Genomic DNA, 52,884 nt, shown 5'->3' with positions numbered 1-52,884 from the left:
GCTGTATTGCTTGCGTTTCTTGCTCATGATTCTCCTCCTTGTGGAGATGATGAATCAGAGCTTAGGCACCTGTCCAAATTTCGGGGTCCACTTCATAGTGTCAGGGTGGCTAATCTTATCATTCTGGATTATTCCTCCGAGCATCAACTGGATCATGAGCACTGGTCTTGGCTTTGTTCTAAGACCTTTCGAAAAAACGCTTAGTAAAAAGTTTGACGAGTCCATGGAAGACGGGTGCAGTGAATTCAACCGAGTCACCGGGCAGGTTCGGATCGCTTTGGGGCGCGGCTCGTATTTTGAGGCCCCGTTTGTGGAGTTCGACGCATACGTGGACAGGGTTATTCAGCAAAGCGGTGTGTTTTACAGATTAATTCTGGTCCATCGCTATACTCAGAAAACCTTCAACAACACCGCCTTTAGTACTATTGAAGCGAACAAAAATGAAGTCCTCGCCATCTGGGACATGTTGCAGCGTTATATGGATGTGAGTCAGCCGTTACCCGACGTTCCGCGTTTGGAACCCTTCCGCCATCTGGACCCAATAACCGCTGAACACGACAAGAAAATTGATCGCAACCCCCGATACTGGCGGGACCTCGAACTAGAATCCTGGAAGAATGGCGAAGGTTGGACAGAAGTCCATCAGCGGCAGAGTCAGTTCCCGTGGGGAAGCAGAGTCTGCAAGCTGACCCCGCAACTGGGCAAAATATCGATGGAAGACTACCGTAAACAGCGGCCTGCCGGCGCTTGGCCAATTTGATGTTACAAGGAAGGTAAATTATGGATCGCCAAATTAAAGATCTCATGGAGCAGGGCTTGAGTCGAAATGAAATCTTCGAACAGCTCAAAAAGCAGTCGGGCAATCAAATGCGCCTGGCTAACAAGATTGCAACGTTCGAGCCTGGCTCATCCTCAAGACAAACTGCCCTGCGGAACCGAGTCCTCATGGCGCTCTGCCTGCTCCAAGCGTGCTTCGGGATCTGGGTGATCCATTCCAATGTGGTCCCGATGGATGAGGAGTTTGGCTGGCAAGGCATCGTCGCAACGTTCGTTTTGACGATTTTCTATTTTGTCGGCCTGTTCAGAAAGTCTTTCACCGGATATGCCTCGTTCATTCTGCTCTGTATTACTGTAGCTGCCGGCTATGTCTATTTCTTCAACTATTTCCCTGTTGTCTCGATCGTGGGTGTTCTGTTGGCCGTTGCCGGCGGCGCTCTTTCGTACACGATCAAAGTTCGACTTTTTCCTCACATGGGCTTTATGGACGTAAGGAAGGATGAAAACGGGAAGCACATCTTCGAGTAGTCGAAGCTGTATTCTCCGAGTTATGATCAGGCTCGCCCTGTTGCAAAATGCAACTCCTGTAGTAATCTGTACGCATGGTTCGCGGCAATCATTTCAGGAGGGCACCATGGCAACTGCAATTCGAATCGATGACAAACTGATCCGGGAGGCGGCTGCAGAGGCTCAGGTTCAACGTCGTTCTACGCCCAAACAGATCGAATACTGGGCGGAGATTGGCAGGATTGTCGCTGGCGAAGTCTCGGCTGAGGATCTGATGTCCATTGCGCAGGGCAATCGTCGGGTAAAGGTGGAGCCGTTAGTTCCGGAGCCGGTATCCGGTGATGAATTATGGGCTGAGGTGGATGCTGCCCGTGATTCCGGTGAGCTAGCTAAGATTATTGCTAATAATCGTGTTGTCTATCAGCGTTCACCAAACAAACCGGGCTATCTGCAGGCTATCCATCCTGATGGTACCCGGCAAACCGGTGTTTTCAGAAATGGAGTTTTTGAGGCGCTGAATGATCGAGACAACGCAGCCTGAACTTTGGATATTGGTCGGCGGCAATGGGGCCGGCAAGTCGACTTTTTATGAAAAATTTCTGGCTCGCCGAAATTTTCCGTTCATCAACGCAGATAACATTGCCAGGAGCCTCTGGCCGGATGAGCCAGAGAAACACAGCTATGCGGCGGCTTTAATTGCCGAAAAGGAAAGATTTCGTTTTCTGGAGGAGGGCAGCAGCTTTTGCTTTGAAACAGTGTTTTCTCATCCATCGAAGCTGGACTTTCTGGGTGCTGCCAAAGCGGCGGGCTTTCGAATCCGAATGGTTTACTTCCATCTCGATTTTGTGGCGCTGAACAAGGCTCGGGTGTCCTCTCGGGTAAAGGCGGGAGGGCATGGAGTTCCTGAGAAGAAGATCGAAGATCGCATCCCTCGTACCATGCAGAATGTGAAGGCAAGCATTGGCTTGGTAGACGAACTTTATCTTGTTGACAACTCCAGTGCCGAGAAGCCGTTTTTGCGAGTGGCCGAGCATCGTGGGGCAAAGTGGGTGCTGCATCAGGACGTCTTGCCGGAGTGGGCTGAGGTTTTTATCAGGATGTAGTTCCGTCATACTTTACTCTTGGGCGTCAAGCAGGCCACTCCCCCGGCACCACAAACCACCGCTCCCTCTCAACCCAACACCCAATCCCTGGCTGCCACTCCACCCGCGCAAACAACACCGGCACGCCCTGGGCCTCCACAAATGCCACGGCCTCCCGCGCCACCTCACTATCGGGCCGATCATCCTGCCTCCAAGGCCCAATCCAATGTGGCTTTTTCAACGGCACCCAGCCCATCAGAGCGGTGTTCTCCAAATCACGGGCGTAGCACCATCGCCCCTGCCTATGGCCCGCCGGTACGTAGTCCGGAAGTGCCACTCCGTCATCCGGATAGAACAGATAACCCGGCAGAAACACTCGCGGAATAATAGGCTCTGAAATCCCCAGATCTGCTAACAGAGCCTGCGCTTCCTCCCGCTGTGCCATAGGGCTCTGGTGGCTGAGCATTCGGTCTACTTTCAGGTCCAGGCGGTCCTTGGCGTTTGGCCCGTACCACTTGGTAATGTCGGGGCCTTCGTTGACGCCCAGGTAGTATTTGATGGCAATTTCATGGTGTTCCAGGCACCGGGTGTGTGGATTCCGCACCAGAAAATCCAGCTCGCCGATGGTTCGGTTGCCGGCCTTGATCTGCTGGTTTTTTAGCAGCAGTTCCCAACCTAGAAGGTCGACCAGGAGCACTTCGTACAAACGCTCAAAGTAATGGCCAAGGCGGCGCTCGGTAGTGGCCGCGAGTCTTGCTGGCATGGTGTCCGGGTGCTTGTCCCAGTGTTTGAGTTTGTCGCGGTAATCATCGGGCAGCCACTGCAGTGGCTCAAAGCTCACGGGGGCGGCCAGGAGTTGCGGTGCCGTGCACAGCCAGGCGAGATGCCGGATGGCCGGTATCTGCAGGTTGAGCAGGGTTTCGGTTTCTGCGTTTGTCGTCATGGCCTGAGAATAACGTAAACTGGGCGTGTTTGAGAGCCACGAAACCACAGGAGCCCTATATGCAATACCTGCACACGATGATTCGGGTCAGCAATCTGGACGACACACTCCATTTCTTCTGCGACCTGCTGGGTATGGTGGAGATTTCTCGTAAAGACAGTGAGAAAGGCCGTTTTACGCTGGTGTTCCTGGCGGCCCCGGAAGACGAAGCCCGTGCCCGTGAAGACAGGTCGCCGATGATTGAACTTACCTATAACTGGGACCCTGAGGAGTACACTGGCGGCCGGAATTTCGGGCACCTGGCATTCCGGGTGGAGAACATTTATGCGCTGTGCGAAAGGCTCCAGGCCAACGGCGTTACCATCAATCGCCCGCCTCGGGATGGCCATATGGCCTTTATTCGAACACCGGATAATATCTCGATTGAACTGCTGCAGAAGGGCGATGCGCTGCCGGCGCAGGAGCCCTGGGCCAGTATGGAAAACACCGGTACCTGGTGAGGTCATGGAGTCTATTGGTCAGGCTAAAGTGAGACTTGGTTCACATTTTTGACGCAGACCCCGGGCGATTTGACCAAGGCTCTGAAACATAACACTCGCTTATCATTTGTTGCGCTATGTAACGCTCTGTTACTAAAACAACAACAAATGAGGTGGTCGTTATGTTCTCCAGAAACGCTCTGGTTGCAACCGTTATGCTGGGTTTGGTGGGGTGCGGGGGTTCCGGTTCAGAGAACGCTTCCGATAATACCAATGCCCAGGGCCCGGGGCCGACGGTTCCGGGCACTACGCCGCCCGGTCAGTCTGATGGCAACAAAGGTCTGCCAATAGGTGAGGGCGAGGTGCGGGTTCTGTCCAATCGCGCCGATTTGATCAGCGGTGGCGATGCCCTGATCGACATCGAGGCTGCCAACCCGGAGGCTGCCCGCGTGTTGCTGAATGGCCAGGATATTACCGGGCAGTTTACCTTGATGGAGCAGGGGCAGCTGCGCGGTCTGGTTACCGGCCTGGCGTTGGGTGATAACACGCTGGAAGTGCTGCTGGATAATCGCAGTAGCCGGCTGGTGAAGACCATCACTAACCATCCGAAAGGTGGGCCGGTATTTTCGGGCCCCCAGGTTCAACCCTGGACCTGCACCAACGCCGCTGCGGTGGATGAGCAATGCAACCAGCCTGCGGAATACCGCCTCAAATATGTTCCTGCGGAACGCTTTACCCGATTGTTCACCGAGTTTGATCCGCAAGACCCCGGCCTGCCGGATGCTTTTTTGCCTTACGACCCGGAAAACCCTCCCACCGATGACGACATTGCCACCGTGACCACCGACGAAGGCGTTGAAATGCCGTTCATCGTTCGTGTGGAAACCGGTGTCATGAACCGGGACCGTTACCAGGTAATGTCATTGTTCCAGCCCGGAAACGACTGGACCGCCCTGAATCCCCAGGAGCAGTGGAACGGGAAAGTACTGGTTCATCACGGCGGTAACGTGGGGGTGAGTTACGGTATGGGCAGTCCGCCCAACGGTGACATTTCCGGCCTGACTAGCGGTAACGAGCTGTTGCTGGGAGACAGTATTTCCGTGGCGCTGGCCCGGGGTTTTGTAACCCTGTCCACCGCCCAGGCCAATCTTGGCCACAACGTGAATCTGGTGACCGCTGCCGAGTCTTTGATGATGGCCAAGGAACACATTATCGAGAACTATGGCCCGGTCCGTTACACCATTGGCACTGGCTGCTCGGGTGGGGCGATTGCCCAGCAACACATTGCCAATGCCTACCCCGGTATCTATCAGGGGTTGATTGTTCAGTGTTCCTATCCGGATGTCTGGACCACCGCTACCCAGTTTGCCGACTACAACCTGATCAGCAACTACCTTGGGCTGCAGATGCCGGAGGGTCCGGAAGGGTTCTTCTCCTTCATGACGGATCTGCTAACGAACGGTTTGCTGCCAACCCAGTGGCCCTTTATTTATGGGCACCTGCCCGTTAATCCAGTGGTTTCAGACCTGGCCTTCTTCCCGGCGGCCTACCCAGACCAGGAAGATTGCCGGCGCCTGAAGGAGGGCGTTGAGGTTTATCATCCTGAGGAACGACCGGGCGGCCTGCGCTGCGGGTTGATCGATTACATGGTCAACCAGTTTGGCGAGCGGCCACCGGAGGTGTGGTCTGAAAATGAACAGCTTTTGGGCCGGGGTTTTGCCGGCATTCCGCTGGATAACGAAGGGGTTCAGTACGGCCTCAGAGCATTGCAGGAAGGGTTGATTACCGGTTCCCAGTTCCTGGATCTGAATCGGGAGATTGGTGGCTTCAACGTGGACATCAAATATCAGCCAGAGCGTACCCTGGGCGATATCCAGGCCATCACCAATGCTTATCGCACCGGCGCCATCAACACTGCAGAGAATCTTGCCGGTGTGCCGATGATTGACTTGCGAGGCCCAGATCCCGGCTTTGCCCACGATGCCTTCCACTCCTGGCAAACCCGTGCCCGCATTGAGGAGGTTCAGGGACATTCGCTCAACCATGTGATCTGGTATGGCGCCTTCCCGATCGCCGGGGATACCGTGTTTACCACCGAGGCCCTGTTGACCATGGACCAGTGGCTGGCGGGCATCGAGGCGGATGAGCGCCAGGATAGCCTGCCGGAGAAAGTGATTCGCAACCGGCCCGGCTTCGCCCGTGATCGCTGCCTGTCGTTGTCGGGCGCTACCGCCGAATGGGGTGTGATTCTGCCGCTTACCGGTGGCCTGTTGTACCCGGACCCGGTTCTGCCCGGCCTGGAATACTTGCCAACCAACCGATTGCCGGCAGAGATGGGTGAGATCTTGGACGTGGCCACCGGGCAGGTGTGCGGCCTGGATCTTGGCGCCCTTGGCTTGCCATCGCTGGTGACCGATCTGCTGGCGCCGATCACAGACCCGATTGTTGAAACCCAGGCACTGCTGGTGCAAACCCGGTTTGGTACCCCAAGAACCGTGGCCGGAGATGACATTCGCACCCTGAATAACAAGTGTCAGCTCAAGCCAGTTGACCCTGCGGATTATTCAGCCAATCTGCTCCAGGGTATTTTCAACTCTGAGAACTTTGCCCAGAAGGTTGCGGAGATCTTCCCGAACGGGGTATGCGATTACAGCAAACCACCGGTTGGCCAGGTACCAACAGTGACCTGGATGCATTATGGTGATACCGAGACGGTGGTGCATGGCGGCGCGCCGCTGAGCAGCAACGATCAGCCTGTTCCGGGGTGGGCTTCACCGGCGTTTGCGGTCACCCTGTCACCGAATCAGGCTGAGTAATCAGGGCCACAGGGTCGGGATGCGCCTGGCCCTGTGATTGGGTTGCAAGGCATCGGCCCAAGCTCCAACCTGAACATAGTGCGGCCGACTCAGCAAAACCGGCGGCTAACCGTTGCTGTTGGCCGCTCTTCCCCCTAAAATCCCTTGCTGTTCAAACCATGCATCAGGATGATGCTGCCCCAAACCCAAGGAAGGAGAATGCCGATGGATGATTGGCAAGGGTGCCTTGCGCCCCAGTGTCAGACTGCGCTTTTGCAGGCCCGCAACAATGTCGCCAGCCGCGGTGGTTCGGTGATTACGGTTGAAGACTACCTGTTGGCATTGCTCGATGCCGTTCCGGAGGCAGTTTCGTTTCTGAAACGGCAGGGTGTGGACCTGGACGAACTGATTCGCACCATCCAGGGTGAACAACCCATTGTTGCAGAAGTACGTGGCGATGGGGACCTGTCTTCCCAGCTTATCTATTGGATTTCCAGCACCCGTGAAGCGACCGATCAGCCCTGGCTGGACTGGCCTGTACTGTTGCATGGGCTGGTTCACCTTGCCGAGCGCCTGCAAGACAAAGCCTATGTGGCGGTGCTGGAACTGGTCAGCCACTGGCCGAGTGCAGAGGGTGAGGCCTGCACGCCTCCGGCTTCACCTGACCAACCTTTCAGCCCCGTTACGGTGACTGATCCAGCCTGGTTGCAGCTGGCTGAGGACGTTGTGGTGGCTTTATCCGCAAACCGGAATGGGTTGATCTGGGTAGCAGGCCCCCGTGGTAGCGGAAAAACCGCCTGGCTGAGGATGTTGCTGGCGACGCCGGGATTCTCGTGGGTGCAGATGGACTTGCGCCGCCAGGCAGAGGTGATGGCGTCCGATCAGCCGGTGGTCCCATCAGGCGGGGGCGGAGTCGCACAGTGGCCAGCGATGATTCTGGACAATGTGGCACCGCTCGACCTACTGGAACTGATGGGCATGCCGGATGGTGCTGTTCGGGAACTGGTGACAGGATGGCAGGGGCCAATCCTGATGCTGGCATCAGACGACAGGGGTAAAGGACGAACAGACAACCGCCGGTTGGCCGCCATTCTGGGCCGGGAGTTGGAAACCATGGCGATGCCGGGTGTTAGCGAGGCGCAGAGAAGAGCGATCTTGACAGCACACCAGCCAGCCATCGAAAAGCGTTGGAACCTGCAATTGTCGCCGGCAGCGATGGAGTATGCGGCGTCCCGCCAAACACGGAGTATAGCAACGCCCGGCGGTATGCTCGAATGGTTGCACCGGGCAGCCGCCAGGCTTGACCTGTTTGCCAGCCGGGGACCGCTGGAGGCGGTGGCTCTGGCGGCAGAACACGACACCCTTCGGCGCCAGTCCCTGGTGGCCCTCGCCCGGGGGGAGTGTGCTGAGCGGGTAGAGCTGCAGATACAACAACTGGATCTTGAACAAGCCGCCGCTGAGGTGGTTTGGCACGAACGTAAGCGCTCCGGCACCCTGCGCCGGTTATTGGTGGAGGATCTTCGCCAGGAACTGGAACGATGGGTTGCAGCCAGGCCCGGGCCGGTTCACTATGTGCTGAATTGTGAACAACAGCAGGGAGATACCTTGGGTGCAGGACCTGGAAATTTATATTCGTGATCTGGAACCGGCGGCCGTATCCGGTTGGCTGGAGAACCAGCTTGATGACGTTCAACTGGACGATTCGGATGTCACGTCGGTGGTGAAGGGAAGCGCGTTGTTCAATGGTACCCGTTTGCGGATTACCCTGTATCCCGGCGCCTTTGGAAAGAGGTTTACCTCTGTGCTGATGGAGGGCGACGATTTGCCCTGGAACAGCGACCTGGACTGCGCCCGAAGTGCCTGGCGGGCCATGGAAGGGGAGATACGGTGCAGCACCGGTGACTGGAAAGAGGGCGATCCGGTGGAAGATGAGAAGTGGTGGCGCCTGGACCACCGGGGTGAACAACGGGTGGTTTGGAACTGAACCGATCGCTAGAAGGTAAAAAGGCAGCCATTGGAGGCTGCCTTTTTCGTATCCCGTGCTTTGAAATTACTCGCTCAGGATAGACACGTTGTCTGCTTGCAGGCCTTTGTCGGCTTCCACAACGTTGAACCGAACCAGTTGGCCCTGACGCAAGACTCGGCGACCACGACCGCGAATGGCGCGGAAGTGTACGAAGATCTCGTCGCCGCTGTCGCGGACGATGAAGCCAAAGCCTTTCTTGACGTTGAACCACTTGACGGTGCCTTCTTCATCACCTTCCGGTGTGGTGTCGTCAAAATCGTCTTCTTCGTCATCATAAACGTTGTTCTGGCGACTGTTGCGTGCCGGGCGGCTCTGGCTTCTGGAAGCCGGCGCTGCGGAGGGCTGCTTGGTGGCAAGCGCGATGGCCAGAAAACCGGTGATGGCAAAAATAACAAAGGCAATCAGGTACGCTGCAAGGCCTCCAACACTGCCCAGTGCCTCGGCGAGGTTGCCAGCGCTCAGCGCGGCCAGGAATTGCGGTGTGACAGACAGCAGCAGAAACAGTACCAGGGGTGCCGGAATGGCGATCATAAGGGAAAGACGGATCGCTTTGGCTGGATTACGCATTGGCTGAATATTCTCCATGGGTTAACACTAACGATAAAAAGCCAGACATCGGGTAACATGGCATGCCCGGCCAATGAACGCCGCCAATGTTCAATGTTGGCGGTAAAAGGCGGCATCATACCAGATTACCGAAAGGGCTGACCAAATCTCATGAGCAAAAAGACACTGGAAGACAGGCTTGCAGAGCTGGAAATGCGACTTGCGTTCCAGGACGATGTGATCAATACCCTGAGTGAGCAGGTGGCGAAGCAGGAGATGGATATTCGGGAGCTGTGGGATGCCAAGAAGGTGCTGCATAAGCAGTTGAAGGATATTTCGCCTTCGAATATCAAGGCGGAGGAGGATGAGACTCCGCCTCCGCATTATTGAATTTGGAGAAGGTCCGAGAATCCGGGGTCAGACCCCTCAGAGTTAGCCTAGCAGTTCTTCCAGTATCTGTTCGTAGATTTCGGAGAGGGTATCCAGGTCTTCGGCCTTTACGCATTCGTCCACTTTGTGGATGGTGGCGTTGATGGGGCCGAGTTCTACTACCTGTGCTCCAGTCGGTGCGATGAAGCGGCCATCAGAGGTGCCGCCGGAGGTGGACAGCTCGGTCTCGCGGCCGGTGACGGAGCGGATGGCGTTCTGGCTGGCGGCAACCAGGGCGCCCTTGTCGGTCAGGAAGGGGCGGCCGCTCAGGTGCCACTGCAGGTCGTACTTGAGCTGGTGCCGGTCCAGAATGGCCACTACCCGCTCTTCCAGGCTTTCTGCCGTATTTTCGGTGCAGTAGCGGAAGTTGAAGTGCACCAGGCACTCGCCGGGAATGATGTTGCTGCCCACGCCGGATTCAATCCGGGTAATCTGGAACGTGGTCGGCGGGAAGAAGTCGTTGCCGTTGTCCCAGAATTCCCTGGCCAGTGCATCCAGCGCCGGTGCTACGGTGTGCACGGGGTTCTCTGCCAGATGAGGGTAGGCCACGTGGCCTTGTACACCGTGCACCGTCAGGTAGCCGTGCAGGGAGCCCCGGCGGCCGTTCTTGATGACATCACCCACTTGATGGGTGCTGGAGGGCTCGCCAATCAGGCACCAGTCCATCTTTTCGTTACGGGCTTCCAGGGTTTCTACCACTTTCACCGTGCCGTCCTGGGCGGGGCCTTCTTCATCGCTGGTGATCAAGAGGGCAATGGAGCCGCGGTGCTCAGGGTTGTTCGCCACAAACCGTTCGCAGGCGGTAATGAAGGCCGCCAGACTGCCCTTCATGTCTGCCGCGCCCCGGCCATACAGATAGCCATCTTTGATCACGGGATCAAACGGCGGGTGGGCCCAGTTTTTCTCCGGGCCGGTTGGCACCACATCGGTATGGCCGGCAAACGCCAGTACCGGGCCGTCTGAGCCCTTGCGGGCCCACAGGTTATCCGTGTCACCAAACCGCAGGTTCTCGCCTGCAAAGCCCAACGGCGCCAGGCGGGACATCATTAGCTCCTGACAGCCGGCGTCATCCGGCGTAACCGAGCGGCGGCGAATGAGGTCCATGGCGAGTTCTAAAGTGGGTGATAATGACATGCGGGAAACCTGTGTAAAAAAAGAAAATTTGCCACGGACAACACGGACGTTCACGGACATCAAGGAGGGTTTTGTCCGTGATTGTCCGTGTCGTCCGTGGCTAAATCACGCTTTTAGTTGTTAGCGTGCAGCTCTTCGTTCAGTTCAATGGCAGACTTATTGGTTTTGCACTCGACCGCGCCGGTCAGGCTGTTGCGACGGAACAGCAGGTCGTTCTTGCCGGCCAGGTCGCGGGCCTTGATGACTTCTACCTGCTCGTTGTTGTCATCCAGCAGGTTCACCTTGGTGCCAGAGGTGATGTACAGGCCAGCTTCAACGGTGCAGCGATCGCCCAAGGGGATGCCGATGCCGGCGTTGGCGCCGAGCAGGCAGTTTTCGCCCACGGAGATGATGATGTTGCCGCCACCAGACAGGGTACCCATGGTGGAGCAGCCACCGCCCAGGTCAGAGCCCTTGCCGATCATCACGCCGGCAGAAATGCGGCCTTCGATCATGCTGGTGCCTTCGGTGCCGGCGTTGAAGTTGATAAAGCCCTCGTGCATCACGGTGGTGCCTTCGCCCACATAGGCGCCCAGACGAACACGGGCGGTATCGGCAATACGCACACCTTTGGGTACCACGTAGTCGGTCATCTGCGGGAACTTGTCGACCGATTTCACTTCCAGGGTGCGGCCCTCAATACGGGCCTGCAGCTGGCGCTCTGGCAGTTCGTTCAGGTCGACGGCGCCTTCGTTGGTCCAGGCCAGGTTCGGCAGCAGGCCGAAAATGCCGTCCAGCTTTACACTGTGGGGCTTGGCCAGCCGGTGGGAGATCAGGTGCAGCTTCAGATACACTTCCGGGGTGCTGGAGGCGGTATCGTCGGTAGCCAGCACGGTAACAACCACAGGGCGCTTGCTCTCGGCCGCTTTTTCCGCAAGTTTCGCCTGGTCGGTTTGGCCCAGCTGGCGCAGGGCGTTGGCAAACCTGGTCAGTTGCTCGGCTTTAACATCAATGGCCTGGTTACCGCCTTTGTAGTCCAGCGCGGTTTCAACCACGTCGATCAGGTCTTTGCCTGGGGTCATGATCGGCTGCTGGTAATACACCTCCAGCCATTCGCCCTGGTTATTCTGGGTGCCGATGCCAATGCCGAATGCAAAACTCATCTGATCTGCTCCTGTGCTCAATAATTGAAAGAATGTTTGCCACCGACACTCACTGACCTGCACGGACAAAAAAGAATTCTTAATCACTTGTCCGTGTGCGTCTGTGAGTGTCCGTGGCTGAAATAATTAATCAGTCCACGCAGACCATTGGTCTGCGTTAAAGCCCACGGTCACTTCGTCGCCCCGCTCAACCACCGGGCGTTTGATGATGGAGGTATTCTCCAGCATGATCTGGTGGGCGCTTTGGGCGCTAATGGTATCACGAAGCTCGTCGGGAAGTTTTCGCCAGGTCGTGCCCCGCTTGTTGATCAGGGTTTCCCAGCCTATGGCCTGCGCCCACTGGCTCAGCTTCTCGCTGGTCAGGCCGTCTTTCTTGAAGTCGTGGAATTCGTAGGCGATGCCGTTGTCGTCCAGCCACTTTCGGGCTTTTTTCACCGTGTCGCAGTTTCTAATGCCATATAGCTTCATAGTTTTAATGCCTTTTTTGCCACGGACACACACGGACCGGCACGGACAATATCAGTAACTCCTAATCACTTGTCCGTGAGCGTCTGTGAGAGTCCGTGGCTAATCAGTAATTTCTGACGAACTCCGCGATTCGCTGGGCTGCTTCCACACACTCCTCCAGTGGTGCTACCAGCGCCATGCGCACTCGGTTCTCACCTGGGTTGTGGCCATCTACCGTTCGGGACAGGTACCGGCCGGGCAGCACGTGCACGTTCTGTTGTGCAGACAGCTCCTTGGCGAAGGTTTCATCATCCATCGGCGTTTCCGGCCATAGATAGAAACCGGCATCCGGGAAGTCCACGTTCATCACTTCGCGCAGGATGGGCACCACCGCTTCGAACTTGGCCCGGTAGGCGGCGCGGTTTTCCCGCACGTGGTCTTCATCACTCCAGGCGGCAATGCTGGCCAACTGGTTGTGAACGGGCATGGCGCAGCCGTGGTAGGTGCGGTACTTCAGGTAGCCGGTCAGTACCTCGGCATCACCGGCCACAAAGCCGGAGCGCAGGCCGGGCAGGTTGCTGCGCTTGGACAGGCTGTGGAACACAATGCAGCGCTTGAAGTCGTGACGACCGATGGCCGCGCAGGTTTGCAGCAGGCCTTCGGGCGGGGTGGCTTCGTCCGGGTAGAGTTCGGAATAGCATTCATCGGAGGCGACCAGAAAGTCGTGACGGTCGGCCAGTTCGATAACCTTTACCAGAGTCTCCCGGGGGATGACTGCGCCGCTGGGGTTACCCGGGGAGCACAGGAACAAGACCTGGCAGTCTTTCCAGACTGATTCCGGCACCGCGTCGAAATCCGGAATAAAGTTGTTGCTGTTATCACAGGGCAGGTACACGGGGTCGGCGCCGGCCAGGAAAGCGGCACCCTCGTAGATCTGGTAGAACGGATTCGGGCTTACCACGGTGGCCGGTTTGCTGGTATCGACCACCGCCTGAACCAGGGCGAAAATGGCCTCACGGGTACCGTTGACCGGAACCACGTTGCGCGCTGGGTCGAGGGTGCCCTCGGCCAGTTGAAAGCGCTTGCTGGCCCATGTGGCGATGGCTTCGCGCAGTTCGTCGATGCCTTTGGTGGTGGGGTAGTTGGCCAGTTTGTCCAGGTTGTCGGCGATCACCTGTTTCACGAATGCGGGTGATGGGTGCTTGGGCTCGCCAATTCCCAGAGAGATGGGTTTCAGGTGTTCAGGCACCGTAATGCCGGCTTTCAGTTTGGCCAGCTTTTCAAACGGGTAAGGGTGAAGTCTTTCGAGATTCGGGTTCATTGAATGTCGTCCAGCATTTTGCAAAGGTCCTGTTGCAGGGCCTGGCACACGCCCGGGTCGCGCAGTGGCTCTCCGTGTTCATCGGTGATGAAGAACACGTCTTCCACGCGCTCGCCCAGGGTGGCGATCTTGGCGTTGGTCAGTCGCACCCGGTGTTCCAGCAGCACCTGGCCGATGCGGGCCAGAAGGCCGGGGCGGTCCGGGGTGATGACTTCCATCACCGTGCGCTGATTGATGGTGTCATTGGAAAACGTCACTTCGGTTGGGAAAGCAAAGTGCTTCAGCTGCCGGGGCGTGCGCCGGTGGATGATGTCCGGGTAGTCTTCCGGGTCATCGAGTTCTTCGATCAGGCGCTTGCGCACTCTTTCCTTGCGGGCCGGATCAACGCCCAGTGGCTGACCCTGTTCATCCAATACCACGTAGGAGCTGATCGAGTGGGGGCCTTCGCTGGAGTTGATGCGGGCATCCACGATGTTCAGGTTTAGCTGTTCCAGCACCGCCGTGGTTGCCGCAAACAGGGCAACCCGGTCTTTCATGTAGATAATGATCTGTGAGTAACCGTCTGTCGGCCCGCCCCGGGTGTCACGAATCAGCACCAATGGGTCCGGGTTGTCGCCGTGGCGAATGATGGCTGCCGTCTGCCAGGCAATATCCACGGTGGAATCCTGCAGGAAGTAGTCCTCGTCTACGGTTTCCCAGATAGGATCAATCTGCTCATCGGTCATATTCTGTGCGTGCAGGATTTGACGGGCTTCTTCCCTGGTGGCGCGTATCCAGGCCTGGCGGTCTACTGGCGTGTCGGTGCCACGGCGCAAGGCGCGCTTGGCTTCAATGTAAAGCTGGCGCAGCAAGGATGCGCGCCAGGTGTTCCAGAGTTTTGGATTGGTGGCGCTGATGTCGCACACCGTAAGAATGTACAGGTAATCCAGATGGGCCTGGCTGGGCATTGCGCGGGCAAAGGCCTGGATGATGTCCGGGTCTGAAATGTCCTTGCGCTGGGCGGTCATGGACATCAGCAGGTGGTTTTCCACCAGCCATGACACCAGCTGGGTGTCCCGCTCACTCAAGTGGTGGCGTTCACAGAAGGCTTCTGCGTCAATGGCGCCCAGTTCTGAGTGGTCACCGCCACGGCCCTTGGCCACATCGTGATACAGGCCAGCAATAAACAGCGTTTCCAGTTTGGGCAACCGATGAATCAGCCGGGAGGCCAGGGGGTATTCATTGCGCACGTCGGTACTGTTCAGCCGCGCCATATTGCGGATCACGCGCATGGTGTGGGCATCGACCGTGTATATATGGAAGAGGTCGTGCTGCATCTGGCCGATGATCTGGCCAAACTCCGGCAGGTAGCGGCCCAGTACGTTGTACTTTTTCATGGCAGACAGAGTCTGGTCCAGGGCGTGTGGCGTGCGTAACAGTTCCATGAACAGGGTGGTGACTGCCAGGTCGGACCGGAAGGCGTCGTCAATCAGGTGCCGGTGAGCCCTTAAGGAGCGGATGGTGGTCGCACGGATGCCCTTGATTTCAGGGTGCTGGGCCATCAGTACGAAGATTTCCATGATGGCGTAGGGGGCGTAGGCGAATACCTGGTTGTTGATGGCTTCTATATACAGGTTGCGAATTTGGAAGCGTTTGTTCAGGGGGCGGATTTCGTCTTCACTGCCCTCGCCGATAATGGCTTCGTCGTAGTACTGCAGGATAACGTCAGCCAGCTCCGCCAGGGCCAGCACCGTGCGGTAGTAGGACTGCATCATCAGCTCTACGCCCAGCCGTTTGCCTTCATCTTTGTAGCCGAGCATTTCCGCGAGCGCACGTTGATGGTCAAACAGCAGCCGGTTTTCATTGCGGTCGGCGATCAGTTGCAGGCCATAACGCAATTGCCAGAGGAAGGTTTCGCCCTGGTGCAGGATCTGGTGTTCTTCTTCGGTCAGAATGCTGAAGCGGGTGAGGTCGGCAATGTTCTGCAGGCCAAAGTGGCGTTTGGTGATCCAGCCGATGGTCTGGATGTCCCGAAGCGCGCCGGGGGAACCTTTAACGTTCGGCTCCAGGTTGTATTCGGTGTCGCCGTACTTTTTGTGGCGCTGTTGCTGCTCTTCCCGCTTGGCCAGAAAGTAGTCACGATCCGAGCTGACCTCGTCGGAATAGACCAGCTCACTGAGCTCTGCCCGCAGTCCATCGGGGCCGGCGATGGTTCGGGTCTCCAGCAGGTTGGTCAGGATGGTGATGTCCTGCCGGGCGGAGGAGAGGCACTCTTCCATGCTGCGCACACTGTGACCGATATCCAGCTTGAGGTCCCAGAGCAGGGTAACGAATGCGCCCAGGTCATCCTGCCAGGCCTCTTCTATGCCGTGGCGGGTCAGGATAAGCAGGTCTATGTCTGAGTGGGGGTGTAGTTCGCCGCGCCCGTAGCCGCCGACGGCGACCAGGGCAATGTCGGAGGAGCGGGAAAATGGGTACCGATTCCAGATCAGCCTGAGCACTTTGTCTATGGTGTTGGCTCTGGCATGAACCAGGGCTCTTACATCGGCACCCTGGCGGAAAGCTTCGGCGTCAGCATTATAGCTTTCCCGTAACAGTTCCCTGGCGGCAAATACCGGTGAGGTGTCGTTGCTGATACGGGATTCCAGCTCGCTTCGGTCCACTTAGAATGACTCTTCCGATCGTTTGGTCAGCACTTCATAGCCGTCAGCGGTCACCAGGATGGTGTGCTCCCACTGGGCAGACAGTTTGTGGTCCTTGGTGACCACCGTCCAGCCATCGGCCATCAGCTTGGTTTGGTATTTGCCCTGGTTGATCATCGGTTCGATGGTGAAGGTCATGCCTTCCTGCAGTTCCATCCCGGTGTCGGGCTTGCCGTAATGCATCACCTGCGGCTCCTCGTGGAACACCTTGCCAATGCCGTGGCCGCAGTAGTCTCTTACCACGGAATAACGATGTTTCTCGGCATGCTGCTGGATGACGTGGCCAATGTCGCCCAGGCGGGTGCCGGGTTTGACCAGTTCAATACCTTTATATAGGCACTCCTGGGTGATCTGGATCAGGCGTTCGGTACCGGGCTTGGGTTTGCCAACGACCCACATCTTGCTGGTGTCGCCGTGGTACTCATCCTTTATAACGGTGACGTCAATGTTAATGATGTCGCCGTCTTTCAGAATTTTCTTTTCGGTCGGGATACCGTGGCAGATCACATGATTGACCGATGTACAGATGGATTTCGGGAAACCCTTGTAGTTGAGCGGCGCCGGAATAGCCTGCTGTTTGTTGACGATGTAATCGTGGGCGATGCTGTTGAGCTCCTCGGTAGAAATTCCGGGCTTTACGTGTTCGTCCAGCATTTCCAGAACTTCGGCCGCCAGCCGGCCGGCCACGCGCATTTTTTCAATTTCTTCGGGAGTCTTGATGGATACTTGCATCGCTATACCTGTTGATTTGCATCAAACAGGCATTTTAAGGGCCTGAGGGGTCAGGTACAAGGCGAGCTGCCTGCTATCGTGACTATAGGGTTGCGCTAAAAATAATGGCACCCCGGTGTCGCTTTATGGTATAAACGCGCCCGCCGGAAACGAATCCGGCAAATTCACACACGTGTCAGCACGTTGTCCCAGGGTGCCAGCTCCTGTTTAAAGGAGGCTGGTTGGGGCAATCGGACGCGTGGAGGACTAACCCGAAGCTAAAAGGTAAATATCATGGCTCAGGTAAATATGCGTGACCTGCTCAAAGCAGGTGCTCACTTTGGTCACCAGACCCGTTACTGGAACCCGAAAATGGGTAAGTACATTTTCGGTGCCCGCAACAAGATTCATATCATCAACCTTGAGCAGACTGTTCCTGCCATGAACGAAGCGCTGAATGTGATTCAGCAGCTGGCAGAGAGCAAGAACAAGATCCTGTTCGTTGGCACCAAGCGTGCTGCGTCCAAGATCATCAAGGAAGAAGCTCAGCGTTCCGGCCAGCCCTACGTTAACCATCGCTGGTTGGGTGGCATGCTGACCAACTACAAGACCATCCGTCAGTCTATTCGCCGCTACCGTGATCTGGAAGCCCAGAGCAAAGACGGTACTTTCGACAAGCTGACCAAGAAAGAAGCCCTTGAGCGTACCCGTGAAATGGACAAGCTCGAGCGCTCCATCGGTGGTATCAAGGATATGGGCGGCCTGCCTGACGCGCTGTTCGTTATCGACGTGGATCACGAGCGTATCGCTATCAAGGAAGCCAATAAGCTGGGTATTCCTGTTATCGGTGTTGTTGATACCAACAGCGATCCGGACGGCGTTGATTACGTAATCCCGGGTAACGATGACGCCATCCGCGCCATCCAGATCTACGTGAAGGCTGTTGCCGATACCTGCCTGGAAGCTTCCCAGTCTGCAGGCGCTGGCGCTGACGAGTTTGTTGAAGTCAGCGAAGACGCTGCGGGCGCCGCTCCGGCTGCCGAGTAACACTTAAACTTCACGTTTGAGTTGTAAGGTATGCCCGCTCGTTAATCCGGGCATACCTCCCCACCGAATTCGGAAACGATTAAGAGGACTGAACATGGCTGCAATTACCGCTGCAATGGTCAAAGAGCTGCGTGAGCGTACCGGCCTTGGCATGATGGAATGCAAGAAGGCACTGGTTGAAGCCGGTGGTGACGTTGACGCCGCAATCGAAGAGCTGCGCAAGTCTTCCGGTCTGAAAGCCGCCAAGAAAGCCGGCCGTACCGCCGCTGAAGGCGTGTCTCTGGTTAAAGTGTCTGACGACAACACCGTTGCCTACATTCTGGAAGTGAACTCCGAGACAGACTTTGTTGCTCGTGACGACAACTTCATGAACTTCGCCAACGACGTTCTGAACGTTGCCTTCGAAAAAGGTGAAACCGACGTTGCGGCCCTGATGGCTGGCGATCTGGAAGCCAAGCGTGAGGCGCTGGTTCAGAAGATCGGCGAGAACATCACGGTTCGTCGCATCATCAAGGTGGAAGGTCCGGTTGTGGGCGGTTACGTTCACAGCAACAACAAGATTGCCTCTGTTGTGGCCCTGACTGCAGGTAACGAAGAGCTGGCTCGTGACATCGCGATGCACGTGGCTGCTGTTAACCCGCGCGTTGGCAAGCCCGACGACATGCCGGCTGAAGAGCTGGAAAAAGAGAAAGAGATCATCAAGGCGCAGCCGGATATGGAAGGCAAGCCTGCTGAGATCATCGAAAAGATGATGGGTGGCCGCATCAAGAAGTTCCTGGCTGAGAACAGCCTGATTGAGCAGCCGTTCGTCAAGAACCCCGACCAGAAAGTGGGCGACCTGATCAAAGCGGCCGGTGGCGAGCTGGTTGGTTTCGTTCGCCTGGAAGTGGGTGAAGGCATCGAGAAAGAAGAAGTGGATTTCGCTGCTGAAGTGGCTGCTGCCGCTGGCACAGGCAAGGCCTGATCCTCTTCTGAGCGCTGTCACGCAAGGTGGCAGTGCTTACCTGAGTCTGCCACGTCAGTCGGGTACGCCCGGCTTTCGTGGCGGGCTTGTATCTGAGATACCCCTTTTTCGAGGAGTATGTCAGATACAAGCCTGCAACGGGTTTGCGCCGGATAGCCAACAGACGATAAGGGGATCACCATGCCGACATCTTCAAAAAACCAGCCCAGATACAAGCGTGTTCTGCTGAAGCTCAGTGGCGAGGCCCTGATGGGCGATCACGATTTCGGTATTGATCCCAAAGTTCTTGATCGCATGGCGCTTGAAATCGGTGCCCTGGTCGGTATTGGCGTACAAGTGGGGTTGGTGATTGGCGGTGGTAACCTGTTCCGGGGGGCAGCGCTAAGTGCCGCAGGCCTTGACCGTGTGACGGGGGACCACATGGGTATGCTGGCCACGGTCATGAATGGTCTGGCCATGCGTGATGCGCTTGAACGTTCCAATATCCGGACCCGTGTGATGTCTGCCATTCCAATGAGCGGCATTGTTGAGCATTATGACCGCCGGCGCGCAGTACGTGACCTGAAAGAGGGTGACGTGGTTATTTTCAGCGCAGGTACCGGTAATCCGTTCTTCACCACAGACTCCGCCGCTTGCCTGCGGGGTATCGAGATCGAGGCCGATGCCGTGCTGAAGGCCACCAAGGTTGACGGTGTCTACAATGCGGATCCCCATCTTGACCCCAGCGCTGTAAAATACGATTACCTGACCTACGATGAGGTTCTGGACAAAAAGCTCGGGGTGATGGACCTCACGGCTATCTGCCTGGCCCGGGATCATGGTATGCCGCTGCGCGTGTTCAATATGAGCCAGCCGGGCGTTCTGACCCGCATTGTGACTGGCGAGAAAGAAGGCACATTGATTGAATAATTGGTTGCCGGCTGCGGAAAGATGGCCGGATACTGCACTATAACCAGACGAACGTTTCGAGGATGCTGACGTGATAAACGATATCAAAGCAGATGCCGAGAAGAAGATGAAGAAGAGCCTGGAGGCTCTGCACTCGGCTTTCAACAAGATTCGCACCGGCCGTGCCCACCCTGCGATTCTGGACAGTGTGATGGTGAACTACTACGGTCAGGAAACGCCGCTGAAGCAGATTGCCAGCGTTAACGTTGAAGACAATCGCACCCTGATGGTTGCCCCTTGGGAGAAGAATCTCGTTCCCACCATCGAAAAGGCCATCATGACGTCGGATCTGGGACTGAATCCGTCTACCAGCGGTGATGTGATTCGTGTGCCCATGCCCATGCTGACCGAAGAAACCCGTAAGGAAATGGTCAAGCAGGCGAAAGCGGATGCCGAGCATGGTCGGGTGTCCATCCGTAACGCTCGCCGCGATGCCAACAGCATGATCAAAGACCTGCTCAAAGAAAAAGAGATCAGTGAGGACGATCAGCGCCGGGGCGAAGACGAAGTCCAGAAACTGACTGACAAGTACATCGCTGAAGTCGACAAGATGCTGAAGGCGAAGGAAGAGGACCTGATGGCGGTCTGACCGCCAGGTCCATTCAGTAGAAAGCACGCGGCGGGGTGGATGCTCCGCCGCACAGAGGGTTTCATGACGGCACAAATAACCGCAGAAATTCCGGTGATGGCAGACAACTGTCCCCGGCATGTGGCCATTATCATGGATGGCAATAACCGCTGGGCCAAGGCCCATCGGCTCAAAGGAGTGGCTGGTCACAAGGCTGGTGTGGATGCGGTAAAGGCCGTGGTGGAAACCTGCGCCAGGGAAGGGGTGGAGGTGCTCACCCTGTTCGCTTTCTCCAGCGAGAACTGGCGTCGCCCGAAAGACGAAGTGTCGGCTTTGATGAGGCTTTTCCTGATTGCCCTTGAGCGCGAGGTCCGGAAGCTTCATCGCAACAATATCCGCTTGCGCATAATAGGCGATCGCTCGGCTTTCAATCCAACGCTTCAGGAGCACATGGAGAAAGCCGAGACGCTGACCCGCGACAACACGGCGATGACCCTGGTGATTGCGGCGAACTACGGAGGCCACTGGGACATAACCCAGGCAACCCGGAAGGTGGCAGAGCAGGTTCGGATTGGTCAACTTGAACCGTCAGACATTACCGACGACCTGATCCAGCAGCACCTCAGTATCGGCGACCTGCCCATGCCGGACCTGATGATCCGTACCGCCGGCGAGCAGCGCATCAGCAACTTCCTGTTGTGGCACCTGGCCTATACCGAGTTCTACTTTTCCAGCGTTTACTGGCCGGATTTCAAGGCTGAGGAAATGCGCAAGGCACTGGAAGCCTACAGCCGTCGCCAGCGTCGTTTCGGGCAAACCGACGACCAGATCGCGGCGCGAGCTTCACAACAATAACGATACAGCGACTTATACCGTGTTAAAAACCCGCATCATCACAGCTCTTATTCTTGCTCCCATCGCGATTGGCGGCATCTTTTTTACATCACCCCTGGGGTTTGCCCTGTTCACCGGCGCGATCATCACTCTGGGTGCCTGGGAATGGGCGAATATGTCCGGCATTGAGGCGCAGCCGGGCCGGGTTATCTACGCCGCTGTTGTTGCAGCGTTACTCTATGGGCTGCTGAACGTGCCTTCGGTGGCTGTGCTCTGGCTTGCCGTGATTTGGTGGCTGGTGTGCTTCTGGCTGGTGCGCCGGTATCCGGCTGGATCGGATTCCTGGGGTGCCGTGCCAGTGCGAGCGGTGATGGGCCTGCTGGTGCTGATACCGGCCTGGGTGGGGTTGAACCACCTGCGAACCGGAGGCTTTCAGTTTGGTGACCTGGCAGATAACCGCCTGGCGATTCTCTATATATTTCTTGTGGTTTGGGTGGCGGATATTGGCGCCTATTTTGCGGGCAGAGCGTTCGGCAAGGCCAAACTGGCGCCCCGGGTCAGCCCCGGTAAGTCCTGGGCCGGTGTGTGGGGTGGCCTGGCGGCGGTCGCCTTGCTTGCCGTTGTCGCCAGCCAGCTGGCTGGCGCCACGCCTGTTCAAATGGCTCTGTTGATCGTTGCCACACTGGTCACCGGTTTTGTGTCGGTGCTGGGCGACCTTCTTGAAAGCATGCTCAAGCGGTTCCGGGGTATCAAGGACAGCAGTCAATTGCTGCCCGGCCATGGCGGGATCATGGATCGCATCGATAGCCTGACTGCCGCCATTCCTGTATTTGCCCTGATAATCACCCTGCTGGGTTGGTTGACCACCGGTCACTGGTAACTATGACAACACGTTGCATTACCGTATTGGGGGCAACGGGCTCCATCGGGCTCAGCACCCTGGATGTGATTCGCCGACACCCGGGCCGGTTCTCGGTCTACGCGCTGACAGCGGGCACGCGGGCATGGGAGTTGGCAACCCTGTGCCGGGAGTTTCGCCCCAAGGTAGCTGTCATGGCCAGTGAGCGCGCTGCGGACGAGCTCAGGGAGTTGCTGGCCGATTGCCCGGATACCCAGGTGCTCGGGGGTGAGGCAGGCCTCTGTGCCGTGGCTGCTGCGAGCGACGCCGATACAGTCATGGCCGCCATTGTTGGCGCTGCGGGCCTGGCGCCAACCTTATCGGCAGTGCGGGCCGGAAAGCGGGTACTGCTGGCCAACAAGGAAGCGTTGGTGATGTCGGGCCAGTTGTTTATGGACGCGGTAATCGCCTCAGGCTCGGAGTTGCTGCCCATCGACTCTGAGCACAACGCCATTTTCCAGTGCATGCCAGCAGACAAAATTCGGGATCCGAAGGCCGCCGGTATTACCCGGATCCTGTTGACCGCCTCTGGTGGGCCGTTTCGAACCATGGCAGCAGAAGAGCTCCGCAGTGTTACTCCGTCTCAGGCCTGTGCGCACCCGAACTGGTCGATGGGCCAGAAGATTTCGGTCGATTCCGCCACGCTGATGAACAAAGGGTTGGAGCTGATTGAAGCCTGCTGGCTGTTCAATACCACGCCAGACCGGGTTGAGGTTCACGTTCATCCGGAGAGTATTATCCATTCCATGGTGGAGTACGCGGACGGCTCTGTTCTGGCTCAACTTGGAAGCCCGGACATGCGTACGCCAATTGCCAACGGGCTGGCCTGGCCCGAGCGTATTGAGGCGGGGGTTGCACCTCTGGACCTGTTTGCCATTGGTAAATTCCATTTTGAACGACCGGATCTCCAGCGCTTCCCCTGCCTGCGGCTGGCCGCCGAGGCTTTCGCCAGTGGTGGCACGGCACCAGCGGTGCTGAATGCCGCCAACGAAGTGGCGGTGGAGGCGTTTCTGGACGGTAAGCTGTGCTTCGCCGATATCCCCGTTATCATAGAGCGGACTTTGGCGGCGACACCGGTCGTCCCAGCGAGCGACTTCGACACCATATTTACCAAGGATGCCGAGGCTCGTAGCCGGGCCAGGGAACAGATAAGCCTGCTGTCTGTCTGAGTCCTGCGAGAATGTTCATGTTGGCCGACGGCCTCAAACCGGAAACTCTATGCAGATTATTCAAACCGTACTGGCACTTGCATTAACACTGGGAATCCTGGTGACCCTGCACGAGTATGGTCACTTCTGGGTGGCTCGGCGGTGTGGCGTCAAGGTGCTCAGATTTTCCGTGGGCTTCGGTAAACCTCTGTTTTCCTGGTACGACCGCCACGGGACCGAGTTTGCAGTGGCGGCGATCCCGTTGGGCGGCTACGTGAAGATGCTTGATGAGCGGGAAGGCCCCGTACCGGAGGGCCTGAAAGATCAGGCCTTTACCTCCAAGCCGCCGTCCCAGAGAATTGCCATCGCTGCTGCCGGCCCGCTGGCAAATTTCCTGTTTGCCATCTTCGCCTACTGGTTGCTGAGCGTAGTGGGCGTAACAACCGTTGCTCCGGTGGTAGGGGATGTGACGCCCGGCAGTGTGGCCGAGAGGGCAGGGTTGCAGCAGGGCATGGAAATCCATGCTGTGGATGGTCACCGGGTGACGTCCTGGCGTGATATTAATATGCGCCTGTTGGAGCGAACCGGAGAACAGGGCCTGGTGACACTTGAGGTGTCACAGAATGGATCAAGAGGCACAGTCGACGGAGCCCTGAATGGCTGGCGTCTGAGCAATGATACGCCTAACCCCCTGGCAGAATTCGGTATCACGCCCTGGCGACCGGCGGTGCCGGCTGTGTTGGGGCAGGTCACCAGTGATGGCCGGGCTGCTGCCGCAGGGCTTCGGAGCGGCGATCGTATTGTTGCCGTGGACGGCGAGCCGGTGGCCGACTGGTTTGCCCTGGTGGACTACATCAGGAATGCGCCGGAAACCGACCTTGAGCTGTCCATAGAGCGTGATGGCACTCCCCTGGAGCTTACCGTTCGCCCGGCTACCCGAACCCTCGACGACGGCCAGGAAATTGGCTTCGTGGGTGCAGGTGTCGAAGCGATCACCTGGCCAGACGAGTTGCTGCGTGAAGTCCGTTACGGCCCCTTTGCGGCCATTCCGAATGCGGTGCATGAAACCTGGGCGGATACCCGACTGACGCTGGTGGCCATCAAGAAAATGGTCACGGGCCTGTTGTCGCCCACCAATCTGAGTGGGCCGATAACCATTGCCCGGGTGGCTGAGGCCAGTGTCAGTTCCGGGTTTGAAGATTTTATCCGTTTTCTGGCCTACCTGAGTGTCAGCCTCGGGGTGCTGAATCTTTTGCCGATTCCTGTATTGGACGGTGGCCACATTGTGTATTACACCATCGAGGCTATACGCCGAAAGCCGGTATCTGAACAGGTTCAGGCACTTGGATTACGAATTGGTATGGCTTTGATTCTGACTTTAATGGTGTTTGCTCTTTACAACGACCTGATGCGGTTGTGAGAATTGCGGGCTCCTTACCGCACATTAACCAGGCGATATAACTGAATGAGACGTTCCCTTCTAGCTGTAGCCGTTGGCCTAGCCATTACCGCAACTGGTATCAAGCCTGTGCTGGCGGATGAATTCACGGTAGCGGATATCGAGGTAGAAGGCCTTCAGCGGGTTTCAGCGGGCTCCGTCTTCTCGGCTTTTCCGGTAAACATTGGCGAGCAGATCGACGAGACCCGTCTGGCCAATGCCATCAAGGAGTTGTTCAGGACCGGTCTGTTTACCGACATCGAAGCCAGCCGTGACAGCGGTGTACTCATTCTGTCGGTCAAGGAGCGCCCTTCCATTTCGTCCATTGAGATCGACGGCAACAAGAACATCGAAACCGATATGTTGATGGATGCGCTGGCGGGCGCCGGGCTGGAAGAAGGTCAGGTTTTCCGTAGAGCGACCCTCGAACGGCTGGAGCTTGAGATCCTGCGCTCCTATATCGCACAGGGCCGTTATAACGCGCGAGTGCGTGCCACGGCTGAAGAACTTCCCAGAAACCGGGTAGCGGTTCGTCTCGATATCAACGAAGGCACTGTTGCCTCAATCAAGCACATTAATATTGTTGGAAATCAGGATTTCAGTGATGAAGAGCTGATCAGCCTGTTTGAGTTGCGCACCAGCAGCTGGTGGAATTCCATTACCAATAAAGACAAGTATGCCCGGGAGCGCCTGAGTGGTGACCTGGAATCGTTGCGTTCATTTTACCTTGACCGCGGTTATCTGGATTTCACCGTAGAATCCAGCCAGGTGTCCATTTCACCGGACAAGCAGCAGGTATTTATCGCCATCTCCCTGGATGAAGGCCCCCAGTATACGATTTCGGACATTCGCCTTCGCGGCAACCTGATCGTCGAAGAAGAAGAGTTGCGCAAACTGATCCCGGTTAAGGAGGGAGATGTATTCTCCCGCGCCCAGATGACCTCCATCTCTGAGGCGTTGTCGTTCCGCCTGGGGCGCGAGGGCTATGCCTTTGCCAACGTCAATGCGGTCCCGGAACCCGGCGAAGACAATACAGCGGCGGTGACCTTCTTTATCGAGCCGGGCAAGCGCGCTTACGTCAGGCGTGTGAATTTTGAGGGCAATATCTCCACCAAGGATGAAGTGTTGCGTCAGGAAATGACCCAGATGGAAGGGGGCGTTGCGTCATCTGATCGCATAGAATTCTCAAAAACCCGATTGGAGCGATTGGGCTTCTTCCAGACTGTAGACGTCGAAACCGTCCCAGTACCTGGAACCGATGATCTGGTGGATGTGAATTACAGTGTCCGTGAACAGCCGACGGGCAGCTTGTCAGCGTCGATCGGTTTTTCCCAGAACTCCGGTGTGATCCTCGGTGCTGCAGTCTCCGAGAACAACTTCTTCGGTACAGGTAAGCGGGTGTCGTTTGGTGTAAACGTCAGCGATTCTGTTAAAAGCGCCAATATTTCCTATCTGGATCCCTACTACACTGTCGACGGCGTCAGCCGTGGTTTCAGTTTGTTTGCCAGAGAAACCGATTTTGAAGAGCAGGATATCTCCTCCTACTTGCTGGATGAATATGGCGCCAGATTAACCTTCGGGTATCCGACAGATGCCATCACCCGGCTCAATTTCGGTGTGGGTGTCACTCAATCCAACCTCAAACCCGGCATCTTTTCCTCGGTTGAGGTGCGTGACTTCATTGCCGACGAAGGTGATTCGTTTACCAACTATTTCCTGTTCGGCAGCTGGCGGCGCAGCACACTGAACCGCGGCGTACTGCCTACTCGCGGTTATAGCCATTCTCTATCGCTGGATGTGGCGGTGCCCGGAAGTGACCTCACGTTCTATAAGGCCACCCACAGAACAGATTTTTATTTCCCGCTGGTCGATACGCAGCGGTGGGTGGTGAGGGCTCGCACTGAGGTGGGTTACGGGGATGGCTATGGCGATCGTACCCAGATGCCGTTCTTTGAGCACTTCTACTCGGGTGGCTATGGTTCGGTGCGTGGTTACCGGGCAAACTCCCTTGGTAATCGTGCTGAGCCGGCAGAGTTTGATTTCTCCAGTCCGGACCCCTTCGGTGGCAACCTGCTGACTGAAGCCGGCCTGGAGCTGATTTTCCCGACACCTTTTGCGGGCGACACCCGTTCCATGCGTACTTCCTTCTTCCTTGACGCAGGCCAGGTGTTCGATACCGATCGCGGCTTCGACCCGGAATTGAAGGAAGTGAGGACCGCGGCTGGTGTGAGTTTCCAGTGGATTACGGCAGTGGGTCCGCTTGCTTTCAGCCTGGCGAAACCGCTTAATGACAAGCCGGGCGATGATACTCAGGTGTTCCAGTTCTCGCTGGGGCAAACCTTCTGATTGCAGTAAACAGAAAAACAAAGGATGAAACACAGGAGATTCCCGATGAAACGTCTATCTGCCATTGTTGGCGCAACTCTGATGGCATTCTCGCTGCAGCTCGCAGCGGAGACTAGAATTGGCGTGGTTGACCTGCGCCAGGCGTTGTTTTCGTCCAACGACGCCCAGTCTTTCAGTGAGAAACTTCAGCAGGATTTTGCTGGCGAAGAAGCCAAGGTTCGTGAGGCCCAGGAACAGGCCCGCAGGCTGAAGGATCGGATCGAGAAAGACGGCGCCATGATGAATGAAAGCGAGCGCAACAAGCTGACCGGTGAGTTCCAGGAGAAAGTGCAGGAGTTCAACTTCCTCAAACAGCGCCTGGACCAGACCGTTGCGCAGCGCAAACAGCAGTTTCTGGAGAACGCTCGTCCTGAAGTAGATGCGGCCGTCAAAGAGCTGCTGGAAGAGCACAATCTGGACCTGATTCTGCCGAGCGAAGCGGTTGTCTACGTTAAGCCGGAGATGAACCTGACCTCGGAATTGCTCGAGAAGCTTAACCGATAAACCTGGCCAGGCACTGTTACTACCGCATCGGGAGAAGGTTCAATGGTGCAAAAATCCTTTCGTTTGCAGGAACTGGCCGAGGCGTTGGGTGCTGAGCTGAGGGGGGATCCGGACACAGCCATTTCCGGTTTGGCAACGCTGCAGGCTGCGGGCCCCGGGCAGATGAGTTTTCTGGCTAATCCCGCCTATGCCAAGTATCTGGCGCAGACCAAGGCCTCTGCGGTGATTGTGTCGCCGGCTAATGCGGCCGATGCTCCGACCAATGTCCTGTTACTGGACAACCCCTACCTGGGCTACGCTCGCATCAGTCACTGGTTTGACGCCACGCCGGCACCGGTTGCCGGTATTCACCCTACCGCCGTGGTTGATCCCTCGGCAACCGTTGCGGACTCTGCCTGTGTCGGCCCGCACGTGGTGATTGAAGCGGATGCGCAAATCGGTGATCAAGTTGTCATCGGGGCCGGCTGTTTCATCGGAGCCCGTTCCCGGATCGGTGATCAGTCAGTCCTGCGCCCGCGAGCTACCCTGGCCCATGATGTAGTGCTTGGGCAGCGTTGTCATATTCTCAGCGGGGCAGTCATTGGTTCAGATGGCTTTGGGTTTGCCAACGAGCGTGGTGTGTGGCACCGCATTGCCCAGGTTGGGGGCGTGGTGCTCGGAGATGATGTAGAGATTGGTGCCAATACCACGATTGATCGGGGTGCGGTTGACGACACAGTAATTGGCAATGGTGTAAAGATCGATAACCTGGTTCAGGTTGCGCACAACGTGCGCATTGGCGACCACAGCGCCATGGCCGCGAAAGTGGGCATTGCCGGCAGTACAAAGATTGGTCGACATTGTGTGTTCGGGGGCGCCGCTGGTGTTGCCGGCCACCTGGAAATTACGGATCAGGTGCAACTGACCGGTATGACGATGGTCACAGGCGACATTGCAGAGCCCGGGGTGTATTCGTCGGGTACCAGCGCAGATACCAACCGGCAATGGCGAAAAAATGCGGTACGCTTCAGGCAGTTGGACGTTCTGGCGAGGCGGGTCAAGGAACTGGAAAAAAAGCTAGAGGGCTGAGGCCAAGCAAGATGATGAAAATTGATGAAATCCTGGAGTATCTGCCGCATCGCTATCCGTTTCTGCTGGTGGACCGGGTAACCGAAGTCGAAAAAGGAAAGTCGATTAAGGGATACAAGAATATCTCCTTCAATGAGCCTTTCTTCACCGGGCATTTCCCGGACAACCCCATTATGCCCGGGGTGCTGATTATTGAGGCCATGGCGCAACTTTCCGGAATTCTCGGTTTTGTGACCGTGGAACGGAAACCGTCTGATGGCGTGATACAATATCTGGCTGGCTCCAGTAAAGTACGCTTCAAGCGTCCCGTGCTGCCGGGAGACCGCCTGGATATGGAATCCGAGTTTGTGTCTGGCAAGCGTGGTATCTGGAAATTCGAATGCCGCGCATTGGTGGACGGAGAAGTCGCGTGCGTTGCAGAAATATTGACCGCTGAGAGAGAAGTTTGATGGCGACAAATGACTGGTCGGGTGTCCATCCTCAGGCGATTGTGGACCCGTCAGCCAAACTGGCGGATAACGTTACGGTAGGTCCCTGGAGTTACATTGGCCCGGGGGTGGAAATCGGTGAGGGCACCGAGATTCTTTCCCATGTGGTGATCAAGGGCCCGACAGTTATCGGTCGCAATAACCGTATTTTCCAGTTCTCCAGTATCGGGGAAGAGTGTCAGGACAAGAAGTACGCCGGTGAGCCAACGACACTGGTGATCGGCGACAACAACGTTATCCGCGAGAACTGCACCATCCACCGCGGAACCATTCAGGACCGGGGCGAAACCCGCATTGGCAATGGCAACCTGCTAATGGCCTACGTGCATGTTGCCCATGACTGCTGCGTTGGAGACAACACCATTCTGGCGAACTGTGCCACCCTGGCTGGTCACGTTACGGTAGGTGATTACGCCATCCTCGGTGGCGGCACCATGGTGCATCAGTTCTGCCATATCGGGCCTCACAGCATGGCGGCCGGTGGCAGTATCGTGCTCAAGGATATCCCCGCTTATGTCATGGCCAGCGGACAGTCAGCCCAGCCCCACGGCATGAACGTGGAGGGGCTTAAGCGCCGGGGTTTCGGCAAGGAAGTTTTGTTGACCTTACGCCGGGCCTACAAGGTGATCTACCGTCAGGGCCTGACCACAGAGCAGGCACTGGAAGAACTTGAGGGCAGCTTTGCTGACGTGCCAGAGGTTCGCCCGCTGATCGACTCGCTCCGGGGAGCGGATCGCGGCATCATCCGCTGATCCGGCAGGAGGCTGCCGGTGACGCACGCACAGGCTGACATGGTCAGTTCCCGCAAGTTGACCATTGCCATTATCGCCGGTGAGGCATCGGGGGATATCCTCGGTGCCGGCTTGATCCGGTCTCTCCGTAATCGCTATCCGAATGCCCGCTTCGTTGGTATTGGCGGCGATGAGATGAACGCCGAAGGGTTTCATTCCCTGGTCCCCATGGAGCGGTTATCCGTTATGGGGTTGGTGGAAGTGCTGGGGCGTATTCGGGAGTTGTTCAGTATCCGCGCCCGGCTGTTGGACTATTTCTTTACCACTCCGCCGGATGTCGTGATTGGCATTGATTCACCGGATTTCACCCTGGCTATCGAGCGGCGGTGTCGGGAGGCGGGTATCCCCTCGGTTCATTATGTGAGTCCTTCGGTCTGGGCGTGGCGCCAGAAGCGTATTTTCAAGATTGCCAAGTCTGTGGACCTGATGCTCACGCTGTTTCCCTTTGAAGCCCGTTTCTACGAAGAGCACCAGGTGCCGGTCGCTTTTGTGGGGCACCCGCTGGCTGATCGTATTCCCATGGAACCGGATACCGGTTCCGCCCGGGAGAGCCTTGGGCTTGAGCCAGACAAGCCGGTACTGGCCGTTTTGCCAGGCAGTCGGGGTGGGGAGGTGGAGCGCCTTGGTACACTGTTCCTGGAGGCCTCCCGTTGGCTACAGACCCGCAGGCCAGACATTCAGTTGGTGATTCCCTGTGTAAACCGGGATCGGGAACGGCAGGTTCAGGCGTTGGTGGAATCCCTGGACGTGAAACTGTCGGTTACCCTGGTGCGTGGTCGCTCTCGTGAGGTGATGGCTGCCAGTGATGTGGTGCTGCTTGCCTCAGGAACTGCCACCCTCGAAGCGATGTTGCTCAAAAAGCCAATGGTGGTGGGCTACCGATTGAGCAACTTCAGTTACAAGCTGCTGTCGCGGCTGGTAAAAGTGCCCTGGGTGGCGTTACCGAACCTGCTCGCCCAGAAACCATTAGTGCCGGAACTGTTGCAGGACGATGCCACTCCTGAAAGCCTGGGTGCTGCTGTGCTTGAGCGACTGGAAAATGAACAGGAGCGGGCTGCATTGAAGCGAGCCTTTTCCGAGCTTCATCAGTCGCTGAAACAGAATGCCGATGAGCGGGCCGCCAAGGCTGTTTCTGAGTTGTTGGAGCGGCACCGCTAATGGCTGGTAAGGCGCTCCCTCCGTTTGAATGCAGTTATCAAGGCTGGCGACTCGCCGGGGTGGACGAGGTAGGCCGGGGCCCTTTAATCGGTGCCGTCGTCACCGCAGCGGTTATCCTGGACCCCGAGCGGCCTATTCAGGGCCTTGCGGATTCCAAGAAGCTCACAGAGAAGCGGCGCCTGGCACTGTACGATGAGATTGTCGAAAAGTCAGCGGCTTGGTGCCTGGGGCGCTGTGAGCCTGGCGAGATCGATCAATTGAATATCTACCAGGCCACGATGCTGGCCATGAAGCGGGCGGTGGATGGTCTTTCCATCGCTCCGGAATACGTTCTCGTGGATGGCAACCGTTGCCCGAACTGGCGCTGGCCATCGGAGCCGGTGGTAAAAGGGGATAGTCGACACCCGGCCATCAGCGCGGCATCTATCATTGCCAAGGTGACGCGTGACCGGGAAATGGCGTTGCTGGAGCAAACCTATCCCGGTTACGGTCTGGCGCAACATAAGGGGTACCCGACGCCGGTGCACCTGGAGGCGCTGATGCGTCTTGGGGCAACCCCGGAGCATCGCCGATCCTTTCGTCCTGTCCAGGAAGCAATTGACTCCGCAGGTTTCTTTCAGCCGGCCAGCGAGAAGGGTGCGCCCGAGTTGAGCTATCCCACCGACCTGTTTGAAAATATGGATTGACAGTCCCGGTGGTGCGCTGTAATATTCGCGCCACGTTGATCGGGGCAACCCCGGTAAACAAAAGATTTCGTTAAAAGTTTTGATGCGGGGTGGAGCAGTCTGGTAGCTCGTCGGGCTCATAACCCGAAGGTCGTTGGTTCGAATCCAGCCCCCGCTACCATATAAAAGAAAGGCAGATCAGTTACTTACTGATCTGCCTTTTTTGTTTTCTGACCCTGAAATTTTCTCCGTGCCCTCATCGTGCCCTATGCGTGCCAATTTCCGATTTGGATATTTTGGCCCCTCTTCGTTGTTGACCGTAAGTCTTCCGGGGCACGGGGCATTAGCTTCCGCCCTCATGCCAAGAAAGAAAGTCACTTTACGCCGTCAGATCTTTCCGACTCGTCCGAGACTTCCTTGATGTGCGTGATTAATTGCTCAACCGAACAGTCGAAATAAGTGCATAGCCTATCAATGTTGTCCGTCACTGTGCTGTGGCCGGGATGATTGATGATTTTCGACAGAGTCATCCTGTTGATGCCGGTGTCCTTAGCAATTTCACCAATAGTGATTCGTCGTTTCTCGGCAAATTCCTTATCTGCTATCAATTCCTTCAAATGGAAACGGATCATCTCTCTGCTCTTTTGATAAAAAAAAGTATCAAACGCCACTTGCAATTATCGAAATAGGACGTATATTGATGATCAAGTGATAACAAAAGTTGTCAACTGATCATTGATTGGCGAAAGGAGATGTTCTCATGAATAACACGTACCTGACAACTGAAGAGCTATCAGAGCGTATCAAGTATGACCCCCGGACCATCCGTCAGTGTCTGAAAGACAGCGTCCTGTTAGAAGGTAAACATTATATCCGTCCATTTGGCGGCCGAAAAATCCTCTACATCTGGGAGATTATTGAGGAGGACATGCTCAGCATGGCTCAAAACAATCTGGCCATCCCGATGGCGAGCGGAGGTGTTTGTCATGGCTAAGGTGCGAGCACGCGTCGATACAAAAAAGCTCTTTATCGATTTCCGGTACCGAGGAATACGCTGCAGGGAGCAGACTCTATTGAGTGACACCGCCCGCAACCGTAAGCAGCTGGAGACATTGATCCAGCGAATGGAAGCCAAAATGTTGGTCGGGGATTTTGACTACGCCGAGTTCTTTCCGGGAAGCAAAAACCTTAAAAAGCTGGAGGACGCTGGGGTCCTTCCCAAAAATGGTGAGGGTGTTCTTGGTCAGTCAGAATCTACTTCTCCTCTGTTCACAGACTTCGCTGACCAGTGGTTCTTGGAATCGAAAATCCAGTGGCGGAACTCCCACACTCGCAATGTGGAGTCCATTCTGGCCAGCTCTCTGAAGCCAGCCTTCAAAGATAAACGGGTAGGCGAGATTTCCAAGCCGGACATTCTGGCTGCGCGTAACAAGATGGCTCGGAGGAAGGGAAGGGGAGCGAGTGGTTTGATAGCGCCCAAAACCATCAACAGCCACATGACCATTCTGCGGATGATTCTGACGGAGGCGGCTGAGCGGTTTGACTTCACCAATCCCTATCTGAACATCAAACCGCTCAAACAGCAGAAGGTGCACATCGAGCCGTTCTCCCTGAATGAGGTAGAAAAGATCCTCGAAACGGTCAGGGAAGATTACCGTAACTACTATCTGGTGCGTTTCTACACAGGCCTGCGCACCGGGGAAGTTGACGGCCTCAAGTGGGAACATGTGGATTTCGAAAAACGGGAAATCCTGGTACGAGAAACCCTCATCCATGGTCAGACCGAGTATACCAAAACGGATGGCTCTCAGCGGGAAATCCCCATGTTTGGCCCGGTGTACGGTGCGCTCAAGGCCCAGTACGAGGCGACTGGCAAGCTCAGTAAGTTCGTGTTCTGCAATCGGCTGGGAGAGCCACTGGACCATAACAATGTAACCAAGCGTGTCTGGTACCCGCTGCTGGAGCATCTCAAATTAAAGAAACGTCGTCCCTACCAGACGCGGCACACGGGGGCGACACTGCTCCTTGCCTCCGGTGAGAACCCGGAATGGGTGGCCAGAACCCTCGGCCATTCCTCCACGGAAATGCTGTTCAAAGTGTATTCCCGCTATATCCCAAACCTGACTCGGATGGATGGCAGTGCCTTTGAGCGCCTAATTCAGAGCCGGGTCATTGAAAACGATAAGGAGGTAGGTGGTGAAACTGAATGATCTGCGACCGTTGACCCAGGAGACGTTCAAAGGCACCTACCGATTAACGGGGCGTGTTGCTTGCTTTGATGATGAAGGTATTCCGTACCTGAAGCTTCGGTTGAGCAGCTGTGTCAGCGACATCGTGGTTCTGGCGGTAATGGGTTCTATATTGATTCCAGAGCACCTGGGTCACATGGATCTGGTTGTGGTCAAAGGTCAGGTGTGTGTTGGTGCGGAGGAAAGTGAGATCCTGCTGAACGATATCCGCCGCCCGTTACAGGCAGACGTTGTCAACTTGCCTGCATTGCAGACTTTGCCACGAACATTCTGCCCGAAGCCGGAGTCACTGGATCAGCTGGTGGCTGCGGTACGTTCTTTGCGATCAGCCCCGTTACAGATGTTCATTAAGCGAGTCTTGGAGCGCCGTGACCGATTGGAGGTTTTCCTCAAAGCGCCGGCGAGCAGGCATTACCATCACAACGAACCCGGCGGGCTGCTGGCTCATTCCCTGGACGTTGCGAAGAACGTACTGGTTATGACCAAGGCCAATGAACCCGATATGCCTCGAGAACTCCAGGAGCTCGGCTTCGTCGCTGGCTTGTTGCACGATATTGGCAAGACCTACACTTATGATACGTGGGGTAAGCCGACCGCAACCGCACGGTTGTGCGACCACGCCGACATGACCTTGGAGGCCTGCGCCTACGGTCTGGCGTATCTCGACAAGGTAGACCCTGATGCAGCGCTTGCACTCAGGCACATCTGGACTTGCGCCTCACCCGGCGCACGCTACGGAGTCAACCCTGTCATGACGCTTGCCCGCTATGTTCGGGACGCCGATGCCCAGAGTGCCATGGCTGACAATCAGCGGAAGGCCTATCGAAAGCGCCAACCAATCGGTTTTGGAAGGCTGGGAAACAACACCTATTGGCGGCCATCGATAGAAGCTCATGGATGAGGCTGATGGAAACTACAGTGAGGGGTGTGAGCATGTTGGGGCCACACCCCTTTGTTTTGGTGCGCCAGGCATGGCGCGTAGCGCCTTGACGGGCGCTGTTCCGGTACAGGTGGTGCTGGCCGGATGACTTGGGGGTGCAATTCCCCTGTGGGCCCGGCAAGGGGAACCACTAGCCGGACGGCAAGGGTGTCCACCGCGAGGTGGAATCTGAAGGAAGCCGCAGGCAAAGCACTGGCCCGACGAACAGAAATCGCATAGGAGGCGGTCACACCGGGTAAGGCGGCCAATATCGCCAAAGCCCGATACTTGCACGGAAGGTGTGGACGTAGATGCGGCGGGCATAAGTGTGAAGGTCACGTGTCTTACCCTGGGAAGTCTGGTTCTCTGCCTTTGTGCTACTTACCCCGCGAGGGGTGGGGATGGGGAGCCAGAACTCAGCCGAGGTCATAGTAGGTGCGTCACCGCGTACTGAAGGACCGAACATGGTTGGCCACCAGTAGGCGGTGAGTTCTCGTGAAGTGCTTATGAAGACAGAAGCGACTCGGATGGGTCAGGGCCTTCAGGAAGGGGTCGGGCGGAACCCGGCAAATACTGAAGTCCGTGTCGAGGCAGACGCGGGGGCTCACTCGTGGACGAACGCGGAGCCGAATGCGCTGATGGAACGGGTGCTTGAGCGCCCGAACCTGATGCGTGCGTATCAGCGGGTGGTGTCTAACAAGGGTGCCGCTGGTATCGATCAGATGCCGGTCTCAGCCCTGAAGGGTCACCTGCAACAGCACTGGCCAGCGCTGCGCGAGCGGCTGCTGGCCGGGAACTACCATCCCCAGCCGGTGCGCCGGGTCAGTATCCCCAAGCCGCAAGGCGGCGAACGGATACTGGGTATCCCGACGGTGCAGGATCGCCTGATCCAACAGGCGCTTCACCAAACACTAAGCCCAATGCTGGAGACGACCTTCTCGGATCACAGCTACGGGTTCCGCCCTGGTCGAAGTGCCCACCAGGCGGTCAAGGCGATGCAACGGCACATCAATGACGGCCACCGCTGGGTGGTCGACCTGGATCTGGCCCAGTTCTTCGACCGGGTCAACCACGATGTGCTGATGGGCTTGTTGGCCCGTCGCATCACCGACCGACGGGTACTCACCCTGATCCGACGTTACCTGCAAGCCGGCATGCTCGAAGGTGGGTTGGTCAGCCCGAGACGAGAAGGGACACCGCAAGGTGGCCCTCTCTCACCCTTGCTCTCCAACGTGCTCCTGACCGAACTGGACCGGGAGCTGGAGAGACGGGGACACCGGTTCTGCCGCTACGCGGACGACTGCAACATCTATGTCCGCAGCAGAAGAGCCGGTGAGCGGATCATGACCAGCGTCACCCACTTCCTGGAACGGTCTCTGCGCCTGAAAGTGAACACAGACAAGAGTGCTGTGGATCGCCCATGGCGCCGGAGCTTTCTGGGTTACAGCGTAAGCTGGCATAAAAGGCAGGCAAGGTTGAGGGTTGCACCGAAGAGCCTGAAGGCCTTCATGGCCAAGCTGCGTCCGCTGCTTAAGCGATCTCGCGGGCAGTCGCTGACGACAACTATCCAGAAGTTGAACCCGGTTCTCCGAGGCTGGGCGAATTACTATCGCCTGACGGCCTCGAAACGCTCGGTGGAGGCACTGGATGGCTGGATACGGCGGCGACATCGCCTGATTCTATGGCAGCAATGGAAGCGGGCCCATACCCGGGCGCGCAATCTGATGCGGCTCGGTCTGACGGAGCAACGGGCTTGGATGAGCGCAACGAATGGCCGTGGTCCCTGGTGGAACAGTGGCGCGTCTCACATGAACGCGGCGCTGCCCAAGAAGGTGTTCAATGGCCTGTCTCTGGTAAGCTTGCTGGATACGATGGTTCGGCTTCAGAGCCAACCGTGAACCGCCGTGGTACGGAACCGTATGCCCGGTGGTGTGAGAGGACGGGGGAGGCAACTCCCCCTCCTACTCTCACGGTGCGTAGGGGCAGCACTTAGGCTATGGAGCAGGCATTTACTCCCCAACGGTGCTAAGGTCAGGAAAAACATTGCGTTCCGAGCGAAGGATATGCTGAAAATATACTACCTCCACGGCTTCGCCAGCCGCTTCTATATCACCAGCGACAAACTCAAAACGCTCGCCAGGCTTGGCCCTGTCTATGGTCACGACATCGACTACACCCAAGGCTCGGAAGACATTATCGAAGAGAGCTTGGACAAGCTGATGCGAGTGAACCCGGATCTTCTGGTTGGAACTTCAATGGGAGGATGGCTGGCAGGTATTCTCGCAGCTGAAACCGGCATTCCGGTTGTGGCCATCAATCCGGTGACGGAGCCTGCCCAAAGTCTCAGACCTTGGATAGGGCAGGGTGTCGATCATCAGGGCCAGGCCTATCAACTGACAGACGACGTGGTTTCAAGCTACTACCCTTTCACCCACTATGGCAGCGGGCTTGTGCTGCTGGACCAGGGGGATGAACTGCTTCCGTGGAAAGACACCGCCAGGGTGCTTGGGGATTATTTTCCGGTTCATCGCTTTGAGGGTGGCAGCCACCGGTTTGAACATATGGAAGAGGCGCTGGAGCTGATTCGGGAGCATGTGCAGGATTAACGCTCTGGCATGATGAGGTTAACCGCAAGGAGACTGGGTTTCACTAGTGTGCCTTACCAAAAGTTCGTCCAGTTATTAAGCTTATCGGATAGACGAGCAATTGATTCAATGATTTGATCCGCTGTCTTACGCCAGACAAAAGGCTTGGGATCGTCATTGTATCGGGCCAGGTAGTCTTTAATAGAAGCCTCCAGTTCGCGAGTGCTGCAGTGCGAGTTGCGCTTGATCCAACGTTCTGAGATCAGGCCGAAAAATCGTTCTACCAAGTTGACCCACGATGCTGATGTTGGCGTGAAATGCACGTGATAGCGGGGCCTTGCGGCGAACCAGGCTCGCACCTTTTCGGTCTTGTGGGTCCCGTAGTTGTCCATGACCAGGTGGATATCCAGATCCTCCGGAACCTCCCGGTCAATCTCCTTTAAAAACGCCAGAAACTCTTTGGTACGGTGTCGCCTGTGAAGGCGTCCGATAACCTTACCAGTGGCAACGTCCAGGGCCGCAAACAGAGTTGTCGTGCCATGGCGAACGTAGTCGTGTGTTCGGGTTGTTTCGGAGTAACCAAACGACAGCGGAAGCGCCGGCTGAGTGCGGTTCAGCGCCTGTATCTGGCTTTTCTCGTCCACACACAGGACCAGGGCCCGGTCAGGCGGATTCATATACACCTGAATCAGTGACTTCGCAGGCCAATATACCCCGCAAAGCGCAAGCTGGGGTAATACGGGCAAAATCTGAACAGATTAGACCCATGAATAGCTGAAAGGTGTAGTGCAAAGTCGACCAGCTGCCATAAACTGGCTGTTTTGTGATCAACAGATGGTGTTCAGGCAATAGCGGATTGCCCCGGCATGGTTTTCCGGGTGGCTTTAAGGTGGCGACTGTTGTCAAACTGGTTTAACCGGAGGAGGCAAGGCTTCCATAGAGGTCGCGGTAAACGGCAAACCCCGGACAGTGCCGACCAAAGCGCAGGATCCACTGCCTGCCGCTGTGCACCAGGCGACAGGCCATGGTCATCAGCTCCTGCATCACCGTTCTCAGGCGGCGTCGCTTGGCCGGATGGCGTACCGGCGCATCCGGGGCCGTCAGTCTCAGCCCCATCCAGCGCAGCAGGTTGTAACCCATCGCTGCGAAGGCCATGACCAGGTTGTTGGTGTGGAACTTGCCCGAAGGCAGGCGTTCCAGGTCCAGGTCGGTTTTGAACTCGCTATGGAATTGCTCACTGGTGGCGTGATCGCTGTACAGAGTCATGACTTGTTGCTCACTGGCCACATCGGCAGACGGGGACGTAATCCAGCCTTCAACACTGACCTCCGGCTCCAGGTACAACTGGCCAGCGGCATCACTGGTGTGAACAGCGACCTTAACGATTTGGCGTAGACCGGGTTCATCGGGAAGGTCTTCTGACAGAACCGCCTCCATCTTGCCGTCGCGGTCCAGCGACCAGGCTTTCTGGGCTTGGGCCTTGTCTGCCCAAGCCAAGGGATCCTGTTTGCGAGGGTTCCACTTGATCAGGAAATCGACCTGCTCCTGCTCGCGCAGGAAGTCGCGGTTGTCGCGGGCATCGTGTGCACTGTCCAGGCGCAGCAGGATGGGCTTGTCCGTCAATGCCCGGGCTCGGGGCAAAACCCGTTTGAGGGTGTCGAGAAATCCATTATTGGCGTGCTGGCTGCCAGGGCGTAGCTCACAACCCAGGCACCAGCCTTCCTGGCCCAGATACGCGGCAATGGGTGCATAGCCGTCGTAACCCTTGTAGGTGTAGCTGACGCCCTCTTTGTGGGTCTGGCTGTTGTCCATGGGAAAGACATCCATGTCCAGGGCAACGTGGCCCATCGCCAGTGGTGACACCGGCGCTTCGACGGACTGAAGAAATTCAACGCTGGCATCATCCAGCAGTGGTGTCAGGGTTTGGGCATCTTCATCAAATCGCTGGCGCAAACGGGCTGAAGATGGCGACTGCTTGATGCCCAGAGCGGATTTGAAGAACGGATCTGTTCGTACCGGCTCGGCCGCCTCGAAATCACTCTTGCCCAGCGTAATCAGGCCAAGGTAGGTGCGGATAAGCTCAATGTTCGGAATACCGTGGCGCTTGACGACCGTGCGAGCGGTTTTGATCAGCGACGTGTGCCGGTTCAGGCAGTGGCCCACCAGGGCCAGTCCGCCGTGGGGTGTATAGACTTCGGTTCGGGATTGCTGGAGGGTGAAGGTGCGCATGAGACAACATCACTGACTGGGTGAATGAATGTCAGGGGCTATTATATCGCTCAAGATCCTGCTATTGCAGGCTTGGGGCGCGACTTCAGCTCGTTGGATTCACGGATTCAGGTTTCAAACCTTTTGCAGCGCTTGGATAATAGTTGCAGTTAAAGGATTTCGATTGCAAGCTGATTTAGAGATTATTGGCTTGGTAAGACGTTGTTGATCTCCTTGGAGACCTGCTCCCCTCCCTTATTGTTAAGGGGGGGGCTTTTTGTTTGCCCGGCGAAGCCGGCAAACCCGGCCACCTGAAAGAAGGTGGCGTCACCCCGGCTGAGGGGAAGACAATCCGACTGGCAAGGGCGTTGTTGGCTAACGGCAGGGTCTGAAGGAAGCTATAGGAGGTTAACGGTACACAACGCAAGTGAACCTGCTTCGGCAGTCCAGGTGGGTAAGCGTGCAAAATAGCGCGACGCCCGATACTCAGTCAGACCTGGGCTGTGTTTGAGGGTGGCATCGTTAACAGGGAGCCGGTGCAGTAACCGGGGAAGCCTGGCACCCTATCCGGTTCGACCGGACGCTGAGGCTCAAGGTGAAAGCCAAGGCCGCAGCGGGTGTGAGGTGGCAGATGAAGCCGTAGTAGTGACGAAGTTCCGGCCCGAGAAGCCTGGTAACAGTGTGGAGGGCAAAACCGGAATGACCGCTGGCGGAGGTTCAGCGGGCCGATCAGGGTCAAAAGCTCTGGTTGGATGCGAAGGGCGGAAGTCATTAACGAGCATGACGGACGACGAGCGATAGGTGGACGCTGCGTTCACAAGCTGCCCGACGGGGCGGGGATGTGCATCGAGGTGCTGCGGGAACGCAGTCGCTTTGGTGTTCACCGAACAAGGGAGTAGAGCGAGACCGTGGCGGCAGATTGCCAGAGTGCTAGTACCCGGACGGATCGTTTGAAACAGACCAGCAGCCAGGCCGATCCTCGAAGTCGTCATCACACAGATGAGCAGGCATGAGGACCTACTACAGCTTGTACGGACAGCTGCTGTCAAAACAGCGTTTGTATGAAGCCTTCAGGCACGTCAAGCGCAACAAGGGTGCGGCCGGAATCGATGGGCAGAGCCTGAGTGCGTTTGAGGCGAATCTGGAGGTGGAGCTGTCGTGCCTGTTACTCGAACTGAAGGAAAAGCGCTATCGGGCGCACCCGGTCAGGCGTGTGGCCATCGCCAAGGACGACGGTGGTGAACGTTTGCTGGGCATTCCAACGGTTCGGGACCGGGTTGTGCAACAGGCGTTGCGCAGAATCATCGAACCGATCTTCGAGCCGGACTTCCACCCGTCGAGTTACGGGTATCGTCCGGGCCGCAGTGGTCACCACGCCATCGGCAAGGCGGAGTTATTCGTCCGCCGCTACCGACGGACATGGGTAGTGGATATGGACCTGTCGAAATGCTTCGACACCCTGAACCATGACCTGATCATCCGTCAGTTCCGCCGACGGATCACGGACGGCAGTGTTCTGTCACTGCTGCGCCAGTTCCTGGAAAGCGGCGTGATGGTGGGGTACCACCTTGAAGACACGACGTTGGGCAGCCCGCAGGGCGGCGTGATCAGTCCGCTGATCGCGAACGTCTACCTGGACGCCTTCGACCAGTTCATGAAAGCGCGGGGGCATCGGATTGTCCGCTATGCAGACGATATCCTGATCCTCTGCGCCTCCCGAGCTGGGGCGAGCAATGCGTTACGGGTGGCCCAAAGCTACCTGGAAGGGGAGCTGAAGCTGACAGTTAACGCCACCAAGACCCACATCGCCAACAGCGATGAGGGGGTGAAGTTCCTGGGTGTGGTGATCTACACGAACTACACACGCATCCAGGACAAGAAGGTGGTGACACTCAAGCAGAAGCTGAAGGCGCTGACCAGGCGAAACCGGGGCGTCGGACTTGCGGCGATCATCCGCGAGCTGAACCCGGTGCTACGGGGCTTTGTCAACTACTTCCGGGTAGCTAACTGTGCGCGGGTGCTAAAGCAGGTTATGAGTTGGTTAAGACGGCGACTGCGCTGCATCCAGCTCAAACAGTGGAAGAGACCGGGCCGGTTGCATCGGAGGCTGAAACAGTTGGGCTACAAGCCTCCGTTTCGGTACATCAAGATGCAAAGCTGGCGCAATGCGGCCTCACCGCTGGCCCACCATGCAATCCCGAATGCCTATCTGCATAATGACTTACGGTTGGTGGATCCGACCAAGGTCAGAACCGGCATCACTGTCCCCGAATTCGGGGTAAGTTAATGGCATGAGCCGTATACGTGGCCCGTATGTACGGTTCTGTGAGAGGGATGAGGCGGTGACGCCTCACCCTACTTGATGTGCGCCCGGCACGGGCGCACTCCTGGAGGTGCAAGTCCTCCCGTGAGCTGGCCACAGCGAACGAAGTGAAGCGCAACTGCGGAAGGGCGACCGACCGTGGGGAGGAAGCGTGGAGCATAAACCGTGAGCCGATGAACAAGAATCGGATACGAGGCACTGCCAAGCAGGGCGAGCGGGCAAGAAGCCGCGAAGCTCTTGTGGCCAAGGCGAAGTGGTGTAAATCCGGCGGTTGTGCGGTGAAGGAGTGTGTTCTTACCCGGGGAGATCTCGCCTCATGCCTGAAAGGGCGACGTGGTCACGCGGAGCGAGAAGTCAGCAGAGGCCATAGTAGCCGCTAACACAGGGCGAAGGGCTGAACGAGAAGGAGCGTCAAACGCCTTGTCGATGAGCGCTGTAACGCATCAGATGCCCGCGCCAGCGGGGCGGGTTGCAACAAGGGAAGGTGAAGCCTTGCCGGCCGTGACCAGTGATGAAGCAGGACTCCCGCGACGAGAACCGGAGGGCGCAGGGCGAAACCTGCTTGCGCAGGCGTTCGCACGAGAGAATATGCAACGGGCATGGAAGCGCGTGAAGGCCAACAAAGGATCGGCAGGTGTGGACGGGCTGGACATTACCCAAACCGCGGAACACCTGCGATGGGTGTGGCCGGAGCTTCGCCAGCAGCTGCTGAGCGGCTCCTACCAACCACAACCCGTCCGTCGGGTAGGCATCCCGAAACTGGACGGCAGTGAGCGGGAACTGGGTATCCCCACCGTCACCGACCGTCTGATTCAACAGGCACTGCTACAAGTGCTGCAACCTCTGATTGATTCCACCTTCAGCGAGCACAGCTACGGCTTCCGCCCGGGCCGACGGGCCCAGGATACGGTTCTGGCTGCGCAGCGCTACGCCCAGCAAGGCCGCCATATCGTGGTGGACGTTGATCTGTCGAAGTTCTTCGACCGGGTTAACCACGACATCCTGATCGACCGCCTGAAAAAACGCATAAACGATCCCGGAGTCATCCGGCTGGTGCGTGCGTATCTCAACGCGGGTATCATGGATGGTGGCGTGGTCATGGATCGGCATGAGGGCACGCCGCAAGGCGGGCCGTTGTCGCCGTTACTGGCCAACGTTCTGCTGGACGATGTGGATAAAGAGCTGGAACGCCGGGGGCACTGCTTCGCCCGTTACGCCGATGACTGCAACGTCTACGTTCGCAGTCACAAAGCGGGAGAACGGGTGATGCGCCTGCTACGCCGGTGTTACGACAAACTGCGCTTGGTGATCAACGAATCCAAAAGTGCAGTCGCCCGCGTGTTCGGGCGTAAGTTCCTCGGCTATGCCTTGTGGCAAACGAGGGACGGGGAGGTCCGACGCGCGGTATCCACCAAGGCGTTACAGGCGTTCAAGCTCAGAGTCAGGCAACTGACCCGAGGATCAGGGGGGGCGCAGCATGGCACAGGTGGTGGAGAATCTCCGCCGCTATCTGCTTGGCTGGAAAGGATACTTCAGGCTGGCGCAAACGCCACGCATCTGGCGATCACTGGATGAGTGGATACGTCGTCGTCTGAGAATGCTCCACCTTCGGCAGTGGCGACGGGGCAAGACGATCTACCGGGAGCTGATCCGCTTAGGCGCGAGTTCCTGGGTTGCGGAATCCGTGGCGGCGCTGAGTCGTCGCTGGTGGCATAACAGTCGCTCTGCCATCCATCATGTGCTGACCATTGCCTACTTCGATCGGTTGGGAGTGCCGAGACTCTCGTGAAACCTCAACTTCTCGAACCGCCCGGTGCGGACCCGCATGCCGGGTGGTGTGGGAGGGGCGGAACCTATTGGTTCCCCCTCCCCCCCCCCCTCCTATCAAACTGATAGTGCACATTAAAGTGCACCCTCTGCAGATAAGGGACAAAGATATACGCTAGCTGGATATTGAGTGCAGGCATCCTTATTTACAGTGAAAAAGGTCAATAAGGAGGGTATCACCATGCAAGACAATCTGATAGCAAAAGATAGGGGCATGATAGACGTCGATAACATGATGGACGTCGATAAAGAGAAAGGCCTGTATCGAGTTCGACGCGACATGTACACCGATCCTGATCTATTCGAAATGGAGATGAAGTATATCTTCGAAAACAACTGGGTCTATTTGGCCCACGAGAGCCAGGTCGCCAATCCAAATGACTACTTTACAAGTTACATTGGTCGTCAGCCCGTCGTCGTCGTCCGCAATAAGGATGGTGAGCTACACTGCTTTGTTAACGCCTGCAGTCACCGTGGTGCTGTGCTATGTCGCAAGAAGGTGGGCAACAAGGCCGTCTTTACTTGTCCGTTCCACGGCTGGAGCTTTAATAACTCCGGCAAGCTAGTCAAGGTCAAGGATCCCGACGACGCCGGTTACCCGGAGTCCTTCAACTGCGATGGCTCTCACGACCTGAAAAGGGTCCGCTTGGAGAATTACCGCGGCTTCCTGTTCGGCTCGCTGAACGACGATGTCAAGCCTCTGACTGAACATCTTGGCGAAGCGGCTAAGATTATCGATATGGTCGTTGATCAGTCGCCGGAAGGTATAGAAGTGCTGCGCGGTGCGTCGACTTATACCTATGACGGTAACTGGAAAATGCAGGCCGAAAACGGTGCCGATGGTTACCATGTTTCCGCAGTGCACTGGAACTACGTTGCCACCACCGCTCGCCGTAAAACTGGCATGTCTGCAGATGATGTTAAGGCGATGGATGTCTCCTCTTGGAACAAGCAAAAAGGCGGTTTTTATGCCTTCGAACACGGCCATATTCTGCTGTGGCTGAGCTGGCCTAACCCCCAGGATCGTTCCCTGTATGAAAGTCGTGATGAGCTCGTTGAGCGTTTCGGTGCCAGTCGTGCCGATTGGATGATCGGCAAGCTGCGCAATCTTTGTCTGTACCCGAATATGTTCCTTATGGATCAAATGAGCACACAGATCCGTCACTTCCGTCCGATTTCCGTCGACAAAACCGAAGTGACTATCTACTGCTTCGGGCCTAAGGGCGAAGCTGCGCAAGAGCGTGCGCATCGGATCCGTCAGTACGAAGACTTCTTCAACGCCTCAGGCATGGCAACCCCAGATGATCTGGAAGAGTTCCGCGCTTGTCAAGAAGGTTACAATGGTATGAAGTTGCCTTGGAATGACATGTCCCGTGGTGCCGAGCACTGGATCGACGGTCAGGATGAGGAGGCTAAGGAGATCGGTTTGCATCCTGTGATGAGTGGTGTCAAGTCTGAGGATGAGGGGCTCTACATCGTTCAGCATCAGTACTGGAAGAAAGTGATGGCGGAAGCGGTACGCAAGGAAAAGGGGGAGTAATTCATGAATATCAGCTACGACGAAATCCGTGATTTTCTGTATTCCGAACAGCGTTGCCTCGATGACAAGGACTATGACCAGTGGCTTGAGCACTATGCCAAGGATGCCGAATACTGGGTGCCGAGCTGGGACGTTGACGGTGAGTTGACCGAGGATCCTCAGTCCGAAATCTCCTTGATGTACTATGCTCGCCGTGACGGTCTGGAAGACCGAGTGTTTCGCCTCCAGACCGGTCGTTCCAGCTCTAGTTCACAGCCAGAGCCGCGTACCCTGCATATGCTGAGTAATTTGGAAGTGGCCACCGCATCAGACAGTGACGCTGAAGTACGCTACAACTGGGTGACCAACAGCGTTCGCCACGATACCGTGAATACCTACTTTGGTTGCGCGTTCGTCATTCTGGTCCGTAGCGAAGACGGCAAGCTGAAGATCAAGCGCAAGAAGATCGTGCTTAAGAATGACTGTATCCATCAGGTTGTTGATATCTATCACCTTTGATCCCAGCCAATATGATGAACTTCCCTCGGGGTGTCGTTGACACCCTTAGAGGGGACTGAGACATTACAATGTATAAAGTAGCACTTAACTTTGAAGACGGTGTAACCCATTTCATTATTCCAATGCCGATGGAAACGGTTGCGGATGCCGCCTATCGTTCCGGGATCAATATTCCAGTAGACTGCCGTGACGGTGCCTGTGGTACCTGTAAATGTCATTGCGAATCAGGTCGCTATGAGATGGATGGTTATGTAGAGGATGCGCTGTCCGAACAGGAAGCAAAACAGGACTATGTGCTGACTTGCCGCATGATTCCAGAATCGGACTGTGTGGTTACTGTGCCGGCATCATCCGAAGTTTGTGTACAGGGTCGGCAGGTGGATGTACATGCCAAACTGTCCGGCATCAATCGTCTCTCCGATTCCACGCTGTCTTTTACTGTTGCCGGTGATCAGTTGTCAGCCATGCACTTTTTGCCAGGGCAGTATGTCAACGTATTGGTTCCGGGTTCTGACCAGTCCCGATCTTACTCCTTCAGCTCCTTGGTCAACCCGGTTGACGATTCGGTTTCTTTTCTGATGCGTGTGGTATCTGATGGTCTGATGAGTACTTATATGACTGAAAAGGCGAGTATCGGCGACAGCATCGTCCTGCGCGGTCCTTTTGGCAGCTTCTACCTTCGCGATATCAAGCGTCCAATTTTAATGCTGGCTGGCGGTACCGGTCTGGCGCCTTTTTTGGCGATGCTGGAGAAGATTCAGCAGGACGGCAGTCAGTACCCGATCCATCTGATATATGGTGTTACCCGTGACAACGACCTGGTGGAGATAGAAAAATTAGAAGCATTTGCTGCGGCCATCGATAACTTCAGCTTCAGCGCCTGCGTCGCTTCAGAAGAGAGCGACTGGCCGCGAAAAGGCTATGTCACTAACCATCTGAATCCTGATCATCTGCATGGCGATGATGTGGATATCTACCTCTGCGGTCCGCCGCCTATGGTGGAAGCGGTGAGTAGCTACATGCAGGAAAATGGCATTCAGCCAGCCAGCTTCCATTATGAAAAGTTTGCAGCCAGTAAATGAGGAGGATTCCATGAGAGTTGAACGCTTTGAAAACAAGGTAGTTATTGTCACCGGGGCGGCCCAGGGAATTGGTCGCGCTGTAGCCCTTCAGATGGCCGCCGAGAAAGCTATTTTGGTGCTGGTGGACCGCTCTGAAATTGTTGCAGAGGTGGCCGAAGAGGCCCTGACTGCAGGAGCTATTGATGTCCATATCATAAATGCCGATCTGGAGCTGTATGCCGGGGCCTGCAAAGCGATGGATGCAGCCGTCAGTCATTTCGGTCGCATCGACATCCTGGTCAACAACGTAGGCGGTACCATCTGGGCCAAGCCCTATGAAGCCTACGAAGAGGGTCAGATCGAAGCCGAGATTCGCCGTTCCCTGTTCCCGACCCTCTGGTGCTGTCACGCCGTGTTGGCGCAAATGCAGAAGCAACAGCGTGGTGTGATCGTCAATGTGTCCTCCCTCGCAACCCGATCACTTAACAGAGTGCCTTATGCAGCGGCGAAAGGAGGTGTGAACGCTATGACCGTGTGCATGGCGTTTGAGAATGCAAAACACGGTATCAGGGTCAATGCGGTGGCGCCAGGCGGAACCGATGTGGGTGAACGAAGGATTCCGCGCAACAATGAAACCATGAGTCAGCAGGAGAAGGAGTGGTATCAGGCAATTGTTGACCAAACTATCGATTCGACATTCATGAAGCGTTATAGCTTTCCGGAAGAACAGGCAAACGCCATACTCTTTCTGGCTTCTGATGAAGCTTCCTACATTACCGGTGCCGTACTGCCGGTGGGGGGGGGGTATCAGGGCTGACCGTTTAATCCAAACCAAGCAGGGCTTAGGTCAAGCCATTTGCCTTACTAATGGGAAACAAAGTAGCCGAACACTTAAATATTTCAAGTTTGGCGTTTCAGAGGAGTAAAAAAAGCCTAAATAACAATCCGTTATGATTGCCTTGAATTTTTCGAGTATTATGCTGAGCTGTGTCCGGATACAAAGTTTCGCATTAGTAAGTGTGACTAGTGTCCCGTCCGGGTAATTCCTTAGCGTAAATGTGCTATAATTCAGGTCGTTTTTCACCGGCTTGGCGATCCTTTTGTGGCGCGGAAACCAGCACCCTTTAATCTTACCGTAAATGATCAGTTAGAGCTGGAAAGCTGGTTACGGACAAGCACATTAAGTCAGAATCTTGTTCAACGCGCTCGGATCGTTCTGGCTCTGAATAATGGCGAATCACCGAAAACGGTGGCCGAGCGACTGGAGACCAGTACGCCCACCGTTTTCAAGTGGCGTAACCGTTATATCGAGCAGGGCCTGAGTGGCCTGCAAGATGCTCCAAGGCCCGGACAGCCCAGGAAGCTGGACCGGAAAAAGGTCAAGTCAATTCTTGATGACACGGTCAAAAAGCTGCCCAAGGAATCTACCCACTGGAGCGTCCGGTTGATGGCCGAACATGCCGGTGTCAGTCGCTGGCAAGTGCATCAGATCTGGAAAGCTGCTGACCTGAAACCGCACCGGCTAAAAACCTTCAAAATAAGCAATGATCCGGACTTTGCTGAGAAGGTTTTCGATGTCGTTGGCTTGTATCTGAATCCGCCTGATAACGCGCTGGTGCTGTCAGTTGACGAAAAAACGCAGATCCAGGCACTGGATCGCACTCAACTGGAATTCATCCTGGCGGTGCCGGGGCGTCGCTATCGCGGCAGAAAGCTCTCCGATGCCGGCGTCACCGCCAGGTTCTACAAGGCCGTGACCGATGCTCACCTCGGGCATATCCTGAAGGTCGATCTGACCGCCGAGACGTTCAACTATGTCCTGGATCAGCGCGCGCTCGATCGCGCTAGGATGATGGACGGCAAGCTGCTGCTAGTCACCAACATGGCCGACCACGACCCGCTGGAGATCGTAGAGCGCTACCGCGCGCTGGCAGACATCGAGCGCGGCTTCCGAGTACTGAAGAGCGACATCGAGATCGCGCCGGTCTACCACCGGCTACCGGATCGCATCCGCGCTCATGCCCTGATCTGCTTCCTCGCCTTGGTGCTTTACCGGGTGCTCAGGATGCGGCTGAAGGCGAGCAATCATCCGCTGTCGCCGACGCGGGCACTGGAGATTGCCCGCAAGATCCAGTTCCACCAGGTCCTGCTTCACCGTCGCGAGACGGCGAGCGGCCTGACCAAATTGAAGCCTGAACAACGCGACCTTTTCGAGGCGATTGGCCTGCCGGCTCCTGCTGCATCACGCTTGTAGTGCCAATTTTGACAACGCGTTTTCAGGCTAATCAGTAGTTTACGCTTCTATCTGTCGAACTCGGGATTCAGGCATTGCGTAAACTCCTCTGTTGTATTATCTTTTAAATTTGACTAATATCAATAAAAATTTAAAATAAAAAAAGGAGGTTAAAATGACTCTGGAAATCTTTAGCCTTCCACTGCGTTTTAATTTTGCTCGCCCGGAAGCTGTTTCAGAATTTGTGAATCAAAAGGTTGGTCGTCATACTTTAGAGGTGATAAAGTGTGATGCTGCTCGGTCACGTTTGGGTTTCAAGGAATTTTCAGGACTTGGGTTAACCTCAATTTCTTATGGTAGCGAGGTGAGAGTAAAAAGTCCTGAGCTCGAAAGTGTATTTCACTTGCAGATAATTACAAGGGGCACGTGTTATGTATCTTTTGGCTATGAGGGAGTTCTCTTAGGGGTGGGTGATGCTATAATGCTGAATCCTTTCGAGTTAATAATACTTGAATATTCTTCTGACTGTGAAAAGTTAATTGTTAATATACCTGAAAGCTCCATTCAGACTACTGTTCTTTCTGAGCTAGGTTGTCTCCCGAAGCCAGGTGTTCGTTTCGCGCGACGACCAGTAAACCTTTTAAGATTTCCATCATTAGTTAAACTTTTTGAGGCAGTTTTACTGGAAGCTGGAGGGTGTGACGCAGAGATTTTTGGTGCTTTTGACTTTTATAAAGAAGTTGTGATAAACAAAATACTTTGTACATTCGATAATAATGTTCCGATTGAAAAAAACCTCAACAGACCTCATCCTCAGATAGAAGAAATTTCTAGATATATAGAAAAAAATATAAAAAAAGACATCACCATAGATGAGTTGAGTAAGATTTCAAATCTTAGTGTTCGTTCGATTTATTCTTTGTTTTCTAAGACATTATCGACAACACCAAAAAATTATATAAAGAATCAAAAACTTAATAGAGTTCGAGAGGATTTGCTAAACGGCTCAGTAAGGAATGTTACGGAGGTTGCTCTAGATTATGGATTTTCTCACTTAGGTCGGCTGTCCTCTGACTACAAAAGGTTGTTTGGTGAATCGCCTTCAAAAACTTTAAGGAAGGTCTGTTGAATAACCGGCGATTTTTGTCGATGTTGTTTCAAGGCAGCAGCAAACTCGAATTTCAGACGTTATTTTCCTGTTACTAATGGGAATGTAAGCAATGGGATGGACTCCTCCTCACCTAACCGGCATCTACGTGCCAAAATGGTGAGTGAACAATCAACCATCGAGGAGATGAGGAGAAGTCCACATGAACATTATCCGCGTCGGTGTTGATATTGCCAAATCAGTGTTCCACGTCCATGGCGTAGACCGCCACGGTCAAACTCGATGGCAAGGCAAATATTCTCGAAATAAGTGGCTGAATGCGCTCAGCCGCAAAGTGCCGGTCGGTACGGAAATTGGTATGGAGACCTGTGCCTCTGCTCACCACTGGGCTCGTGAACTCCAAAGGCGGGGGTATCCAGTGCGACTGATTGCACCTCAGTTTGTCAAACCCTACGTCAAAAGTAACAAAAATGACCGTGTGGACGCTGAGGCAATATGCGAAGCCATGAGCCGCCCGAACATGCGTTACGCCGCTCCGAAGACCGCTGCCCAGCAGGATGTTCAGGCAGCGCACCGCATCCGTGAAGAGCTGGTTAGCCAGCGTACTGCCAAGGCAAACCAGATCCGGGGACTGATTGGTGAGTATGGCATCGTGGCCCCGGTGGGCATACAGCAGATGCGCAACGCCTTATCAAGATGGCTGGAGGACGCAGAGAATGGGCTTAGTGATAGATTCCGAATCCTGCTCAATGGGCTGGCTGAAGATCTCCGATACCTGGATGATCGCATTGTGGCACTTGACGAAGAAATTGCCGAGAGTGTCAAGCAGGACCCTGTGGCGCGACGCTTGATGACCCTGCGCGGCGTAGGACCACTGACGGCCAGTGCCTTGTCCGGTGCTCTAGGAGATGGCAAGGCGTTTCGCCGAGGGCGGGACTTTGCCGCATCAATCGGGTTAACGCCCAGACAGCACAGTACTGGAGGCCGGGATCGTCTGCTAGGGATCAGCAAGCGAGGCGACAGTTACTTACGCAAATTGCTTGTCCACGGGGCACGGGCCGTGCTGCGACATGTTGATGGTAAAGACGACGGCCTCAGTCGTTGGCTTAAAGGCCTGGCGTCACGAAAGCACGTCAATGTGGCCACGGTGGCATTGGCCAATAAAACAGCCCGCATTGCCTGGGCGCTGGTGCACAATGAATCAACCTACGACGAAGGACTTGCAACGGCTGCTGCTTGAGTGACGGCTAAGCAGCGAGCCTGAGAAACAACCTGAAAACCTGTAGGAGAGGCCCACACCACGATTGCACAGCATTTTGATTGATGGCGAACAGGTCGGACCGGCGTTGGGAAACCCCTTTATGGACGCGGAGCCCAAAGCTCGTGTAAGCGTATGGGAACCGGCGCGCGGATAGCCCATCAGGGTCCGATGCTCATCTATAGGGCATCATTGGAGAGACCGGATACACGTAGGCAGTCGTACCTTCATCGCGATCGAACAAAGTGCTTGCAAAAGAGGAGGAGTCCATACGTGTTAAATCGACCCACTTGCCCTAACCCGGATTTCTCATAGCCACCCAGCAATCTTCACAGATCGATTCCTTTAGCACCAGAGCCCAGCAATCAGGCTTGATCTGGTGATTATTTGATCACTCCCCAGCGTTCAGACGCACCACCCCCTTACCCCCATTGAGCCGGGCCGGGGGAGCCCGCAGCTTCTATCCGGGAACCAGCCGACGAACCAGATCCGTGAGTTCGTCTTTGTAAGGATAGCTGTCGCTCATGAGCACGCGGATTCGCCGGGTGTTGCGAATGTGCGTGTTCCGGGGTGACAGCGGCTTCTATCGCCCCCGATTGCTGAGCTGGTGCGACCGGAATAATGTGGATTATCTGGTGGGCATCAGCAAGAACAGCCGGCTGCTCAAGGAGGTAGATGTAGCCTCGATGCTGATTCGCAAAGCTCACAACGAACTGGGTGAAAAAGTCTCCGCCACCTACCGGTTCCAGTATCAGGCCCGAACCTGGAAACACCCCCGCTGGGTGGTGGCGCGTCTGGAAGAAGGCGAACTAGGACCCAATCCAAGGTTCATCATCAGTTCCCGTTACGACGATGGATTCAAGCTCTACTACGAGCAGTACTGCGCCCGGGGTGACATGGAGAACCGGATTAAAGACCAGCAGCTGTGCCTGTTTGCGGATCGCACCTCCAGCACACAGTGGTGGACCAATCAGTGGCGGCTGATTCTGTCAGGGTTCGCCTACACACTGTTCGAGCGACTGCGGACCTACTTGCGTATTCCAGACCAAGGTTGCCACTGATTCCAGACGAAGCCTGCCACCCATTCCACACGAAAGCTGCCACTGATTCCACGGCAAAGCTGCCACCCTGGCAAGCTGCCTGATTTCCCC

The 52,884-nt window shown here is 56.1% G+C and carries 47 protein-coding genes, 1 tRNA gene and 3 pseudogenes; 40 read left to right on the top strand and 11 right to left on the bottom strand.

Annotated elements, in window-relative coordinates; all coding sequences use genetic code 11:
* The 4 genes from J122_RS17725 to J122_RS17710 all read left to right on the top strand — a co-directional run.
* Positions 1-760, top strand: a 760-nt coding sequence (locus tag J122_RS17725) for a hypothetical protein (protein WP_227510268.1), incomplete at its 5' end; no start/stop codon positions are given.
* Between the two features lie 20 nt (positions 761-780).
* Entirely contained in the window at positions 781-1,305 is a 525-nt protein-coding gene (locus tag J122_RS17720; RefSeq protein WP_061333452.1) for a hypothetical protein, read from the top strand.
* A 106-nt stretch (positions 1,306-1,411) separates the two neighbouring features.
* A complete protein-coding gene (locus tag J122_RS17715) occupies positions 1,412-1,825 on the top strand; it encodes a TA system antitoxin ParD family protein (protein WP_061333451.1) in 414 nt (137 codons plus the stop codon).
* Positions 1,803-2,387, top strand: coding sequence for an AAA family ATPase (locus J122_RS17710; RefSeq protein WP_061333450.1), 585 nt, complete (start codon positions 1,803-1,805; stop codon positions 2,385-2,387). Before J122_RS17715 ends, J122_RS17710 begins: the two co-directional genes overlap by 23 nt.
* A 25-nt stretch (positions 2,388-2,412) precedes the next feature.
* Here J122_RS17710 and J122_RS17705 read toward each other — a convergent pair whose 3' ends face one another.
* Entirely contained in the window at positions 2,413-3,309 is an 897-nt protein-coding gene (locus J122_RS17705; protein WP_061333449.1) for a DUF1853 family protein, read from the bottom strand.
* A gap of 59 nt (positions 3,310-3,368) precedes the next feature.
* Here J122_RS17705 and J122_RS17700 point away from each other — a divergent pair, with 59 nt between their 5' ends.
* The 4 genes from J122_RS17700 (at position 3,369) to J122_RS17685 (ending at position 8,567) form a co-directional block, all read left to right on the top strand.
* Complete coding sequence (locus J122_RS17700; RefSeq protein WP_061333448.1) at positions 3,369-3,809, top strand: VOC family protein; 441 nt, start codon at positions 3,369-3,371, stop codon at positions 3,807-3,809.
* Positions 3,810-3,970: 161 nt separating this feature from the next.
* The gene (locus J122_RS17695; RefSeq protein WP_061333447.1) at positions 3,971-6,604 is read left to right on the top strand and encodes a DUF6351 family protein; all 2,634 of its coding nucleotides are present in this window, start codon (positions 3,971-3,973) and stop codon (positions 6,602-6,604) included.
* A 204-nt stretch (positions 6,605-6,808) separates the two neighbouring features.
* On the top strand, positions 6,809-8,221 hold the full coding sequence (locus tag J122_RS17690) for a hypothetical protein (protein ID WP_061333446.1): 1,413 nt from the start codon (positions 6,809-6,811) through the stop codon (positions 8,219-8,221).
* Positions 8,193-8,567, top strand: a complete 375-nt coding sequence (locus tag J122_RS17685; protein WP_061333445.1) for a hypothetical protein — start codon at positions 8,193-8,195, stop codon at positions 8,565-8,567. Before J122_RS17690 ends, J122_RS17685 begins: the two co-directional genes overlap by 29 nt.
* Before the next feature lie 66 nt (positions 8,568-8,633).
* On the opposite strand, the gene J122_RS27010 is transcribed toward J122_RS17685, so the two are convergent.
* Positions 8,634-9,176 (bottom strand): cold-shock protein, encoded by a 543-nt coding sequence (locus J122_RS27010; protein WP_058090268.1) that lies wholly within the window; start codon positions 9,174-9,176, stop codon positions 8,634-8,636.
* A 150-nt stretch (positions 9,177-9,326) separates the two neighbouring features.
* Between J122_RS27010 and J122_RS17675 the strand changes: the two genes are divergently transcribed.
* Complete coding sequence (locus J122_RS17675) at positions 9,327-9,545, top strand: SlyX family protein (RefSeq protein ID WP_058090267.1); 219 nt, start codon at positions 9,327-9,329, stop codon at positions 9,543-9,545.
* A gap of 42 nt (positions 9,546-9,587) precedes the next feature.
* Here the strand turns inward: J122_RS17675 and dapE are convergent, their stop codons facing one another.
* The 6 genes from dapE to map form a co-directional block, all read right to left on the bottom strand.
* Positions 9,588-10,718, bottom strand: a complete 1,131-nt coding sequence (dapE, locus tag J122_RS17670) for a succinyl-diaminopimelate desuccinylase (RefSeq protein ID WP_061333444.1) — start codon at positions 10,716-10,718, stop codon at positions 9,588-9,590.
* Positions 10,719-10,831: 113 nt separating this feature from the next.
* A complete protein-coding gene (dapD, locus tag J122_RS17665) occupies positions 10,832-11,860 on the bottom strand; it encodes a 2,3,4,5-tetrahydropyridine-2,6-dicarboxylate N-succinyltransferase (RefSeq protein WP_061333443.1) in 1,029 nt (342 codons plus the stop codon).
* A 126-nt stretch (positions 11,861-11,986) separates the two neighbouring features.
* On the bottom strand, positions 11,987-12,328 hold the full coding sequence (locus J122_RS17660) for an ArsC family reductase (protein WP_061333442.1): 342 nt from the start codon (positions 12,326-12,328) through the stop codon (positions 11,987-11,989).
* Positions 12,329-12,431: 103 nt separating this feature from the next.
* On the bottom strand, positions 12,432-13,628 hold the full coding sequence (dapC, locus tag J122_RS17655; protein WP_061333441.1) for a succinyldiaminopimelate transaminase: 1,197 nt from the start codon (positions 13,626-13,628) through the stop codon (positions 12,432-12,434).
* The gene (locus tag J122_RS17650; RefSeq protein WP_061333440.1) at positions 13,625-16,270 is read right to left on the bottom strand and encodes a [protein-PII] uridylyltransferase; all 2,646 of its coding nucleotides are present in this window, start codon (positions 16,268-16,270) and stop codon (positions 13,625-13,627) included. The genes dapC and J122_RS17650 overlap by 4 nt, the downstream gene beginning before the upstream one ends.
* Positions 16,271-17,041 (bottom strand): type I methionyl aminopeptidase, encoded by a 771-nt coding sequence (map, locus tag J122_RS17645; RefSeq protein ID WP_061333439.1) that lies wholly within the window; start codon positions 17,039-17,041, stop codon positions 16,271-16,273.
* A gap of 273 nt (positions 17,042-17,314) precedes the next feature.
* On the opposite strand from map, the gene rpsB reads away from it, so the two are divergent.
* The 16 genes from rpsB to J122_RS17565 all read left to right on the top strand — a co-directional run bounded on the left by rpsB (position 17,315) and on the right by J122_RS17565 (position 32,105).
* Positions 17,315-18,067 (top strand): 30S ribosomal protein S2, encoded by a 753-nt coding sequence (gene rpsB / locus J122_RS17640; protein ID WP_058090260.1) that lies wholly within the window; start codon positions 17,315-17,317, stop codon positions 18,065-18,067.
* A 94-nt stretch (positions 18,068-18,161) separates the two neighbouring features.
* Positions 18,162-19,031, top strand: coding sequence for a translation elongation factor Ts (gene tsf, locus J122_RS17635; RefSeq protein ID WP_061333438.1), 870 nt, complete (start codon positions 18,162-18,164; stop codon positions 19,029-19,031).
* 180 nt (positions 19,032-19,211) lie between these two features.
* A complete protein-coding gene (gene pyrH / locus J122_RS17630) occupies positions 19,212-19,940 on the top strand; it encodes a UMP kinase (RefSeq protein ID WP_058090258.1) in 729 nt (242 codons plus the stop codon).
* A gap of 70 nt (positions 19,941-20,010) precedes the next feature.
* Positions 20,011-20,568, top strand: a complete 558-nt coding sequence (frr, locus tag J122_RS17625; RefSeq protein WP_061333437.1) for a ribosome recycling factor — start codon at positions 20,011-20,013, stop codon at positions 20,566-20,568.
* 63 nt (positions 20,569-20,631) lie between these two features.
* Positions 20,632-21,402 (top strand): polyprenyl diphosphate synthase, encoded by a 771-nt coding sequence (gene uppS, locus J122_RS17620; protein ID WP_061333436.1) that lies wholly within the window; start codon positions 20,632-20,634, stop codon positions 21,400-21,402.
* A 19-nt stretch (positions 21,403-21,421) separates the two neighbouring features.
* On the top strand, positions 21,422-22,261 hold the full coding sequence (locus tag J122_RS17615) for a phosphatidate cytidylyltransferase (protein ID WP_061333435.1): 840 nt from the start codon (positions 21,422-21,424) through the stop codon (positions 22,259-22,261).
* Between the two features lie 2 nt (positions 22,262-22,263).
* Positions 22,264-23,448 (top strand): 1-deoxy-D-xylulose-5-phosphate reductoisomerase, encoded by a 1,185-nt coding sequence (gene ispC / locus J122_RS17610; protein WP_061333434.1) that lies wholly within the window; start codon positions 22,264-22,266, stop codon positions 23,446-23,448.
* Between the two features lie 49 nt (positions 23,449-23,497).
* Positions 23,498-24,847, top strand: a complete 1,350-nt coding sequence (rseP, locus tag J122_RS17605) for an RIP metalloprotease RseP (RefSeq protein WP_061333433.1) — start codon at positions 23,498-23,500, stop codon at positions 24,845-24,847.
* Positions 24,848-24,892: 45 nt separating this feature from the next.
* On the top strand, positions 24,893-27,211 hold the full coding sequence (gene bamA / locus J122_RS17600) for an outer membrane protein assembly factor BamA (protein ID WP_061333432.1): 2,319 nt from the start codon (positions 24,893-24,895) through the stop codon (positions 27,209-27,211).
* Positions 27,212-27,256: 45 nt separating this feature from the next.
* Positions 27,257-27,754, top strand: a complete 498-nt coding sequence (locus J122_RS17595; protein ID WP_061333431.1) for an OmpH family outer membrane protein — start codon at positions 27,257-27,259, stop codon at positions 27,752-27,754.
* Positions 27,755-27,799: 45 nt separating this feature from the next.
* Positions 27,800-28,822: a UDP-3-O-(3-hydroxymyristoyl)glucosamine N-acyltransferase gene (gene lpxD, locus J122_RS17590; protein ID WP_227510274.1), complete on the top strand. Its 1,023-nt coding sequence runs from the start codon at positions 27,800-27,802 to the stop codon at positions 28,820-28,822.
* An 11-nt stretch (positions 28,823-28,833) separates the two neighbouring features.
* Positions 28,834-29,271 (top strand): 3-hydroxyacyl-ACP dehydratase FabZ, encoded by a 438-nt coding sequence (fabZ, locus tag J122_RS17585; protein WP_058090249.1) that lies wholly within the window; start codon positions 28,834-28,836, stop codon positions 29,269-29,271.
* Entirely contained in the window at positions 29,271-30,062 is a 792-nt protein-coding gene (gene lpxA / locus J122_RS17580; RefSeq protein WP_061333429.1) for an acyl-ACP--UDP-N-acetylglucosamine O-acyltransferase, read from the top strand. The genes fabZ and lpxA overlap by 1 nt, the downstream gene beginning before the upstream one ends.
* A 39-nt stretch (positions 30,063-30,101) precedes the next feature.
* A complete protein-coding gene (gene lpxB, locus J122_RS17575; RefSeq protein ID WP_061333454.1) occupies positions 30,102-31,259 on the top strand; it encodes a lipid-A-disaccharide synthase in 1,158 nt (385 codons plus the stop codon).
* The gene (gene rnhB / locus J122_RS17570) at positions 31,259-31,945 is read left to right on the top strand and encodes a ribonuclease HII (RefSeq protein WP_061333428.1); all 687 of its coding nucleotides are present in this window, start codon (positions 31,259-31,261) and stop codon (positions 31,943-31,945) included. The genes lpxB and rnhB overlap by 1 nt, the downstream gene beginning before the upstream one ends.
* A gap of 83 nt (positions 31,946-32,028) precedes the next feature.
* A tRNA-Met gene (locus J122_RS17565) sits at positions 32,029-32,105 on the top strand.
* 193 nt (positions 32,106-32,298) lie between these two features.
* Here the strand turns inward: J122_RS17565 and J122_RS17560 are convergent.
* Positions 32,299-32,556 (bottom strand): helix-turn-helix domain-containing protein, encoded by a 258-nt coding sequence (locus tag J122_RS17560; protein WP_061333427.1) that lies wholly within the window; start codon positions 32,554-32,556, stop codon positions 32,299-32,301.
* Between the two features lie 128 nt (positions 32,557-32,684).
* Here J122_RS17560 and J122_RS17555 point away from each other — a divergent pair, with 128 nt between their 5' ends.
* The 5 genes from J122_RS17555 (at position 32,685) to J122_RS17535 (ending at position 37,698) form a co-directional block, all read left to right on the top strand.
* Complete coding sequence (locus J122_RS17555) at positions 32,685-32,918, top strand: hypothetical protein (protein WP_008170356.1); 234 nt, start codon at positions 32,685-32,687, stop codon at positions 32,916-32,918.
* On the top strand, positions 32,911-34,134 hold the full coding sequence (locus J122_RS17550) for a tyrosine-type recombinase/integrase (protein ID WP_061333426.1): 1,224 nt from the start codon (positions 32,911-32,913) through the stop codon (positions 34,132-34,134). Before J122_RS17555 ends, J122_RS17550 begins: the two co-directional genes overlap by 8 nt.
* Positions 34,121-35,074, top strand: a complete 954-nt coding sequence (locus J122_RS17545; RefSeq protein ID WP_061333425.1) for a TraI domain-containing protein — start codon at positions 34,121-34,123, stop codon at positions 35,072-35,074. Before J122_RS17550 ends, J122_RS17545 begins: the two co-directional genes overlap by 14 nt.
* 524 nt (positions 35,075-35,598) lie before the next feature.
* Entirely contained in the window at positions 35,599-36,990 is a 1,392-nt protein-coding gene (gene ltrA, locus J122_RS17540) for a group II intron reverse transcriptase/maturase (RefSeq protein WP_061333424.1), read from the top strand.
* A 165-nt stretch (positions 36,991-37,155) separates the two neighbouring features.
* Positions 37,156-37,698: a YqiA/YcfP family alpha/beta fold hydrolase gene (locus J122_RS17535; protein ID WP_061333423.1), complete on the top strand. Its 543-nt coding sequence runs from the start codon at positions 37,156-37,158 to the stop codon at positions 37,696-37,698.
* Between the two features lie 53 nt (positions 37,699-37,751).
* Here the strand turns inward: J122_RS17535 and J122_RS17530 are convergent.
* Both J122_RS17530 and J122_RS17525 read right to left on the bottom strand, forming a co-directional pair.
* Positions 37,752-38,357, bottom strand: a pseudogene (locus J122_RS17530) (IS630 family transposase); the annotation flags it as partial.
* 232 nt (positions 38,358-38,589) lie between these two features.
* A complete protein-coding gene (locus tag J122_RS17525; protein ID WP_061333422.1) occupies positions 38,590-39,906 on the bottom strand; it encodes an IS1380 family transposase in 1,317 nt (438 codons plus the stop codon).
* A 988-nt stretch (positions 39,907-40,894) separates the two neighbouring features.
* On the opposite strand from J122_RS17525, the gene ltrA (J122_RS17520) reads away from it, so the two are divergent.
* The 10 genes and pseudogenes from ltrA (J122_RS17520) to J122_RS17480 form a co-directional block, all read left to right on the top strand.
* Complete coding sequence (ltrA, locus tag J122_RS17520) at positions 40,895-42,172, top strand: group II intron reverse transcriptase/maturase (protein WP_061333421.1); 1,278 nt, start codon at positions 40,895-40,897, stop codon at positions 42,170-42,172.
* A gap of 456 nt (positions 42,173-42,628) precedes the next feature.
* Positions 42,629-43,997, top strand: a pseudogene (gene ltrA / locus J122_RS17515) (group II intron reverse transcriptase/maturase).
* A 219-nt stretch (positions 43,998-44,216) separates the two neighbouring features.
* The gene (gene benA, locus J122_RS17510) at positions 44,217-45,575 is read left to right on the top strand and encodes a benzoate 1,2-dioxygenase large subunit (RefSeq protein ID WP_061333420.1); all 1,359 of its coding nucleotides are present in this window, start codon (positions 44,217-44,219) and stop codon (positions 45,573-45,575) included.
* Positions 45,576-45,578: 3 nt separating this feature from the next.
* Positions 45,579-46,073: an aromatic-ring-hydroxylating dioxygenase subunit beta gene (locus J122_RS17505; protein ID WP_061333419.1), complete on the top strand. Its 495-nt coding sequence runs from the start codon at positions 45,579-45,581 to the stop codon at positions 46,071-46,073.
* A gap of 68 nt (positions 46,074-46,141) precedes the next feature.
* Entirely contained in the window at positions 46,142-47,155 is a 1,014-nt protein-coding gene (gene benC, locus J122_RS17500; RefSeq protein ID WP_061333418.1) for a benzoate 1,2-dioxygenase electron transfer component BenC, read from the top strand.
* 10 nt (positions 47,156-47,165) lie between these two features.
* Positions 47,166-47,951, top strand: a complete 786-nt coding sequence (locus tag J122_RS17495; protein WP_061333417.1) for a 1,6-dihydroxycyclohexa-2,4-diene-1-carboxylate dehydrogenase — start codon at positions 47,166-47,168, stop codon at positions 47,949-47,951.
* Between the two features lie 285 nt (positions 47,952-48,236).
* Positions 48,237-49,388, top strand: coding sequence for an IS1634 family transposase (locus tag J122_RS21300; protein WP_156471779.1), 1,152 nt, complete (start codon positions 48,237-48,239; stop codon positions 49,386-49,388).
* A 154-nt stretch (positions 49,389-49,542) separates the two neighbouring features.
* On the top strand, positions 49,543-50,496 hold the full coding sequence (locus J122_RS21295; RefSeq protein ID WP_082780632.1) for an AraC family transcriptional regulator: 954 nt from the start codon (positions 49,543-49,545) through the stop codon (positions 50,494-50,496).
* 181 nt (positions 50,497-50,677) lie between these two features.
* Positions 50,678-51,715, top strand: coding sequence for an IS110 family transposase (locus tag J122_RS17485; protein ID WP_061333416.1), 1,038 nt, complete (start codon positions 50,678-50,680; stop codon positions 51,713-51,715).
* A gap of 578 nt (positions 51,716-52,293) precedes the next feature.
* Positions 52,294-52,770 (top strand): annotated as a pseudogene (locus J122_RS17480) (transposase); the annotation flags it as partial.
* Between the last annotated feature and the right edge of the window lie 114 nt (positions 52,771-52,884).

The organism is Marinobacter excellens LAMA 842 (assembly GCF_001574445.1).
Taxonomy (GTDB): Bacteria; Pseudomonadota; Gammaproteobacteria; order Pseudomonadales; family Oleiphilaceae; genus Marinobacter; species Marinobacter shengliensis.
The sequence above is the reverse complement of the archived record's forward strand: the minus strand, read 5'-3'. Positions and strand labels throughout refer to the sequence as shown.

Excerpts from the sequence above, each read along its gene's own strand:
- uppS (WP_061333436.1), top strand. The coding sequence starts at position 20,632 with ATGACGGCACAAATAACCGCAGAAATTCCGGTGATGGCAGACAACTGT.
- fabZ (WP_058090249.1), top strand. The coding sequence starts at position 28,834 with ATGATGAAAATTGATGAAATCCTGGAGTATCTGCCGCATCGCTATCCG.
- J122_RS17525 (WP_061333422.1), bottom strand. The coding sequence starts at position 39,906 with ATGCGCACCTTCACCCTCCAGCAATCCCGAACCGAAGTCTATACACCC.
- J122_RS17495 (WP_061333417.1), top strand. The coding sequence starts at position 47,166 with ATGAGAGTTGAACGCTTTGAAAACAAGGTAGTTATTGTCACCGGGGCG.
- ltrA (WP_061333421.1), top strand. The coding sequence starts at position 40,895 with ATGAGGACCTACTACAGCTTGTACGGACAGCTGCTGTCAAAACAGCGT.
- J122_RS17690 (WP_061333446.1), top strand. The coding sequence starts at position 6,809 with ATGGATGATTGGCAAGGGTGCCTTGCGCCCCAGTGTCAGACTGCGCTT.
- bamA (WP_061333432.1), top strand. The coding sequence starts at position 24,893 with ATGAGACGTTCCCTTCTAGCTGTAGCCGTTGGCCTAGCCATTACCGCA.
- lpxB (WP_061333454.1), top strand. The coding sequence starts at position 30,102 with ATGGTCAGTTCCCGCAAGTTGACCATTGCCATTATCGCCGGTGAGGCA.
- J122_RS17550 (WP_061333426.1), top strand. The coding sequence starts at position 32,911 with ATGGCTAAGGTGCGAGCACGCGTCGATACAAAAAAGCTCTTTATCGAT.
- ltrA (WP_061333424.1), top strand. The coding sequence starts at position 35,599 with ATGAAGACAGAAGCGACTCGGATGGGTCAGGGCCTTCAGGAAGGGGTC.
- dapE (WP_061333444.1), bottom strand. The coding sequence starts at position 10,718 with ATGTCATTATCACCCACTTTAGAACTCGCCATGGACCTCATTCGCCGC.
- rpsB (WP_058090260.1), top strand. The coding sequence starts at position 17,315 with ATGGCTCAGGTAAATATGCGTGACCTGCTCAAAGCAGGTGCTCACTTT.
- tsf (WP_061333438.1), top strand. The coding sequence starts at position 18,162 with ATGGCTGCAATTACCGCTGCAATGGTCAAAGAGCTGCGTGAGCGTACC.
- J122_RS17675 (WP_058090267.1), top strand. The coding sequence starts at position 9,327 with ATGAGCAAAAAGACACTGGAAGACAGGCTTGCAGAGCTGGAAATGCGA.
- J122_RS17505 (WP_061333419.1), top strand. The coding sequence starts at position 45,579 with ATGAATATCAGCTACGACGAAATCCGTGATTTTCTGTATTCCGAACAG.
- J122_RS17720 (WP_061333452.1), top strand. The coding sequence starts at position 781 with ATGGATCGCCAAATTAAAGATCTCATGGAGCAGGGCTTGAGTCGAAAT.
- benC (WP_061333418.1), top strand. The coding sequence starts at position 46,142 with ATGTATAAAGTAGCACTTAACTTTGAAGACGGTGTAACCCATTTCATT.
- J122_RS17660 (WP_061333442.1), bottom strand. The coding sequence starts at position 12,328 with ATGAAGCTATATGGCATTAGAAACTGCGACACGGTGAAAAAAGCCCGA.
- dapD (WP_061333443.1), bottom strand. The coding sequence starts at position 11,860 with ATGAGTTTTGCATTCGGCATTGGCATCGGCACCCAGAATAACCAGGGC.
- J122_RS17705 (WP_061333449.1), bottom strand. The coding sequence starts at position 3,309 with ATGACGACAAACGCAGAAACCGAAACCCTGCTCAACCTGCAGATACCG.
- J122_RS17695 (WP_061333447.1), top strand. The coding sequence starts at position 3,971 with ATGTTCTCCAGAAACGCTCTGGTTGCAACCGTTATGCTGGGTTTGGTG.
- lpxA (WP_061333429.1), top strand. The coding sequence starts at position 29,271 with ATGGCGACAAATGACTGGTCGGGTGTCCATCCTCAGGCGATTGTGGAC.
- rnhB (WP_061333428.1), top strand. The coding sequence starts at position 31,259 with ATGGCTGGTAAGGCGCTCCCTCCGTTTGAATGCAGTTATCAAGGCTGG.
- J122_RS17710 (WP_061333450.1), top strand. The coding sequence starts at position 1,803 with ATGATCGAGACAACGCAGCCTGAACTTTGGATATTGGTCGGCGGCAAT.
- J122_RS21295 (WP_082780632.1), top strand. The coding sequence starts at position 49,543 with ATGACTCTGGAAATCTTTAGCCTTCCACTGCGTTTTAATTTTGCTCGC.
- pyrH (WP_058090258.1), top strand. The coding sequence starts at position 19,212 with ATGCCGACATCTTCAAAAAACCAGCCCAGATACAAGCGTGTTCTGCTG.
- J122_RS17485 (WP_061333416.1), top strand. The coding sequence starts at position 50,678 with ATGAACATTATCCGCGTCGGTGTTGATATTGCCAAATCAGTGTTCCAC.
- J122_RS17715 (WP_061333451.1), top strand. The coding sequence starts at position 1,412 with ATGGCAACTGCAATTCGAATCGATGACAAACTGATCCGGGAGGCGGCT.
- J122_RS17595 (WP_061333431.1), top strand. The coding sequence starts at position 27,257 with ATGAAACGTCTATCTGCCATTGTTGGCGCAACTCTGATGGCATTCTCG.
- J122_RS17700 (WP_061333448.1), top strand. The coding sequence starts at position 3,369 with ATGCAATACCTGCACACGATGATTCGGGTCAGCAATCTGGACGACACA.
- benA (WP_061333420.1), top strand. The coding sequence starts at position 44,217 with ATGCAAGACAATCTGATAGCAAAAGATAGGGGCATGATAGACGTCGAT.
- J122_RS27010 (WP_058090268.1), bottom strand. The coding sequence starts at position 9,176 with ATGCGTAATCCAGCCAAAGCGATCCGTCTTTCCCTTATGATCGCCATT.
- J122_RS17535 (WP_061333423.1), top strand. The coding sequence starts at position 37,156 with ATGCTGAAAATATACTACCTCCACGGCTTCGCCAGCCGCTTCTATATC.
- rseP (WP_061333433.1), top strand. The coding sequence starts at position 23,498 with ATGCAGATTATTCAAACCGTACTGGCACTTGCATTAACACTGGGAATC.
- map (WP_061333439.1), bottom strand. The coding sequence starts at position 17,041 with ATGCAAGTATCCATCAAGACTCCCGAAGAAATTGAAAAAATGCGCGTG.
- J122_RS17555 (WP_008170356.1), top strand. The coding sequence starts at position 32,685 with ATGAATAACACGTACCTGACAACTGAAGAGCTATCAGAGCGTATCAAG.
- J122_RS17560 (WP_061333427.1), bottom strand. The coding sequence starts at position 32,556 with ATGATCCGTTTCCATTTGAAGGAATTGATAGCAGATAAGGAATTTGCC.
- ispC (WP_061333434.1), top strand. The coding sequence starts at position 22,264 with ATGACAACACGTTGCATTACCGTATTGGGGGCAACGGGCTCCATCGGG.
- dapC (WP_061333441.1), bottom strand. The coding sequence starts at position 13,628 with ATGAACCCGAATCTCGAAAGACTTCACCCTTACCCGTTTGAAAAGCTG.